The organism is Prauserella sediminis, from assembly GCF_014195435.1.
GTDB classification, from domain to species: domain Bacteria; phylum Actinomycetota; class Actinomycetes; order Mycobacteriales; family Pseudonocardiaceae; genus Prauserella; species Prauserella salsuginis.
In genome coordinates this window covers 1235877-1293547 of the sequence record NZ_JACIBS010000001.1, presented here as the reverse complement: position 1 = coordinate 1293547, position 57671 = coordinate 1235877, and the positions used below count along the sequence as shown (strand labels likewise).

The window sequence follows — 57671 nt, the reverse complement described above, 5'->3', positions numbered from 1 at the left end:
ACGGCTCCAGCAGGTGTCGTCGCTCGAGTGGATCCCCGCGTTCGGGGTGCACATCTCCTTCGGTATCGACGGCATCGCACTGCTGATGATCGCCGTGATCGCCCTGCTGGTGCCGGTCGTGATCGCGCTGCTGCGGTCGACCGACAAACTGCCGGAGGGCAAGGACGTCGGCGGACTGCTGTCGCTGATCCTGCTGCAGCAGGCGCTGACGATCGCCGTGTTCGCGGCGACGGACGTGTTCCTGTTCTACGTGCTGTTCGAGATCATGCTCATCCCGATGTACTTCCTCATCGGCGGCTACGGCGGGCCGAGGCGGCAGTACGCGGCGGTGAAGTTCTTCCTCTACTCCTTCCTCGGCGGACTGATCATGCTGGCGTCGGCGATCGGCGCCTACTCACTGGCCGCCGACGAACTCGGCGAGGGCACGTTCGACTGGGCCACGCTGGTGCAGGTCGTCAGCGAGGCGCCGCTCGAGACGCAGATCTGGCTGTTCCTCGGCTTCTTCCTGGCGTTCGCGATCAAGGCGCCGCTGGTGCCGTTCCACACCTGGCTGCCCGACGCGGCGAGCCAGGCACCGGTGGGCGTGACGGTGCTGCTCGTCGGCGTGCTCGACAAGGTCGGCACGTTCGGCTTCCTGCGCTACAGCCTGCCGATGACACCCGACGCGAGCGCCGAACTCGCCCCGGTCGTGCTCGTGCTCGCGGTCGTCGGCGTGATCTACGGTTCGATGCTCGCCGCGGGGCAGACCGACATGCGGCGCTTCGTGGCGTACGTGTCGATCGCCCACTTCGGATTCATCGCGCTCGGCATCTTCGCCTTCACCCAGCAGGCCGTGGCCGGGTCGGCGACGTACATGCTCAACCACAGTCTCGCCACGGGCATGCTGATTCTGGTGCTCGGCATCGTCGCGGGCCGCGGCGGCGACACCCGGATCGACGCCTACGGCGGGATGGCCAAGGTGACGCCGGTACTGGCGGCGATGCTGCTGATCGCGGGCCTTTCGGCGTTGTCGCTGCCCGGCACGAATTCGTTCATCAGCGAGTTCCTCGTGCTGCTGGGGGCGTTCGACACCCGGCCGGCGTACGCGGTCGTCGCCACGGTCGGCATGGTGCTGGCCGCGGCCTACGTGCTGTGGCTCTATCAGCGGATCATGACCGGCCCCGTGCGCGGCGACGCGATGCTCGCGGCAGCGCCCGGCCCCGGCACGGTGCAGGCCCCGGAGGCGGGCGCCCGCAAGACGATCCGCGACCTGGGCGGACGGGAGATCGCGGCGCTCGCGCCGCTCGTGGTGCTGATCATCGGGCTCGGCTTCTACCCGAAACCCGTGCTGGACACCGTCAACCCGTCGGTCGAACAGACCATCACCGCGGTGCAGGAAAGGTAACCGGCCATCGTGAATCCGTTTCTCGCGCAGCAACTGCAGCCCGTCGAAGCCCCGGGGATCGACTGGGGCGCGATCCTGCCCATGGTGATCGTGTTCGGCGCCGCGTGCGTCGGGGTGCTGATCGAGGCGTTCGTGCCGAAGCACCAGCGCTGGTCCGGACAGGTCGTGCTGACGCTCGGTTCGATCGCCGCGGCGGGGATCGCGCTCGGCGCGTACGTGAGCGCACGACCCGAGCACGGCGTGGTCACGATGGGGAGCACGCTGTCGATCGACACGCCCGCGCTGTTCCTGTGGGGCACGCTGCTCGCACTGAGTGTCGCGGCGGTGCTGATGATCGCCGACCGGTCGGTCGAGCCGGGCGGTTCGTTCGTCGCGCAGGCCGGCATCGCGCCCGGCACGGTGCAGGACCGCGCACAGGTGCAGTCCACCGGTATGCAGACCGAGGTGTTCCCGCTCGCGCTGTTCGCACTCGGCGGCATGATGGCGTTCACCGCGGCCAACGACCTGCTGACGATGTTCATCGCCCTCGAGGTGCTGAGCCTGCCGCTGTACCTGATGTGCGGGCTGGCCCGCAGGCGGCGGCTGCTGTCGCAGGAAGCGGCGGTCAAGTACTTCTTGCTCGGGGCGTTTGCCAGCGCCTTCTTCCTGTACGGCCTCGCGATGCTGTACGGCTACGCCGGCTCGGTGAAGCTCGCCGACATCGCCACCGCGTCCGCGGGCACCGACCGCTCGGACACGCTGCTGTTCGCCGGTCTCGGCCTGCTGATGGTCGGCCTGCTGTTCAAGGGCTCGGTCGGCCCGTTCCACACCTGGACGCCCGACGTCTACCAGGGCGCGCCGACGCCGGTGACGGGCTTCATGGCGGCGTGCACGAAGGTCGCCGCGTTCGGCGGGATCCTGCGGGTGCTGACCGTGGCGTTCGAGGCGACCAGCTGGGAGTGGCGTGGCGTGCTGTGGGCCGTCGCGATCATCTCGATGGCCATCGGTGCCGTGCTGGGCCTGACGCAGACCGATCTGAAGCGGATGATCGCCTACTCGTCGATCGCGCACGCCGGGTTCCTGCTCATCGGCACGATGGCGCTGACCGAGGAGGGCCTGTCCGGCACGCTGTTCTACCTGCTCGCCTACGGGTTCACCACGCTCGCCGCGTTCGGTGTGATCTCACTGGTGCGGGACTCCTCCGGCGAGGCGACGCACCTGTCGGCGTGGGCAGGCCTGGCGAAGCGGTCGCCACTGCTGGCAGGCGTGTTCACGTTCCTGCTGCTCGCGCTGGCCGGTATTCCGTTGACCAGCGGGTTCGTCGGCAAGTTCGTCGTGTTCTCGGCTGCGCTGTCCGACGGCATGGCCCCGCTGGTGGTGATCGCGCTCGTCTTCAGTGCCGTGGCGGCGTTCTTCTACCTTCGGGTCGTCGTGCTCATGTACTTCTCCGAGCCTGCGTCCGACGGGCCGACGGTCAGCGTGCCGGGTGCGTTCACCACGGCGTCGATCGCGCTGGGCGTGATCATCACGCTGCTGCTGGGCGTGCTGCCGACGTTCGCTCTGGACTGGGCGGGAGCAGGTGGTTTCGCGCTCGGCGGGTGACCGCGGCGCGCCGGTGATGCGGGCGGTGTCGACGGTCACGTCTGAGCAGGGCTGATGCGTGATCGCCCGGTGAGGACTTGCCAGTAGGCTGGGGCCGGTTTTGACCGGACGCCCGACCCGGCGCCCGGAGGAGAACCGGCCGTGGAACCCAGTGCCGAGAGGGCGGAGCGAGCAGTGTCAGTGCGTGACGGCGCCATCGAGGAACTGCGCGCCTCAGTCGGGCTGCAGATCGACGACGAAGCGCTGCTGACCGACCTCGCGGGCGGTCTGGGCGCGGTGGAGCAGCTGCTGCGGGAGGTCGTCCGCAGCGACGTCGCAGCGGTCAACGAGGCAGCCCGGCACCTGGTGGAAGCCGGGGGCAAACGTTTTCGTCCACTGTTCACGCTGCTGGCGGGACAGTTCGGCACGGCAGGTGAGGATGCGCGCGAGGGCGTGGTCACCGCCGCCGCGGCCGTCGAGCTCGTCCACCTGGCGACGCTGTACCACGACGACGTCATGGACGAGGCGACGATGCGCCGCGGTGCGGAGAGCGTCAACGCCCGCTGGGACAACACGGTCGCGATCCTCACCGGCGACTTCCTGTTCGCGCACGCCTCCCGGCTGGTCGCCGACCTGGGCACCGACGCGGCGCGCATCATCGCCGAGACGTTCGGCGAGCTGGTCACGGGCCAGATGCGCGAAACGGTCGGCCCCGGCGAGGGCGAGGACCCGATCGAGCACTACCTGACCGTGATCGGGCAGAAGACGGGGTCGCTGATCGCCACGTCGGGCCGGTTCGGCGGCATGCTGTCGGACGCGTCGGCGGAGCACATCGAGGCGCTGCGGCGGTTCGGCGACCTCATCGGCACGGCGTTCCAGATCTCGGACGACATCATCGACATCGACTCGCCGTCGGCCGAGTCGGGGAAGTCGCAGGGCACGGACCTGCGTGAAGGTGTGAAGACGCTGCCGATGCTCTACGAACTCGCCGAGGACCGGCCCGATCCGCGGCTCACGGAGCTGCTCAGCGGCCCGATCACCGACGACGCCGAGGTCGGCGAGGCGTTGACACTGTTGCGTTCATCGCGTGGCCTGGAACGCGCACGCACCACTCTTTCAGGCTACGCTCAGCGCGCGAGGACGGAGCTGGAGGCATTGCCGCCGACTCCGGCGCGGGATGCCTGCGAATCGGTCGCCGATTACCTCGTCGCACGCACCCACTGAGGGAGGACACCGCACCAATGTCCATTTTCGGGCAGGTCTGGGTGTTCAGCGCGATCGCTTTCGTGCTGGGCGCCTTCCTGGCCTGGGTTTTCCTGGTTCGGCCCGCGCGTAAGCAGATCAGGAGCCTCGAGGAGAGACTCGTGGCCCGCGAGGCCGACCTCCGCCGAATCTCCGAACCCGCGCTCGGCGCGGCCGGTACGGCGCAGACGCGGACGGAGCACAGTGATCCGTTCAGCGACGCCGACGAAGCCCTGGCCGGCACCGGTGGATACGGGGGCGGCCCGGATGTGGACGTGCCCGGTGAGCCGGAGCCCGAGACGTCGTGGCTCGAACGTGACAGCCTCGGCGGCGCCTACGCGGGCGGCGGTTATGCCGGTGGCGGTTACGGGGACCAGGCCGACGACTTCGACCTGGCCGACCGGCCGGACGACCTGGAGATCCCCGGTGATTCCGGCGACCGGCACGCCCACGACGCCGGATACTCCGACACGTACCGTGCCTTCGCCGGCGACGACCGGTACGACGATGCCGGGTACGACGACCGTGGCGGTTCGGGTGAGCCCGACGGCGCCGACGACGTGGACGCCGCCCTCCGTCGCGTCGCCGAGCGCGACACCCACGACGGTTACGGCCACGACGGTTACGGCTATGGCGGTTACGGCTATGACGGCGAGAACCGTGACGACGAGGACCGTGACGACGAGGGCCGGTTCGGCGAAGGGTACGACGACCGGACGCAGTACATGGCCGTCGACCGGGGTGCCGCCGATGACGCGCCGGTCTCGTCGGTCCTCGACCCGGACGAGATGCGCAGCGTCCCCGGCGACGCCGGTGCCGATGCGGCCGAGTCCGAGTCGACTGGGCTGATCGGCCCGGACGACCGGTCCGGCACGGGTGAGGCCGACGACGCGCGTGCGTCCGAGGCGAACGAGACGGGCCCCGCGACGGCCGACGACCCCGGGACGGGCCCGACCGGCACGTCCGCGGCGGCGGACCCCGCGCTGCACCTCGGCGCGCCGTTCCGGCCCGTCACATCGTTCGATGCGACCACCGAGCTTCCCGTCGGTGCTTTTCAGGACCGCGAACTCCAGGACAGTGGCCTCCAGGGCGGTGGCCTCCAGAGCGGTGGCGTCGACGACACCACGGGCGCCGGCCGGCAGGACCCGGGCGCGGGGGATCGGGACCGCGGTTCCGACGAGAGCGACTCCGGACCGGCGACGGGCCGGTCCGAACGGCCGGGAAGCCTGTTCGAACCGACCCCGGCCGGCGGCACCGGTGGCGCGGACGCCCCCGACGCCGGTGTCTCCGGAGCAACAGCCCCGGCTTCCGGCCACGTCGATGCCGATGACACGGCCGCGGCGGGCACTGTGGAGTCTGCGGCGGGCACTGCGGAGTCTGCGGCGGGCACTGCGGAGTCTGCGGCGGGCACTGTGGAGCCGGCGGCTGGAGTTGCGGAGCCGGCGGCAAGCACGGCGGACCCCGTGGCCGGAGCCGCGGAGTCGGTGGCTGGAGCCGCGGCGTCGAACGGGTCGGCGGCTGACCCCGAGGATCCGCCCGCGTACGCGTTCGGCGGACCGGGTGCGGGTCCCGACGAGGACCCGGCCGAGTCCACGAATGTGCTGCCGAAGCGCACGCCGCGGCAGCGACCGCCGGGCGGGTTCGACGCACCGAAGCCCATCCAGCCGTCGATGCGGGCGATCACCCGCAGGGAGCCGGACACGGGTGCGCAGCAGAGCGGTTCGCTGTTCGAACCGACCTCGCCGGGGGACTCGGCCTCGTCCGAGCCGGCAGCCGAACCCGCCACCGACGTGGCATCCCAGACCGGACAGGCACCGCCCGAATCGCAGCAGCTGACGAAGTTCGTCACGCCGAGCGGGCAGGTGCCCACCGGTGACGAGGCGGTGTCCGGGCAGCTCACCTCCGACGAGGCAGGCGCGCACGAGGCAGGCGCAGGCCAGGCCGGTGCGGTTCAGGGCTCCGTGTCCGCCGAGGGCGCGGACACGGGAGGAGCCGACGGAGCGGACGCCGAGGCGAGGCCGGGTCCGTTCGGCCCGGGCTCGGCGATGCCGTTGCCCGGCGGTGGCAGCCCGTCGCCGGAGTTCACGGTGAAGGCGAGCGTCACGGCGCTGCGGTATGTCACGGACGCCTCGCCGCAGTACCCGCGCATGGTCGCCGAGGTCTGGTTCCGCAGCCCCGCAGACGCCGAACGCGTCGGCTTCCGCCCGCTCACCTGACGACGGTCACGCGCGGGGCGAACGCAACCGCGAGGCGCCGGTCCACTGCCACGAGCCGTCGCCGGTTCCGCTGTGACCCGGAACCGGCGACGGCGTCGGCGCGGAAAGGCTCGAGCGTCTGCTGATCCAGGGCCAGGCGGAGCGGCTTTCGAAAGGGGGCTGCCGGACACGTTCCGGCGGCCCCCTTCGTCGTATCGGCCTCGTCGCGCGGGAGCATGCGTCCGCGCTGTTTCCGCCCGCGTGGCTATGGGTACGACAGGCTCGCGTGCCATCGAGGAGTACTTCGGCGAGGAGGTCGACAAACGGATCGACTATGCCCTGAGCCGCACCGCGGGTATCCGGAATGGTGGAGCCGAGCGCACTCCGATCCAGACGCCGTCCCCGTCCGCCGCCGCAGAAGCCGTGCGGAAGGCGCGCGCAGAGGCGGATCCGGAGACGGAACCGACGACCACGCCGAACCGCACCGAGAGACGGCCAGGCGCCGTGTGCACAGGTCGGACGTCCCGATCGTCAGGAGGAGACATGAGCACCAGCCCCGAGGACTCGCCCCCGCCGCAGCAGCAGGACCCGCCCGGCGGCAGCGGTGGGCTGGACCCGCAGCCGCGGGACGAGATGCGTGACTGGACCGGCCGTGGCCTGCTCACCGGGAAGGTCGCGCTGGTCACCGGCGGTGACTCCGGGATCGGCCGAGCCGTCTGCGCGGCCTTCGCCAAGGAGGGTGCCGACGTGGCGCTGGCGTACCTGTCCGAGGACGGCGATGCCGAACACACGGCGTCACTCGTGCGGGAGCAGGGGTGCCGTTGCCTGACGTTGCGCGGCGACCTCGGCGACGCTCACCACTGCGTGGACGTCGTCGAGCGCACTGTCGGCGAACTCGGCTGGCTCGACGTCGTGGTGAACAACGTGGCCACGCAGGAGCCCTTCGACCGGCCGGACGACATCGGCGACGAGCAGTGGTTGCGCACTTTCGAGGTGAACATCCACAGCTTCTTCCGGGTCACCAAGGCGGCGCTGCCGCACCTCGGCTCCGGGTCGGCGATCATCAACACGGGTTCGGTGAACGGCCTGCGCGGCAACAAGAAGCTCATCGACTACTCGGCCACCAAGGGGGCGGTGCAGTCGTTGACGTATTCGCTTGCCCAGTCCTTGATGGACCGCGGCATCCGGGTCAACTGCGTCGCACCGGGTCCGGTGTGGACACCCCTGATCCCGGCCACGATGCCGGAGGAGAAGGTGGAGAACTTCGGCGAGCAGGCGCCGATGGGACGGGCCGCGGACCCGGACGAGATCGCACCCTCGTACGTGTTCTTCGCCGCGAACCAGCTGTCGTCGTACTACACGGGCGAAGTGCTGGCCCCGGTCGGTGGCGAGACCATGCCCGGCTAGGACCGGGCCCCGCCGCCGGGGTTCGCTTCGGCCTCGGCGTTCGCCCGCTCCGAGCGCAGATCCGGCAGTTCGGGGGAGGCCGTGTCCAGCGGCACGGTTCCGGAGCGGACCAACCCGAGTTGCACACGAGGCCGGGTCGCGACCGTGTCCAGAGCCCAGTCGATGGCGACCCGCAGCCGATTGGTCGGCATGGCCGCCAGGTGATACCCGCGCGTGACCGTCTTGGCAGGCAGCCCGGAGAGCGGTATGTGCAACGGGTTCGCGGCGGCCTTGCCGGCACCGAGGTCCACGACGAAACCGAGGTCGCGGTGCCGGTAGGCGGCGAACGTTCCGTGTCCCAGCGAGGCGAGGACGTTGCGGGCGGCCAGCTTTCCCTGCCGGACGGCGTGCTGGGCGGTCATCGGGGTGAGTCGTTCCGGGTGGTGGGGATCGGTGACCGCGGCGGCGTCGCCGCACGCGAACACATGAGGGTAGGAGGGCACCGACAGGTGTTTGTCGACCACGAGCCTGCCCTGCTGGGTTTCCAGGCCGAGGGATTCCACGAGCGGATCGGGACGGACGCCGACGCACCAGACCAGCGACCGTGTGCGGACGAACTGATCGTTGCTGAGCGTGACGCCTTCCTCCGTGCTCTCGGTGATCGACGTTTCCGTCAGGATCTCGACTCCCCGATCCCGGAGGACATCGTCCGCCGTGCGTGACAGCCGCCGGTCGAGCTCGGGCAGTACGCGCGGCGCGAGGTCCAGTAGCTTCCAGCGCATCGGCTGATCGCGCAGTTCCGGGTGCCGCGCGGCCAACGTCTCGGTGAACGACGGGCCCTGCGCGGCGACCTCGGTTCCGGTGTAGCCGGCGCCGACCACGACGAAGGTGCAGCGAGCGTCGCGCTCCTGCGGGTCGTCGGTCATGGCCGCCAGTTCGATCTGCCGCGTCACGTGGTCTCGGAAGTACAGCGCCTCGGGGATGCCCCGGAAGCCGTGCCCGTGCTTGGCCACTCCCGGGATGGGCAGCAGCTTGTTGACACTGCCGGCGGCCAGCACCAGCCGGTCGAAGGACAACGAGTCCGCGTTGCCCTCGGGGTCGTCGTAGGACAGTTCCTGCCGATCCGGGTCGATCGTGGTGACGTTCCCGAGGACCAGTCGCACGTTCGGCAGCGTTCCCGGCAGCGAGATCGTGATCGAGCGCGGGTCGACGATCCCCGATCCCACCTCAGGCAGGAGCGGAACGTACAGGAAGTAGTCGGTGGGGTTGACGAGAACGATCTCGATCTCGTCGTGATCCACATTCTTCGTCAGGTGCTGCGCAGCGTGATAGCCCGCGAATCCGCCACCGACGATCACCACTCGGGTTCGTGCCATCGGCGCCCCTTCGACGAGTCAGTGTGCGGCCCGAGTCCTTCCCGGTCCGCCCTTCGGCGAAACCGGCTCTACGCGGGCGGCGTGCTCGACGACGGGACAGCCGAGGGCCCCGCCGGCCGGTATCGGCCGACGGGGCCCTCGCCCGTGTCCGTGACGCTATTCGACCGTCCAGGTGTCCTTGCCCGTGAGCAGGGCCTGCAGGTCGCCCGGCTTGGCTTCCTGCGCCTGCCGCACCTGGGCGCGGGCCTGGTCGTCGTAGGTCTCGCGGTCGACCTGGCGGAAAATGCCGGTCGGGATGTGGTTGAGGTGCTGGTCGCCGAGGCGGGACAGCGCGAACCCGTACGCCGTGTCGTCGATCGACGGGTCGTGCACGACGAGGTTGTCCTCACCGATGTCGGCGACCTTGCCGACGTCGAGGCCGCCGTACCCGGTGGTGGTGACGCCGAACTCGCCCTCGGGGCCGAACCGGATCGGCTCACCCGGGGTGAGCGGGATGAGTCGCTGTGCGGCCTCGCCGGGGTCCTTCAGCATGTCGAACGCGCCGTCGTTGAAGATCGGGCAGTTCTGGTAGATCTCCACGACCGCGCTGCCGCGGTGCTGCGCGGCGGCGGTGAGCACCTCGGTGAGGCCCTTCTTGTCCGAATCCATCGCGCGGCCCACGAACGTGGCCTCGGCACCCAGCGCGAGCGAGACGGGGTTGAACGGCGTGTCCACCGATCCCATCGGGGTCGACTTGGTGACCTTGCCCGGCTCGGAGGTCGGCGAGTACTGGCCCTTCGTCAGACCGTAGATCCGGTTGTTGAACAGCAGGATCTTCAGGTTGACGTTGCGGCGCAGTGCGTGGATGAGGTGGTTGCCGCCGATGGAGAGGGCGTCGCCGTCGCCGGTGACGACCCACACCGACAGGTCCGGCCGGGTCGTGGCCAGGCCGGTCGCGATCGACGGCGCGCGGCCATGGATCGAGTGCATGCCGTAGGTGTTCATGTAGTACGGGAACCGGCTCGAGCAGCCGATCCCGGAGATGAACACGATGTTCTCGCGCTTGAGGCCCAGCGTCGGCAGGAACGACTGGATGGTGTTGAGCACGATGTAGTCACCGCACCCCGGGCACCAGCGCACTTCCTGGTCGGACTTGTACTCCTTGGCCTTCTGCGGCTCGTCGGTCGTGGGGACCAGATCGAGTCCGCCCATGCTGGGCAGGCCCAGGTCGGTGGCGGTCATACTGCGGTGACCTCCCTGATGATGTCGGTGAAGACGCCTTCGAGTTCTTCGGCCTTGAAGGGCAGCCCGGCGACCTTGTTGTAGGACTGGATGTCGGTCAGGTATTTGGCGCGCAGCAGCATCGACAGCTGGCCGAGGTTCATCTCGGGTACGACCACGTGGTCGTACGAGGCGAGCACCTCGCCGAGGTTGGCCGGCAGCGGGTTGAGGTGGCGCAGGTGGGCCTGGGCGATCGGCATGCCCTTGGCCCGTACCCGCCGCGCCGCGGCGCCGATCGGCCCGTAGGTCGAACCCCAGCCGAGCACCAGCACGCGCGCGTTGCCGTTGGGATCGTCGACCTCGAGGTCGGGCACCTCGATGCCGTCGACCTTCGCCTGGCGCAGCCGCACCATCTTGTCGTGGTTGTCGGGGTCGTAGGAGATGTTGCCCTTACCCTCGGCCTTCTCCAGACCGCCGATGCGGTGCTGCAGCCCCGCCGTGCCGGGCAGCGCCCACTCGCGGGCCAGGGTCTCCGGGTCGCGCTGGTACGGCCAGTGTTCGCCGGAACCGTCGGGCGCGTTGGGCTCGGACGCGAACGTCACCGACAGGTCGGGCAGCGTCGACACGTCCGGGATCAGCCACGGCTCGGAGCCGTTGGCGATCGCGCCGTCGGAGAGCAGCAGCACCGGCGTGCGGTAGGTCAGCGCGATGCGGGTCGCTTCGAGGGCGATGTCGAAGCAGTCGGCAGGGGTGGCCGGGGCGATGATCGGCACCGGGCACTCACCGTTGCGGCCGAAGTAGGCCTGCAGCAGGTCGGCCTGTTCGGTCTTGGTCGGCAGTCCGGTCGACGGGCCGCCGCGCTGCACGTCGATGACCACCAGCGGCAGCTCGGTCATCACGCCGAGCCCGATCGTCTCGGCCTTCAGCGCGATCCCGGGACCGGACGTCGAGGTGACGCCTAGCGCTCCGCCGTAGGCGGCGCCGAGGGCTGCTCCGATGCCGGCGATCTCGTCCTCGGCCTGGAACGTGGTGATGCCGAAGTTCTTGTGCTTGGACAGCTCGTGCAGCACGTCGGAGGCCGGCGTGATCGGGTACGTGCCCAACAGCACTGGCAGCTGGGACTGCTGCCCGGCCGCGACGATGCCGTAGGCCAGCGCCGTGTTGCCCGTGATCTGCCGGTAGGTGCCCTGCGGCAGCTTGGCGGGGGCGATCTCGAACGTCGTGCCGAACGCCTCGGTGGTCTCGCCGTAGTACCAGCCTGCGCGGAAGGCGAGCACGTTGGCCTCGGCGACCTCGGGCTTCTTGGCGAACTTCTCGCGGAGGAACGCCTCGGTGCCTTCGGTCGGCCGGTGGTACATCCACGACAGCAACCCGAGGGCGAACATGTTCTTGCAGCGCTCGGCGTCCTTCTTGCCGAGTCCGGTGTCGGCCAGCGCACCCTGGGTGAGGGTCGACATGGCGACCTCGTGCACCTCGAACGCCGACAGCGAGTCGTCCTCGAGCGGGTTCGACTCGTAGTCGACCTTGGCCAGGTTGCGCTTGCCGAACTCGTCGGTGTTGACGATGACGGTGCCGCCCTTGGGCACGTCGCCGATGTTGGCCTTGAGGGCCGCCGGGTTCATCGCCACGAGCACGTCGGGGCGGTCGCCGGGGGTGAGGATGTCGTAGTCGGCGAAGTGCACCTGGAAGCTCGAGACGCCGGGGATGGTGCCCTGGGGTGCGCGGATCTCCGCGGGGAAGTTCGGCAGCGTCGCGAGGTCGTTGCCGAACGCGGCGGCTTCCGACGTGAACCGGTCGCCGGTCAGCTGCATGCCGTCGCCGGAGTCGCCGGCGAACCGGATCACGACACGCTCGAGCCGGTTGACCTCTGTCGGTCGGGACGCCGAAAGCGCCTCGGTGCCGGCTGTTGCGCTGCCGTTCGCACTCGTGCTCATGGGCCAGGAAATCCCTCTCTGACGACTGGCGCGCCCAGCGCGCAATACTTCGAGATTACTTGTTGTTTTCAGGGCGAGCGGACGGGTGTGATTTGCCTTACCTATGGTGCACGAGTGATGACCCCCGGATTCCACGACCTGAGACGGGTGCCCGTGCGCGAAGCGCATGTTTCAGGGTAATCATTCGCCTGGATTTGGGGAACGCTCCAGCAATGTCGACAAGACGACGGTCGACACGGTGCGGTCGATGATCTCCAGGCCGCGGAGGCGCTCGAGTGCCGATTCGAGGTGGTGGATATCGGACGCGCGCAGGTGCACGATCGCGTCGGCAGCACCCGACACAGTGTAGGCGGCCACCACTTCGGGCAGCGGCTCCAGGTGGGAGCGGATGCGTCCGGGGGAGACGTTGCCGTGGCAGTGCACCTCGACGAACGCCTCCGTCCCCCAGCCGAGCGCCTCGGGGTCGACCACCGCCGTGAAGCCCCGCAGCACGCCGTCGTCGAGCAGCCGGTCGACACGCCGTTTCACGGCGGGCGCCGACAGTCCGACCTCCTTGCCGATCTCGGCGTAGCTCGACCGCGCATTGGCGACGAGGCGAGAAACGATCCGCTGGTCCAACGTGTTCATGCGCAATGATTAGCACACTGATGCGCAATCTTCGTCGATTGTTTGCGTGACCAGGCGGTTCTACATTCGAAGTATGACAGGCGATCACGCGCTGCCCGTACGTGTCCCGACACCCCGCCACTACCTGATGTGCCCGCCGCGGCACTTCGCCGTCGAGTACTCGATCAACCCGTGGATGGACCCCGACCAGCCCGTCGACGCCGAGTTGGCCATGCGGCAGTGGACGACGCTGCGCGACACCTACCGCGAACTGGGCCACACGGTCGACGAGGTGCCGCCGCAGCCCGGTCTGCCGGACATGGTGTTCGCCGCCAACTCGGGAACGGTCGTCGACGGCCGCGTACTCGGATCGCGGTTCCGCGCACCGGAGCGTGCCGCCGAGGCCGAACACTTCCGGCGCTGGTTCGTCGAGAACGGGTTCCGTGACGTCACGATGCCGCGGCAGATCAACGAGGCCGAGGGTGACTTCGTCTGGACCGGCCGGGTGCTGCTCGCCGGCACCGGCTTCCGCACCGACCCCGGCGCTCATGCCGAGGCGCAGGAGGCGCTCGGGGTGCCGGCCGTGTCGCTGCAGCTGGTCGACGAGCGCTACTACCACCTCGACACGGCGCTGTTCGTACTGTCCGGAGACACCGCCGGTGCGGGCCCTGTGGACGCCGGTGCCGGTGGCGGTGCCGGTGCGGAGGTCGACGCCGGTGTTGCAGCCTCGGGGGCCCGTGTTGCGGATTCCGGGGCGCGTGTTGCGGCTCCAGGGGGCCGCGTTGCAGGTTCCGGGGCAGGAGGCGGTGCCGGCGTCGGTTCCCGGGCGCAGATCGCGTACTACCCGGAGGCGTTCTCGGCGGGTTCACGGCGCGTGCTGCGGCGGCTGTTCCCGGACGCGGTCATCGCCACGAAGGCCGACGCGGAGTGCTTCGGGCTCAACGGAATCTCCGACGGCCGCCACGTCGTCCTTCCGATCGAGGCGACCGGCCTTGCCGAACGGCTCACGGCGCGGGGCTACGAGGTGCGGTTCGTCGACATCTCGGAGCTGCGCAAGGCCGGCGGCGGTCCGAAGTGCTGCACCCTGGAGATCCGCAAGTAACGCGCGTGTTCTGCGCCCGCCCGTCGCCTGGCCCCCAACGCCGCGCTGACGTGCGACTGCCTAGGCGCGCGTGTTCTGCACCCGGCCACGCGTGTTCTGCACTCGGGCACGCGTGTTCTGCAGGGCGTCGCCCGTCGCCTGACCACCGCTCCCGCCGCCGTGCTGACGCGCGACCGCCTAGACACGCGTGTTCTGCGTCCGGGTGACCGCGAAGGTCTCGCTCGGCGCCCGCGTCGACCCAGACGCGGGTGGCGTCGCTCGTGACGAGGTAGCCCGAGCAGGGGTTGTCGACCGTCGCGTACGGCGTGGCCGACCCCCAGCCCCGTGAGCAGCAGTTGATCACTCGGCATTCGCGCAGCCAAGGGTCGTCGTCGACGGCGGTTCAAGACGTTGTCGGGGTGGTCGGGTGGCCGTCACCCGGGCACTGGCGCTACCCGGCGTGTGAGGTGTCGATGACGCAGAAGCGGTTGCCCTCGGTGTCGGCGAGCACCACGAAGTCCGGGTCGGCAGGGTAGAGGTCCCAGTCGACCCGCGAGGCGCCCAGCGACACCAGCCGTTCGACCTCGGCCGCCTGCTCGTCGGCGTCGGCGGCGTAGAGGTCGAGGTGCACGCGTGGGTGCAGTTGGACCGGCGAATCGCTCGAGTCCAGGGCGATGCCGGGGCCGTGGCCGTCCTGCGGAGTGAGCACCACGAAGTCGTCGTTGACCACGCCGTCGCTCGATGCGTAGCCGAGCGCGGCGCTCCAGAATGCGGCGGCTCTGCGGACGTCGGAGGCTCCCATGACGACCGTCCCGATGTGCAGCACGCGTAGCACGCTCCACCACGCCCCGGAATCCGCAACACGGTCCCCGGAATGTGCAAAACAGTCCCTCGAGAGCGCAACACGCGTGCACGAGTGCAGGACACGCGCGCCCGAGTGCAGGACACGCAGGGCTGAGTGCAGGACACGCGCGCCCGAGTGCAGGACACGCAGGGCTGAGTGCAGGACACGCGTCAGGTGCGGGCCTTCCATCGGGCCAGCAGGCCGCGGCGGGGCGCGAGCACCAGCGCGAGCACGAACAGTGCCCCGCTGGTGAGGCCGATCGTGCCGGGGATCGACGTGTCCAGCGACACCGCGACGCCGTGGCCTGCCACCGACGCGATCCATCCGCATCCCGCGGCCACGACGAGCATCGACCCGAGCCGCGCCGTCAGCAGCCGCGCCGTCGAGGCGGGCACCACGAAGAACGTGATCACCAGGATCGCGCCGACACTGTCGAACGCCACGACGGCCAGCCCGGCGACGGCGACGAGCAGCACCTGGCCGGTCAGCCGGCCGCGCAACCCTGCCAGCTCGGCGAACGCCGGGTCGAACGACGCGGCCTGCAGCGGCCGCCACAACGCCACGACGAGCGCCACCACGGCGACCGTGGCGATGCCGGTGATCACCAGCGACCGCGGCACGTCGGCACCGAACAGGGAGATCGTGCGCAGCGGTGCGAACGTCAGGTCGCCGTAGATCGCCGAGTCCAGGTCGATGTGCGCTCCCGAGGCGAACCGGCTGATGCCGAGGATGCCCAGCGAGAACAGTGCGGGAAACACCAGCGCAAGCGCGGCGTCCGACTCGACGACGCCGCTGCGCCGCAGCCAGTCCGAGCCGAGTACGCACAGCACGCCGAACGCCGTCGCGCCGACGACCGTCCACAGTGAGGCGCGTTCGCCGGTGAGCAGGAAGATCAACACGATGCCGGGCAGCACGGCGTGACTGACCGCGTCGGGCAGCAGCGCTTGGCCGCGCAGCACGAGGAATCCGCCGAGCACCGCGCACGACGTCGACAGCAGCCCGGCGATCACGATGATCATCACGTCATCGGGCGACACGGCAACGCTCCTCCCTCAACCTGCCCGCGCGGGCGCGAGCGATGACGCCGCGCCGCGGCGCCAGCACGACCGACAGCACCGCGAGGGCCGTCGCGAGCAGCACGATCACCGGCCCGGCCGGCAGTTCGGCACGCCCCGAGACGAGTCCGCCGACCGCGCCGCACACCGCCCCGACGACGGCGGACAGCGGCAGGAGGACCGCCAGCCGGGTGGTCAGCTGCCGTGCGGTGACGACGGGTGCGACCAGCAGCGCGACCATCAGGATCGCCCCCACGGTGCGCACGCCGAGCACCACGGCGAGAGCCAGCAGTCCCGTGCTCGCCGCGTCGACGACCCACGTGCGCACGCCCGCCACGGCCGTGAACCCGGGATCGAACGTCGCCGACCGCAGCAGCCGGAATCCCAACAGCACCACCGCGACAGCGACGCCGGCGCCCGCGAGCGCCACCACGATGTCGCGTTCGACCATGCCGGCGGTCTGGCCGAGCAGGTACTCGTCCAGGCCGGACTGCTGTGCGTTGCCGCTGTCGGAGATGCCGGTGAGCAGCACGATGCCGAGCGTCAGCGACACCGACAGGACGACACCGATGGCGGCGTCCGACCGCAGCCGCCCCGCGCGTTCCAGGGCGATCATGGCGAACGCCGCGAGGGTCGCCGAGATCGCCGCGCCCAGGAGCAGCAGCTCCGGCACCTTGGCCCCCGTGAGCAGGAACGCCACCGCGACGCCCGCCAGGGTTCCGTGGCTCATCGCGTCGCCGAACATGCTCCGCTGCCGGAGCACGGCCAGCGGCCCGAGGAGCCCCGCGACGAACCCGACCACGGCCGTGCCGACGACCACCACGGCGTCCGGGTAGGACAACGGCAGCGACTCCAGCAGTCCGCCGAGCGGCCCGGCCTGCAGCGAGCCGGTCACGGTCCCGCTCATCGGGCCGCCAACGGCGCCATGCCGTAGGCAGTTTCGAGGTGTTCGGGGGTGAGCACGTCGGCGGGCGCTCCGGCCGCGACGACGGTGCCCGCCATGAGCACCGCGTGGTCGAAGCTGTCCAGCACCTCGCGCAGGTCGTGGTGCACCGCGATGACCGACACACCCTCACGGCACAGCCTCGTGAGGATCTCCAGCAGCGCCTTCTCGGTGCGCGCGTCGACGGCCGTGAACGGCTCGTCGAGCACGATGAGGTCCGCACGCTGGGCGAGTGCGCGCGCGAGGAAAACCCGCTGCCGCTGCCCACCGGAAAGTTCGTCGATCGGCCGGTCCGCCAGGTCCGCGACCCCGACCTGCGCCATCGCACCCGCCACGCAGTCGTCGTCCGCGGGAGTCAGCCTGCGCAGCCAACCCCGGTGCGGGTAGCGGCCCATCTCGACGACCTGCACGGCAGTGATGGGGAAGTCCTTCGCGACGGCATCGGACTGCGGCACATAGGCCACGCGCTTTCGGACGCGGCGCAACGGCTGTCCCAGCCAGCGCACGGTCCCACGCACCGACGGCACGAGCCCGAGCGCCGCCTTGACCATCGTCGACTTGCCCGCCCCGTTCGGCCCTACGACGGCACTGAGCACGCCGGCGGGAATCTCGACGTCGACGCCGGTCAGCACGGGTCGCCCGCCGTAGGAGGCGCTCATGCCCTGGAGTCGGAGTGCCGGTTCGGTCATGCGTCCGCCTCCCGTGCGAAGAAGTACGTCGTCGGTGCCACCTGCCGCCTCCGCGGGAGGAAGTGCGTCGTCGGTGTCGTTTGCCGCCTCCGCGGGAGCAAGTACGTCGTCGGTCATTTCAGTCCCTCCGCGAGGGTCGCCGCGTTGGCACGCAGCATGCCGAGGTAGCTGCCGTCGGGGCCGGTGGAGTCGGAGTACAGCTCACCGCCGACACGCACGTCGCCGCCGCGGTGCCGGGCGGCCGCGATCATCGAGTCGACGGTCTGCCGCGACACGCTCGTCTCGAGGAACACGGCGGGCAGGTTCTCGTCGGCGAGCAGTTCGGCCACGCGCGCGACGTCGGCGGTCGTCGCCTCCTGCTGAGTGGAGATGCCCTGGATGGCGACGACGTCCATGCCGAACGCGTCACCGAAGTAGCGGAACGCATCGTGCGAGGTGACGAGCGTGCGGCGGTCGGCGGGGATGCGGTCGATCGTGCGCTGGACCGCGTCGGCCGCGGCGCGGATCTCGTCGTTGTAGGCCGCGCCGCGGCGGCGGTAGTCGGCGGCGTGATCGGGGTCGAGTTCGGCGAGACGTTCGGCCACGGCGTCGACGACGTGCGTCCACAGCGCGGGGTCGTGCCAGATGTGCGGGTCGTGTTCCTCCTCGGGCGCCGCATCCGCGGGTGGGCTCAACAACTCGTCGGCCGGCACCGCCTCGCCCGCCAGCAGCACCGGCTTCGTGCGGCCGACCTCGTCGAGGGTCTGCTGCAGGGAGCCCTCCAGGTAGAGCCCGACGGCGATCACCGCGTCGGCACGGCGCATCTCGCGCAGGTCCCCGGCCTTGGCTTGGTACAGATGCGGGTCGACGCCGGGGCCCATCAACCGCACGGTCTCGACGTCCTCGCCGCCGATGTGCCGCACCGTGTCGTCGAGGAACGTCGTGGTGGTGACGAGGCGGAGCGGGTCGTCACCACCGACCGGCCCGACGGCGCCGACCGGCTGGAGGGCGTAGCCGACGGCGCCGGAGATCGCCAGGACGAACACCACACCGAGGGTCACGAGCGTGCGCCGGTCGCGCTTGCGGGCGCGACTGCGCCGCTGTGCCCGCCGGTGGCGTTCGTCGGCGGTTGCAGTGGCGATATGCCCGTCACCAGTGTCGTCCATGCTCCACCCTCGAATTTCGGTGCGCCGAACTCTACTGTACGACAAGGCGAACACAGCTGTCGGTGTGGCGTGATACACGGCTCGTTATCTCGTCCGAAGTAGACTCACACCGCGCTGACGTGGAACTTCGCCGGGCCTTCGGACGTTGAACCGTACGCCGGCCACATGTGGTGGCGGCATTCGCGGGGATGGTTCCCGCTCGCGGACCGGGAGGAGGGTGAGCCGGTGCACAGGCACCACAACGGCCTCAAGACGGCACTGCTGCTGGGGTTGATGAGCGCGCTGATCATCGGCATCAGCGGCCTGTTCGGCAGGGGTGCGCTCATCATCGGACTGCTGCTCGCGCTGGCGATGAACGGCTACGCCTACTTCAACTCCGACAAGCTCGCGCTGAAGGCCATGCGCGCGCAGCCGGTGTCACAGGCGCAGCAGCCCGCGATGTACCGCATCGTGCGTGAACTGGCGACGTCCGCGCGCCAGCCGATGCCGCGGCTGTACGTGAGCCCGACCCGCGCGCCCAACGCGTTCGCCACCGGGCGCAATCCCCGCAACGCCGCTGTGTGCTGCACCACGGGCATCCTGGAGATCCTCGACGAACGCGAGCTGCGCGCCGTGCTGGGCCACGAGCTCGCCCACGTCTACAACCGCGACATCCTCATCTCGTCGGTCGCCGGCGCGCTGGCCAGTGTGGTGAGCTTCCTGGCGAACATGGCGATGTTCGCCGGCATGTTCGGCGGCAACCGCGAGGGCGGCAACCCGATCGGCATGCTGCTGTTGGCGCTGCTCGGGCCGGTGGCCGCGGGGATCATCAAGATGAGCGTGAGCCGTTCGCGCGAGTACCAGGCGGACACCTCGGGTGCCGAGTTGACGGGTGATCCGCTGGCGCTGGCGTCGGCGTTGCGGAAGCTCGAGCGGGGGACAAGCGCCGCCCCGTTGGCGCCGGAGCCGAAGCTCGTGTCGCAGTCGCACCTGATGATCGCGAACCCGTTCCGCCCCGGTGAGCGCATGTCGCGGCTGTTCTCCAGTCACCCGCCCATCGAGGACCGCATCCGCCGTCTCGAGGACCTGGCCCGCCGACAGCTCTGACCCCGCCCCCGCGTGTTGCGCTTTCCGGGGCGCGTGTTCTGCATCCGGGACGCCGTGTCCTGCGTTCGGCACCGCGTGTTCCGCGCTCGGGCATGATGTGCTGCCCGTCGGCGTGGGCGCAACACGACCCCGGAGACGCGGTCACGCAGTAACGCGGCCATGAGGGGCGGTCGGGCGGGCGCAACACGGTCCCCGGACGCGCAACACGGCCCCTGGAAGGTCAGCCGGTGGCGCCCGCGGCCTTCGCGATGTCCATGACGTAGTCGCCGTAGCCGCTCTTGGCGAGTTTCGCGCCGAGCTGGTGGCATTCGTCGGCGTCGATGTAGCCCATCCGCAGCGCGACCTCTTCGAGACAGGCGATGCGCACGCCGGTGCGGTGTTCCAGCACCTGCACGAACTGGCCCGCTTCGAGCAGCGAGTCGTGCGTGCCGGTGTCCAGCCACGCGAACCCGCGGGAGAACTCGACCAGCCGCGCGCGGCCCTGGCGCAGGTACGTCAGGTTGACGTCGGTGATCTCCAGTTCGCCGCGCGCCGACGGTTTCAGCCCGCGCGCGATGTCGACCACCTGGTTGTCGTAGAGGTACAGCCCCGTGATCGCCTTGTTGGACCGCGGCACCGCCGGCTTCTCCTCGATGGACAGCAGCGTGCCGTCCGGTGCGATCTCGCCGACGCCGTAGCGCTGCGGGTCCTTCACCGGGTAGCCGAACAGCACGCAGCCGTCGAGCCCCGTGGCCTCGGCCTGCAGCGTCCGCGAGAAGCCCTGGCCGTAGAAGATGTTGTCGCCGAGGATCAGTGCCACGTCGTCGTCGGCGATGAAGTCGGCGCCGATGACGAAGGCTTCGGCGAGGCCGTTCGGTGCGGCCTGCTCGGCGTAGGAGAGTTCGATGCCGAACTGGCTGCCGTCGCCGAGGAGACGCTGGAAGTTCGGCAGGTCCGAGGGCGTCGAGATGATCAGGATCTCGCGGATGCCGGCGAGCATCAGCACGGAGATCGGGTAGTAGATCATCGGCTTGTCGTAGACGGGCAGCAGCTGCTTCGACACGGCCTGTGTGATCGGGTGCAGCCGCGTTCCGCTGCCACCCGCCAGCACGATGCCCTTCATCGCCCGCCCTTCATGCCGTATCCGCCGAGAGGCTCAGCCTTCCGGGGGATCAGGGTACCGGCTAGCGGGACGGTCCGGTGCCGAAGAAGACCCGACAGCCGTCGTCGGCGCGGTCCGCGGTGGCCTGCAGCACGGCGTCCCCGCCGTCGACCGGCAGCAGGGACGGGCTGTAGTTCGGGCACGGGTCGTCCACCGGGTCGGCGACCTCGACCGGTGCGGGCACCTCGTACCACTCACCGGAGCCGGGGTCGTCGTTGGCGAGGATCGTCTTGCCGTTGCCAGCGTTGGGGGTGCCGTCGGCGTCGGCGTAGATCTGGCCGATGAGCAGGACCCGCGTGCCGTTCGGGCCGCCGGGGAAAAGCGAGATCGTCGGCGAGTGCCGGAAGTGGCGGCCCTCCGGGGTGGCGACCTGCGTGCCCGGGTCGGTCGGAAGACCGAAGTCCTCGCCGTCCTCGGAGATCTTGAAGTACGGATCGCAGAACCGCTCGCCGAAGTTGCAGATCTCGTAGCTGAAGTAGTGCCGCCCGTCGGGGAGTGCGCGCACGATCGGCATGCCGGGACGCACCTCCCACGGCGAGATCGTCAGCGTGCGGGTCGGCCTGCTCCAGTCGACGAGGTCGTCGGTGGAGCGGCGGGTGAGGAACTGGTCGAACTCGCGCTCGCCGCGTTCGTCGGCGTAGTGCATCTGCAGCGTGCCGGAGTCGTCCACGTCGAATTCCGGCTCCCACACGCCGGGCGGGCCGTAGGACGTCACCGGTTCGCCCGCGAAGTCCCACGAGCGTCCGGTGTCGGTGCTCGCCCAGATTCGGATGCCGATCCTGCGGGTGTCGCGCGGGGCCTTCTGCCGGTAGCTGGCCGCCCACAGCAGCGTGCCCTTCGGATACCGGCCGATGGTTCGCGGCAGTTCGTACAGCGTGCCGCAGCACATGCCGCTGCCGTAGCGGCCCTCGGGGTCACGGACCTCGCCGACCTGGCGGAAGTTGCGGCCCTCGTCGGTGCTCTCGTAGACCGGCGCGTAGTAGCCGGCCTCGTCGCTGCTGGTGACCGTGGCGAGGATGCGGCCGTTGTGATCGGCGTGGCCGTGCTGGGTGCGGATGAGCCGCGGGTAGGAGCCGTAGCCGTCGTGCAGCAACTGCCGGTCGGCGCCCTGTGCCACCGCGGGTGTCAGCGTCAGGCACAGCAGCGCGGCCGCGGCGACGGCGAATGCGCGGTGCAGGTGCGAGCGGATCCGCGCAGCGCGGCGCCAGGCGCGCGGACCGCCGGCCGATGTCGTGCCGCCGGGCCCGCCGGACGGAGTGCCCGACTCGGTGCTCGACGGACCGTCCGGTCCGGTGGTCGGGCTACTGGCAGGACGGTTGGTCGGCGGATGGATGTGCACGAAAAACCCCCGGTCTCCGACAGCGACCGGGGGATTCAAACACGATCAGGTGAAGAATGGTCAATGGTTCACGATCTTTTCACCGGGGCGGCAGAGCGATGTCCTTCGTCAGGGGTCCCGCATCGGGGTGGCTCTGCCGTGCCCGGCGGCTGGGCACGGTACGGCGGCGGGTTGTCCGCGGACGGCCGGCGACGTCGCGATCGCCGACCCAGGGCACCGCTCGTGCCCTGCCCGGCCTCACCGGTAGTTCATGAACTGCAGCGCGATGCCGAAGTCCTTCTCCTTCAACAGCGCGATCACGTCCTGCAGGTGGTCCTTCTTCTTGCCCGACACGCGCAGCTGATCCCCCTGGATCTGTGCCTGGACACCCTTCGGGCCCTCGTCCCGGATGTACTTGGAGATCTGCTTCGCCTTGTCCTGGTCGATGCCCTCGACGATCGAACCGGACACCTTGTACGTCTTGCCCGACACCGCAGGTTCACCCGCGTCGAACGCCTTCATCGACACGCCACGCTTGACCAGCTTCTCCTTGAAGACCTCGACCGCGGCCTTCACCCGCTCCTCGGTCTCGGCCTCCACCACGACGGCGTTGTCACCCGACCACGCCACCGACGCGCCGGTGCCCCGGAAGTCGAACCGCGTCGACAGCTCCTTGGCCGCCTGGTTTACCGCGTTGTCCACCTCCTGCCGGTCGACCTTGCTCACCACGTCGAACGATGGATCCGCCACGACTGAAGCACCTCGCTGTCTGGTTCCGGGGGTATTCGGGATGTGACCGCCGACGCAGTCACATCGGGTAAGCGTAGTTGTGCGGTCCGGGGATGTTGGTGACGCGGTCGGGGTGTGGGGCCGGTGGGCGTTGCATCGGCCGGATCGGTCGGTGAGGTGTGCTCGGCGTTCGGTTTCGGAGTGTTCGGGCTGATGGTGGACCCTTTCGTCCGGCAACGCCGTCGTCGGCGGGAAGAGGCGCGTCCTCCGAGACGGCCCCGGGAGCCGAGGGCCGGATGTGACGTCCCAGCAAGCTCTGCGGCATGGCGACAGTGAGGCATGGTGACGGCGAAGGGCCTTCGGCCGCGCCCGCGCGACCGAAGGCCCGACACCAGATACTTCACGCCGCACTTGGGCGAGCAGCGGATGCTTCGGCCTCGGTGCGCGGCCGGTCATCTCGCACCCGCAGCATGACCGCTGCGCCGATGAGCGGCCCGACAGCCAGCGTGACGAACGCGGCGTAGAACGAATCCGTGAGTTGGAAGATGGGACCGACCACGGCAGGAACAGCGACACTGCCCAGCTGCCAGAAGGCGTTGACCGCGCCGGCCGCCGAGCCGGTGAGATGTTGTCCCACCAGAGTCGGTGTCATGGCGGCGGTCAGCGGACTGTATGCGTACGCCGTGAGTCCGAGTACGGGCGCCACCCAGAGGAACGCGGTGTAGCTGTCCAACGTGCCGAACACCAGGAGCGTGACTCCGAACGCGGCCAGGATGATCGCGATCGGGATCCGCCTGCCGGATCCGAGTCGGTCCGTGACGACCCCGACCAACGGCTTCGCCGCGATCGCCACGCCGGCGAAGATCACCACCACCACTCCCGCGTCCACGGGGTCGATGCCGTTGCCCCTCACCATCAGGGTGTTGGACCACGTGATGAAACCGTAGGTGCCCCACAGGCCGCCGAACCCGGCGAGCCCGAGAAACAACAGGTCGCGGTTACGCCGCAGCGGACGTACGTCGGGTACCGCCCGCCGTGCCGGGGCGTCGCTCGTGCCGTCGTACTGTCCATTGCGGATGAATGCGAGGCAGAGGATCGCGATGACGATCGTCACCGCTCCGAACAGGTGGTACGAGGTCTCCCAGCCCGAGTTCACGATGAGACCGGGAACCACGGCGTTGGCGACGACCGTGCCGAGCGACGTCGCCGTCATGAACACGCCCGCAGCGAAACCCCGCGCTTCAGGCCGGAACCAGGCGGCGACGAGCTTGAGTCCGGCGGAGAAGTCGGCTCCCGCGAACAGGCCGAGTGCAGCCTGGATCGCCAGTCCCACGCCGATCGAGGTCGTCGAACCGAACAACATCATCAGTCCACCGGCGACCAGCGACGTCACTCCCAGTGTCAGTCGACCGCCGAGCCAGTCACTGCAGAACCCACCGGCGGCGTTGGCCACGACGTAGCCGATGTAGTAACACGTCGCGAAGATGCCCAATGCGGCGAGCGGGACGTTCAGCGAGTCGCTCACCGCGGCCGAAGCGGGACCCCACGTCGACCGGTCCACAGAGGTCATGGTGAATGCCGCCCAGCACAGCAGCAGAACGACCCAGCGGTACGGGGAGTCGTGATTCGAGCGCATCATCGATTCTCCAGACTTCCTTGTCATGGGATGGAAACCAGCTCAGTGCGAACGCCTTAGGACTCCGCGCGGAGATTGATCAGACGAGCGCGTCCTGACGACGCAGCTCGGCGCGAATCCGGGCAATGTCGTGCCGTTCCCCTTGGCTGTACTGTGCGGCGGCGACGCCGGCGGCATGTCCCGTCGCGAACGCTGTACCCATCACCCGAACCGAAGCGTATGCCTCGTCGTCGGAACTGGTCAGCCTGCCGACCGCCCACAGGTTGTCGGTTCCTCGCGCTCGGATCGCTCCGTAGGGAATGTCGTACCAACCGCGACCGTCGATCGGCCGGTAGTTCGTGACGCCCGGCCCCGAGTGATCCTCGATCGGCCAGCCACAACGACCGATCGAATCCTGCGGGCGCTTGACCGCCTGCAGCACGTCGGCCTCGCTCAGCTGGCAGTGTCCGTCCAGCCGCCGGCTCTCGCGAATGCCCAGTTGTGGCCCGGTCTCCACGAGATACGCCTGCGCCCACCCGGACAGGTGCTTGCGCAACGCGTCCAGATACAACCATGCCTGTCGCCGTGCGCTGGCCTCGTCCCTGCTGATCGCCGCTGCATCAAGCGCGTCGACCTGCTCGTCGACGAGCAGTGCGATGACGTCCTTGCTGACCGGCAGGTGTACGGCGATGCCGTAGTCACGCGCCAATGACACCCCGGTCTCGTGGCTATAGGCCGCGACCGCGGAACGCAGGCCTTCCCTGGACAGGTCGGCATCCTGGGCCACTCCACCGAAGCGGCACACCAGAGTGCTCGTCTGCCTGTCTTCGACAGGGACGACGCGGGTCGGGACGCCCGCGCACGACAGCAGCGCACCGTCTCCACTGGCGTCCACGAAAGCTGCCGCGGTGATGCGTTCGCGGCCACCGCGATGATGGACCTCGACCTCGGCGATGCCGTCCTCGTGACGGGTCGCGTCGATCAGCCGGCTGTGCAGCCGAACATCCACGCCTTCGTCCGCGAGCAACTCGTCGCAGACGATCTTCGTGGACTCGAGATCGAGCAGCACGATGCGGTTGCCCGTCCACCCCATCGTCTTCTCCTCGTAGACGCCCCGCGCGCGGAGGCGTTCGAGCACGTCCTGGCCGATGCCGGCAACGACCTGCGTGCCGCGTTGATCGTAGAAGCCACAGAACGTGAGCACCGAGCTGATCGTCGCCGCACCGCCCAGGTAGGGATACTGCTCGACCAGCCGCACGCGCGCCCCTGCCCGCGCCGCACCGGCGGCCGCAGCGACGCCACCCGCACCACCGCCGATAACAACGACGTCAAAATGCTCGACCTCTGCCACTGTGCTCCTCCCGTCCGCTGGGGCCGCCGGTAGCCTCCGACCTGCTGTCTCGACACATTTGACGCCGTGCCGGCGGTGATATCCAATACCGCTTGAACAGGGCGGGCATAACCAGAAGTTATAGATGGTCAGAAGTCATTGGCTTCGCCTCAGCGGCACTCCGGCACTGGGAAGCACGGGCACTGGGAAGCACGGGCACTGGGAGGCACGGTGGAACTCAGGCAACTGCGTTACTTCACGGCGGTGTTCACCGAACGCTCGCTCTCCCGGGCAGCAGAGCGGCTGCTCATCTCGCAGCCCGCACTGACGAGGCAACTGCGGCAGCTCGAGCAGGAACTCGGCGCCACGTTGTTCGAACGCATCCACACCGGGGTGCGCCCTACCGCGGCCGGCAGTGCACTCCACGAACACGCGCTGCAGATCCTGAGCATGGCAGATGCCTGCCGCCGGGTCGCACAATCCGCGGGCCCCGCACGGGAAATGGTTCGTGTCGGTCTGCCGCCGGGGCTCCCGCCCGGCTGGGTGCAGCGAGTGCTGGCCGAAACCCGGCGCCGCGTGCCGATGGCGGAACTCGCGTTCACCGACGCCAGTAGTACCGCTCAGCTCCGCATGGTCCGCGAAGGGCACCTGGACGTCGGATTGGTCCACCAGACCCCACCGTCGAGTCTGCAGCACAGGGAACTCTTCGCGGATCCGTTCGGGCTGGCCATCCGGCCAGGCCACGCGCTGCGCGGGCGGACCGGCTGCCGCCTCGCAGATCTCGACGGGATGCGCGTACTCGCGCATGCCCGTGATCAGGTACCTACCGAACACGACCGGCTGGTCGCCGCCGCCCACGACCTCGGCATCGCTCCGGAGTGGCACTTCGCCCATTTCAGCGAGAACGCGTTGGCCTGCGCGCTGGCCGCCGACGCCCACGCAGTACTGCTCACCGAGGCGAGCGCCGCCCGATTGCTCCCTGATTGGTCATGGCTTCAGCTGACAGACCCACCCTTCTTGATGCGCACCTGGCTCGTGCGTCATCAGACGACCAGGTCGATCGTGATGGACATCAGCGAAGTCATGATCGACACCGAGCGTTATGGGCCGGACGTCGCCTGACCCGTCATGCGGGACTCGACGGACCTGTGCGCTGGTCGCCGACCCAACTCCGGCAGCTCCCAGCGAAGCCGACGATGCGTGAGTGGGGGATCGGACGCGGCCGTGAACGTGGCCGCATCGGGTAGGTGCAGCCATCGGGTACCCGGGTGCGGACGCGCCCGGCGCAGGCGGTACGCTGTCATCTTGCCGGACACGGAGCCGGCACCCGGCGGGTTGCCCGAGCGGCCAAAGGGAGCTGACTGTAAATCAGCCGGCACTGCCTTCGGGGGTTCGAATCCCTCACCCGCCACACATCGGGAAACGCCCCGGTGACCTGGAAAGACAGGTCGCCAGGGCGTTTTTCGTGTGTGCGGTGGTGTGCAGTCCGGTGCGGCCTGTGCCGGGTGTCCACGGCAAATACGTGTCAAAGGCTTCAGCCGCCCCTGAGCTGCCGTTCCACGCGCTCGCGGTCGGCTTGCTCGCCGCGTCGATGCACTTGGCGTAGACGCGCTGGACACCGGCGGTCGAACCTTGTCCCGCCTGAGGTGTTGGCAGTGCCTTCGAATGACACCAGCGCTGACTGGGCTCAGTGCCGGATAATGATCCGCTGCGTATGGAAACCATAGGTCGAGTGCCTGCCCGCCGTTCGTGATCCTCACTCGAGGGTCGGTTGCGCAGCAGGCCGGTTTCCTGCAGCGCGATGATCAGGTGGCACGGGTGCCGTCGGGGCCGCGTGCCGCCGACGGACCGGAACCGCGATCGCGCCGAGCGTGCTGTTCCGCCTCGTAAGCGCGTCAGCCCCGATCTCTTGGTCGATCCGCGCTCAACTCTGCTGCGAACGTTTGAGTTCCTGTTCAAAGTCGAGGATCTCCTCGGCGAAATCGAGCGGGTTGTCCTCGGGGGAGAAGTGCCCGGATTCAGGAATGAACCTGAGCTCGGCTTGCGGCAGCGCGGCGGCGAGCTCGCGGGCTTTCTCCGGCGGGAACCAGGCGTCGTTGTCGCCCCAAAGTAGCCGTGCTGGCACGGTGAGTCGGTCGAGCCGGGGCACCAGTGGGGCTGCCATGTCCTCGTCGTAGCGGGCGATCGCGCGCCAGTACGCGGCCACTCCGTCGTCTCCGCACCAGGGCGACATGTACGCCTGGAACGCGTCCGGTTCCATCGGCCGATGTGTCGTTTGCGCGAGGTGCGCGGCGATCATCCCCTCGGCGATGTGCGTGGGCAATTGGCGCATCGTGCCCATGTTCTCCCTTGCGAGACGGGAGAAGTCCGTGACGAAGGGCGGGATGATCGCTGCATCGGCAAAGATGAACGCCCCAACGTCGAGGCCCTCGAAGAAGTGCGCACGTAGGGCGAAGATCGGTGCGAAATCGAAGGCCACGACGGTGGGTGCGACCAGGCCCCAGTGCGCGAAGAGTTCGGGTAGCCGGCGGGCTTGCTCGTCCCACGAGATGTTCTGGCCCGCGAAGCGGTCTGACCGGCCGAAACCGGGCCAATCGAATACGTACACGCTGTGCTGCGGGGACAGGTGCTCGACCACGTTCCGCCAGATGAACGACCAGTTCGGCGTCCCGTGCAGAAGAACGATCGGCGGGCCAGCGCCGAAGGAATCCCAGCGAATCGCGCCCTGCGGCGAGTCGAACGTGCGGGACAGGTGCCAGTCAGCCATGAGTCGCCTCCACATGATCGGCGGGAGTGGGCACTAACAAGACTGCCGTCCCGGCCGCGCTCTCACGACTGACGCTAACGACATGTTTCGCTAAGATACCGCCACATGGGTCCGACTGTGTCCGTGCTCGCCTACGAAGGCATGTCCGCGTTCGAGACCGGCATCGTCACCGAGGTGTTCGGTTTGCGATGGCCGGAACTGGACGTGGACTGGTACGAGCTGACCATCTGCGCCGAACGTTCCGGTTCCGTGGGTGTCGTCGGCGGCGCAACGCTGTCCACACGACACGGTCTGGACGCGCTGGCGCGAGCCCAGACGGTGATCATCCCGAGCGTGTCCGACGTGACCGTCGACCCGACACCCGAACTCGTCGCTGCTTTGCGCCGGGCGCACCGGCGAGGTTCGCGCATCGTGTCGATCTGTTCCGGAGCTTTCGCTCTGGCCGCCGCGGGCTTGCTCGAGGGCCGCAGGGCCACGACTCACTGGCGCTATGCCGAACTGTTGCGATGCCGATACCCCCGAGTGGAGGTCGACCCGAACCCGCTCTACATCGACGACCACGACATCCTCACCAGTGCTGGATGCGCCGCCGGTCTCGACCTATGCCTTCACATCGTCCGTCAGGACTTCGGGGCGGCCATCGCCAATGCGATCGCACGGAGACTGGTCATCCCGCCGCACCGCGACGGCGGGCAGGCGCAGTACATCGAGGCGCCGGTAACGCCGACCCCTGAGGACAACCGGATTGCCGACAGTATGACGTGGGCGATGGAACACCTCTCCGAGCCGATCACAGTGCAGACCCTGGCACGTCAAGCCGCCATGTCATCCCGGACGTACCTCCGCCGGTTCCCCCGATACGCGGGCGTGAGCCCGATCCGGTGGCTGATTAGCCAGCGCGTTCGAGCCAGCCTCAGCTTGCTGGAAACGACTGGTGCCTCGATCGACGAGATCGCTAGGGCTGTGGGGTTCGACACGGCGGTCACCTATCGCCACCACTTCACCCAAGCCATGCGGACTTCGCCGTCGTCCTACCGTCGAACCTTCCGCACCAGCGCGGCTGGGACGCTTTCGGAGTCGCGAAGGTGAGCTGCGTCGCCAGCAGGTGCAGCGGCCCGACCGTGGCGATGAGGATTGGCCGTGATCAGTGCTGACCACGGCCTTGGTGCTTTGAGCCTGCGTGAGGGTGTTCTGTCGGGCCGCGCCCCACTGAGGTCTCACCGAACACCTCACCGTGCCCGGCGATCGCAAGGTGCTGACGCGCCGGTGGGAGTCTGTAGGCATGGAACTGAACGGCGTCCCCGCAACGATTGAGCAGGTCAAAGCCCTCGCGCTCACCAACTACGGACACTTCACGTCGATGCTCGTCGACGACGGCAGCGTGCGCGGACTCTCGCTGCACCTGCAACGGTTGACGCGGGACTGCCGGACGCTCTTCGGCGCCGAACTCGACACCGAGCGGGTGCGCGAGTACGTCCGGTACGCGCTGCAGGGCCTCGACCAGCCGGTGACCGTTCGCGTCACGATCTACGACCCCGAGATGGGCCTGGGAACGATCGGCGAGGAAGCGCAGCCGCAGGTGCTCGTGACCACGCGTGAGGCGTCGTTGGCCGAGCCGGCGCCGTGGCGCCTGCGAGCAGCGTCCTACCGGCGCGAGTTGCCCGCGGTGAAGCACGTCGGCCTGTTCGGCGCGATGCACCAGCGGCGCCAAGCGCAGCGCGAAGGATACGACGACGTTCTGTTCCTGAACCCGGACGGCAGTATCTCGGAGATGGCGACCTCGAACGTCGGGTTCATCCGTGACGGCCGGGTCATCTGGCCGCGATCCGAGTGGTTGCCCGGTACGACGATGGCGCTGATCAACCAGGTACTCGATGAGCCCATCTCGACCGAGCCGCTGACGCTCGCCGACCTGCCGTCGATGGACGCGGCCTTCGCGACCAACGCCGCGACCGGCATCCGGCCCGTGGCCGCCATCGACGCGACGGAGTGGCCGACCGAGCACAAGATGCTGCAGCAGCTCCGGGACGTCTACCTGGAGATTCCCGCCGAAACCGTGTGATCGACCGGTTACGGAGCGATAGGGTCCTCCCCGGTTTCGGACCTCTCCCGGTGGCCACCTCGGCCCCCGGGCCACCGGGTGCCACGGCCGACGTCACTCGCAGCGGGCCAGAACTCCTCGGATCGCTTCGGCTTCGGCCCTGTCGACCGTGAGTTCGTAGCGCTGCTTGATCTGCACCCATTTGGTCACATAGCCGCAGCGGTCCTCGTCCGGCAACCACGTCGCCGGGTCCTGGTCGCCCTTCGACCGGTTCGACGAGGCGGTCACGGGCACCAGGACGTCGGGGTCGTTCGCGTACTCCTCACGTTGCTGCTCGGACCAGTCACGGGCACCGGAACGGGCCACCTCGGCGAGCGGCACCCAGTGGTCGATGTCCAGTTCGGACGGATCGGTGACGGTTTCGCCGTCGTAGATACTGGTCCATTCCCCGGAAATGTCGCAGTCGTCGCCGACGTCGATGCTGCGGCCCTGGTTGCGCAGGGCGGCGTCTCGAGCGTCACAACCGTCGCCGACCGAGCTCCAATGAGGCCAGTCGTCGCGGTCGTAGTGGGCACCCGTGTCTTCCGGCGTGACCGTCAGTTCGGACAGGTCCGCCGTCCCCGTCGCGGCGGCGTCGCCAACGTCGTCGCCGTTGAGGTCGAGGTCGCCGGACAGGTAGTAGCCGCCCGCGGCCAACACCGCGACGACGGCGGTCACGAGGGCTTTGGTGCGGGTGCGCGTGCTCATCGGAACCTTTCGGCGGGACGTGGAACGTTCGGAGAAACCCGGCGATGATCATCCGGCATGCGTGCCCCCTCGCGGCACAGGGGGAGCGAGCAAGGTCAGCATGGTCACGATGTCGGGCCCGGCGCGCCCGCTCGAAGCTGTCGTCGGCTGCTCCGGAGCGCGCGGTGTCGACGAGTGACGGGTTCACCCCGCGGTGCGTGACGACGGGCGGGACAGCGCCGCACCGCAACAGCGACGGCGCCGCCGCCGTCTTCTCAGTCGTGTGCGGCGGAGATGACGTCGTCCAGGAGTTCGCGAGAGGCCATGAGGGTCTCGATCTGACGGTCGATGCGAGCGCGTTCGCCTCTGAGGTCCTCGGCCATCTCGGTGCACAGCACGAGGCGTTCGCCTTCGTCGCGCACACACGGCAGGAGCCAGGCGATCGTGTGCGTCGGCAGCCCGGCGGCCAGCAGCGTGCGTATCTGGCGCACCGCACCGACGTCGCTGTCGCGGAAGTTCCGGTAGCCGTTCGCCCCTCGCTCGGGTGAGAGCAGTCCCTGCTCCTCGTAGTAGCGCAGCAGCCGGATGCTGACGCCGGTCCGCCGGGAGAGTTCACCGATCCGCATCGTCACTGCCTTCGTCGCTGCTTTCGTCACTTGACCCTCACACTGATGTGAGACTTTAGCGTGATGCCCGCCCAACAGAGCAAGACGGAGTGGAGGCAGGCATGAACGACACCCGGGTGGCCATCGTGACCGGCGCGGCCGGAGGCATTGGACGAGCCGTCGCGCGGCGGCTGGCCGACGACGGCTTCCGCGTCGCGGTCAGCGACCTCGCGTCGACGCAACCGCAACTCGACGAACTTGCCGGTGAACTCGCCGCCCGCGGTGTGCTCTCGCATGCGCTCGCTGCGGATGTGACCGACGAGGCCGACATGGCACGTCTGGTGGAGACGACCGTCGACGCTCTCGGCGACCTGGACGTGATGGTGGCCAACGCCGGAATCGTCAGCGCGGTGCCGCTGCTGGAGCTGTCGACGGCGGAATGGGACCGCGTGATGTCGGTCAACGCGCGCGGCGCGCTCGTGTCCTACCAGGCAGCGGCCCGCCAGCTGATCCGGCAGGGACACGGCGGCAAGATCATCGGAGCGGCCTCGGTGGCCGCGCACCAGAGCTCGGCGCTGGTCGGCCACTACTCGGCATCCAAGTTCGCCGTACGCGCGCTGACGCAGGCCGCCGCGCTCGAATGGGCCGAGCACGGAATCGTCGTCAACGCCTACTCGCCCGGCCTGGTGCACACGAGCATGTGGGACGACCTCGACCGCGAGATGGTCGCGTTGCAGGGCGGCGAGCCGGGCGACGTCATCGCCGGCGCAGTCCCCGAGATCCCGCTCGGACGCGTTCAACGCCCGGAGGACGTGGCCGGTGTCGTGTCCTACCTCGCTTCCGCCGACGCGGACTACATGACCGGGCAGTCGGTCGTCGTCGACGGCGGGATGCTTCTCGGCTGACACCACCGACCGGGTCGAGGCGGGGCGTTTCGGAGCGGAACGGTCGATGCCGCATGACCCTGAATGCCGCTGTCACGGGGCGATCCACATCACGACCCTCCGCGACGCGGGCCTTGTCGTGGACCCGCGTTGTTACCGTGCCTCATGACCAGCGCATCTCCTGCCGGCCGCCGGGAACAGCTCCGCGACTTCCTCCGTACCTGCCGGGCACGGCTCACGCCCGATGACGTCGGCATCGCGACGGCGGGCAGGCGCCGGACACCCGGGTTGCGGCGCGAGGAGGTCGCTTCGCTCGCCGGAGTCGGGGTGTCCTGGTACACGTGGCTCGAACAGGGCCGTGACATCAACGTCTCTGCCGAGGTGCTCGACGCGGTCAGCCGGGCGCTGCGCCTGACCGAACCCGAACGCGCACACCTCTACCTGCTGGCCGGGCTCAACCCACCTGCCGACACCGCCAGGGCGCGCGATTCCGGGGTCACCACGGAACTGCGGAACCTGCTCGACACGTGGTCGCCGCGGCCGGCCATCCTGCGGGACCGCGCCTGGAACCTGCTCGCCATCAACGATGCGACGCGGACCGTGTTCGGCTACGACGACACCGACCACAACTGCCTCGTCTCGTTCTTCAGCAACGCGCGGTACCGCAGCATGCACGCGCACTGGGAATCCGTGGCTCCGGCGGTGGTCGCCGCCTTCCGCGCCGACGCCGCGCATTTCCCCGACGACCCGGACTTCGGACGGGTGGTCGACGAACTCGGCGCCACCAGCCCAGAATTCGCCGAGTTGTGGGCCCGGCACGAAGTGGGTGCGCCGGTGCAGGCGGTGAAGGCGGTGCACCACCCCGAGGTCGGTGACCTGATCTTCGACACGACGACGCTCGTGGTCGCCGACCAGCCGGCGTGGTACCTGGAGTTGTACAACCCGCGGCCCGGCAGCGGAACCGACGAGCCGCTGGCGCGGCTGACGCGATCACCCGCGCCGGCCTGATCCGCCGAGGGTGGTGTTGCCGGTCCCACGTTGAATGCGCACTGGTTGCCCCGTTTCCCTGCGCGAAAACTCGAAGCCATGACACACAGCACCGCGACACACAGCACCCCGGCACACCACAGCACCGCGACACACAGCACCGAACGATTCGACGGCACGGTCGCACTCGTCACCGGCGGCACGAGCGGCATGGGCCTCGCCACGGCGCGGCAACTACTCGGGGAGGGGGCCCGGGTGATCATCACCGGACGAGACCGGACCCGGTTGGACGCCGCGGTCGCCGAGCTCGGCGGAGGCGACCGCGTGCTCGGCGTGCGCGGTGACGTGTCCGACCTCGCCGACCTCGACGAGCTGATCGCCGAGATCCGGAACCGGTACGGCCGACTGGACGTGCTCTTCGCCAACGCAGGCGTGGCCTCGTTCCAGCCGAATCAGGACATCACCGAGGCCGACTTCGACCGCACGGTGGACATCAACTTCAAAGGCATGTTCTTCACCATCCAGAAGGCACTGCCACTGCTGTCCGAACATGCCTCGGTCGTGATCAACGCGTCCTGGACGCTGCACCGCGGTATGGCCGGTGGGTCGCTCTACGCGGCCACCAAGGCAGCCGTGCACAACCTGGCGCACACGCTCGCGGCCGAACTGGGTCCGAAGGGCATCCGGGTCAACTCGGTGAGCCCCGGCTACATCGAAACGCCGATGTTCCACGAGAACGTCGACGTCGACGCGCACGCGGCCGTGGTCGGTTCGATCGCCGCCGGTCGCCTCGGCACCGCCGACGACGTCGCCGCCGCGGTCACCTTCCTCGCCTCCCCGGCGGCGTCCTACATCAACGGGCAGGACCTGGTCATCGACGGCGGCCTGGTCGCCGCCGCTGCCGGCGGCTGAACGGGCGCTCCGGCGACGTCGCCACGAGCGGCGCGGGCCGTGACCACCCGCGGCCCGCGACTCCGGGGCCGTGCCCGGCGTTCGGCTGTAGCCCCCGTAACGGCTGATGGGGGCTACAGTCGGTCCATGGCACGCGCGCAGAGCGTCGACGAGTACCTCGACAGGTTCGACCCGGTGGTGCGGCAACGCCTCGAGACGGTGCGGGAGCTTGCTCGGGAGGCGGCCCCCGGCACGACCGAAGCCGTCAAGTGGGGCGAACCCGCGTGGATTCACGCCTCCGGCACGATCCTGTTCATGCTCGGCGGCTACGCCAAGCACATCAGCGTCGTCTTCACCCCCAGCACGCGCGAGGCGTTCGACGCCGAACTCGGCGACTTCAACCCCGGCAAGGGTTCCGTCAAGATCGGCCACACGCAGGACATCCCCGAGGACCTGCTGCGCCGCATGATCGTCCACCGCATCAGCGAATACGAACGCGACGGCGTCAACTGGATGTGACGGCCCCCGTTCCGGTCGAACCTGCGACCGGAACGGGGGCACGGACCTTGCGGACAACCCCGCGCAGGTCAGCTCACGGGCGCCTGCCAGACCCCGACGATCGCGTCGACGAGCCCCGTTGCGGCGTCGGACCAGGTATCGCGCGGTGTCGGTGTTCCCTTCGCCAGGGCGCGTTCCCGGTCGGCGACCATGTGCATCATCAGGTGCTTCGTGATGTCGGAACGCTCGGCACATACCTCCGGAGGCAGGTGCGCCACGCACCGGTGCAGCTCCTGCACCGCCGTCGCCATGGCCGGATCCGCACGGAACCGCCGGTCCAGGATCGGATGCAGCATCGGATCGGTCACCAGCTGGGCGTTGAACCGCGCGAACCACGTCGGCCTGCCCAGCTCCGCGAGGTGGTCGGTCACCGGCAGTACGACGCACGCCACCCAGTCCCGCAGCTTCGGGTCGTCGCCGACCTGCGCGACGTGGTAAGCGCGGCGGCGGGCGAGCGCATCCTGGTGCCGTTCGACCAGCGCAGTGATCAGGTCGTGCTTCGTGCCGAAGTGGTAGTGGACGGCCGCGTTGTTTCCCTGGCCCGCGGCTTCACTGATCTGCCGGTTCGACACGTTGTAGACGCCCTGCTCGGCGAACAGCCGCTCCGCCGTGGCGAGAATGATCTCGCGAGTCGATCCCGTGGCGGGCGGCTGCACCGTTTTCCCGGCGGCGTTGTCCGACGTCGTCACCCGTGACCCCCTCACCGAGGTTCCCGCGTTTCTCCCTTTCGGGCGCGCACCGCGCCGACGTCCGTGCCCGGCACGAACGCCATCTCCGACACGTTACGCCAGGTCAGCGGGGTTCGTTACGAATCGTGACGTGACTGCCGTAGACGTGCCCCCTGTGGGTGAGTATCCGGTGTCCGAATTCCGCCGGTCGACTGTGTGTAGCGCGACGTGCTCGCGTGTCACGCGCCCGTGTCGGATCGGTGTCGGTTCGGTGAGAATTCGCCGTCGGCCCAGGTGGCGGCGGGATCAGCAGAGGAAAGCTCACATCGCCACCCCGGTGTGCGCCGCCTCCGGAGCGTGCGCGTCCCGTGTCAAACAGTTGCTTTAGCTGTCGCAAGGGTGGTAAATACCGGTACTCGCGTCACTCATCCGGTGGAATCGCTGCATGTTGCAAACCCGGGTACGGGTGTCCGGGCCCGTCACCGCCCGGCGTCACCGTGTGTCCGGGTCGGTGTGCGGCCGGAAGTCGGGACGACCTGTGGAGGAACGTGTGAGGTTGTGGAAGCGGCGCTCCGCCGCGGCCGAGTCACGGCAGGCGGACACTCCGCCGGATGCGACGCCCGCCGAAGCGAGCCGCGATGTCCCCACGGCCTTCCGGCCCGCCACGGCTCCCGACCTCCACGCCGCCGGCGAGCCCGCCCCCGTCCCTCAATCGCAGGCGGGCCCCGCGCCTGGCCACGCACAGCCGCCGGCCCGCACGGTTCGCGGCCGCGTACTCCACGCCGAGGCCGCCGCACCCCACGCCGGGCAGCCGCCCCACGGTGGACAGACACTGCCCGCCGTCACCACCGTCACCGCGTACCGCCGCGACGGCGCCGTGACGGGCAGCACCGTGAGTGAGGACGGCTCATACGTACTCGACGGCCTGCCCGCCGAACCGCTCACTCTCGTCGCCGTGGAGCATCCCGCGGTGCACGAGGAGGTCGTCGTCCGTGCGGGCGATCAGCGGCACGACATCGCGTTGCCCGCGTTCCCGAGGAGGGCTCCCCGGTGAGCGCGCGAGGCGAATACCCGCAGTGGCCGCAGGAGGAACCGCCATCGAACGGGTTCGGTGCGGGCACCGTCGGCATTAACGGGAGCGGCATCAACGGATCGGGTGGCTACGGGGCCGGCAACAACGGGGCGAGCGTGAACGGCACCGGTGTGCACGACGAGTCGAGCACCCGTGGCGGCGAATCCGACGACCACGCCGTGGAGTCCGGCACTCTCGCCGACCTCGGACTCTTCGACGAGCGTGGTGACGCCGGTGAACGCGAAGACCTCGGCGGCAGCGGCCTCTCCGGCGAGTCCGAGCCCGCGGCCGGTGCCGACGGCATGGTCCGAGACTTCGGCAGCATCAGCGGGCTCCGCGGCATGCGCGCGAGAGCATTGGGCGGACAGCAGCCGACGACGGTGCTGTCCGGCGTCGTGCAGGGCGGGCAGCGTCCGCTGCCCGAGGTCACGGTGACCGTCACCGACCGCACCGGCTCGCAGTGCGCGCGGGCCACCACGGACGCGAGCGGCGTGTTCCACGTGTCCGGGCTCGAACCCGGCAGTTACGTACTGGTGTTCGCGCGTGCCGGTTACCGTCCACAGGCGACGGTCGTGCCGCCGGGGCCGATGCCGTCGCGTCTCGACATCACGCTCGAACCGACGTCCGGTATCGGCGGCACGGTGCGGGAACGTATCGCCGGCAGGCCGATTCCCGGCGCCACCGTCACCGCCATCGGTGCGGCGGGCGAGGTCATCGCCAGCACCGTGTCCGGAGAGGACGGTGGCTACTACCTCGCGGGCGTCGACGCCCCGCAGATCACGCTGGTCGCCGCGGCGCCCCTGGCCGATCCCGTCGCGACGGTCGTGGCGCTCAACGAAGGCCCGGTCACCGACGCGGACCTGGAACTGGAGCTGCGCGGAGCCCTCACCGGGGTCGTCACGTCCGGTGGCTGGCCGTTGTCCGGCGTACGGCTGCTGTTGCGCGGTGCCGACGGCGCCGTCGTCAGCTCGACCGTGACCGACGACGGCGGCCGCTACCGGTTCGGCGCCGTCGCTCCCGGCAGCTACACGGTGACGACCGCGCCCGCGGCGCCGTGCGTGCAGACGATCGGGCCGAGCGCGACGCTCGCCGACCTGAGGCTGCGTGCGGCGTCGGCCGAAGGGGCCGGCGGTGATCCCGACCCCGGCCCGGCCACCGAGGTGTTCGCCGCCGTGCCGCCGCAGTCGCCCCGCGGAGGCTGAAGGCCCGCTTGAGGACACGCGCGGCGGTCCTCGCCGGGAGAACCGCCGGGAGAACCGCAGGTGAGCCGCCGGGTATCCGCGCCGCTTGTGGCCCCACGCGAATCGCGTGTTTCCCCTCGTCGTCGCGGCGCTCCTAGCGTCGGTGACGTCACAACGGCGAAACCGATACGAGGGAGTCACACCATGGCCGAAACGGACCTGCGCGACAAGGTCGTCGTACTCGGAGGCGGCGCGAAGAACCTGGGAGGGCTGCTCGCCAGGCGGCTCGGGCAGCTGGGCGCGAAGGTGGTCGTCCACTACCACAGCGACGCGTCCGCATCCGACGCCGAGAAGACCGTCGACGAGGTCACGGCGGCGGGCGGCGAAGCCGTGACCGCGCAGGGCGACCTCACGCGCGTCGCCGACGTGCGCGCCGTGTTCGACGCCGCGGTCGACCGCTTCGGGCGGGTCGACGTGGCCGTCAACACCACGGGCATGGTCCTGCGCAAGCCGATCCTGGAGACCACCGAGGAGGAGTACGACCGCATGTTCGCCGTCAACTCCAAGGCGGCGTACTTCTTCATCCAGGAGGCGGGCCGCAGGCTCAGCGACAACGGCAAGATCATCAGCCTCGGGACGTCGCTGCTCGCCGCGTTCACCGACGGCTACTCCACCTATGCGGGCGGCAAGGCGCCGCTGGAACACTTCACCCGCGCCGCTGCCAAGGAGTTCGCCGACCGCGGCATCTCGGTCAACGTCGTAGCGCCCGGTCCGATGGACACGCCGTTCTTCTACCCGCAGGAGACGCCCGAGCGGGTCGAGTTCCACAAGTCGCAGGCGATGGGCAACCAGCTCACCCAGATCGAGGACATCGTGCCGATCATCCTGTTCCTGGCCACCGACGGCTGGTGGTTCACTGGTCAGACGATGTTCCCGAACGGTGGCTACACCACCCGCTGATCGCTGCGAAAGGCTGACGCGTGGGTCTGGACCTGTACAAGCTCGACCACCTCGTCGCCGTGGCCGAGGAGGGCAGCTTCACGCGAGCGGCCGCACGGCTGCACATGTCGCAGCAGGCACTGTCCACTTCGGTCCGTGCGCTGGAGCGCCAAGTGGGCGTCGACCTGTTGGCACGCGGTTCCGCCGGCGTGACGCTGTTGCCCGCGGGGGAAGCGCTGCTGGCCGACGCGCGCGTGCTGCACGGCGTCGCGCGGTCGGCCGTGCAGCGGGCACGCCGCATCGGCCGCGGCGAGCGCGAGACGCTGCGCATCGGGCACACGCCCGCCGTCACCGGTGACGAGGTGACCGCGCTGTTGCCGGCCGCGGGCAGCGACACGCGCGTCAACCAGCGGTACCCGGACGAGCTGACCCGCGAGTTGCTCTCCGGGGAGCTGGACCTCGGGTTGTGCCGCGCGATGCCACCCGCGCGCGGCCTGGCCCGCACGCTCGTGGTGCGGCAGCGGCTCCACGTTGCCGTGGCCGAAGGGCACCCGCTGGCCTGCCGCACCCAGGTTCAGCTCTCCGAGCTCGCCGACCAGGAGATCATCGTCTGGGGCGAACCGGGACGTTCCGGATACACGGACCTGCTCATCGGCCTGTGCCGTGGCGCGGGATTCGAGCCGCACACGCGCCGGAACCCGGTGCAGGGCACACCGCCCGTCACCGCCGTGACCGGTACCGACGGTGTCGCGTTCGTCACCGCGGCACCGGGACCCGCCGCGGGCGGTGGCGTGCGGGTGCTGGAACTGGCGCCCCCTGCCCACGTCCCGCTGCACGCGCTGTGGCCGCAGCACACGGCCTCCGACGCGAGGGACGCGTTCCTCGAATCGGTCAGCTGACCCGTCGGCGGCGCCCTCCCCACCGCAGCCGGGGAGGGCGCCGCCGCATACTGAGGCCGCCAGGGGTCGACACGATCATGAGCAGGGGGCCTCGATGACACGGGGAATCGATCGGGCCGGTGACGCCGAGCGGGTGGCCGACGCAGGCCAGGCAGGCACCGACCGGACGGCGGCGTCCAGGACGGTCCCGTCGCACCGCGGCGAGCCCGGGGCCGTGGTGTGCCGGGTGGCGGTGTCCGTGTCAGCGGTGTCCCGCGCGGCGGCGTCCCGGGGTGCGGCGTCCCGGGGTGCGGCGTCCCGAGGTGCGGTGTCCCGGGGTGTGACGTCCAGGGCGACGGCCTCCCGGCGTGCGACGTCAGGGAACGCGGTGCCCGAGACGGCAGCGTGACCGCCGCGGTGCCGGGGGAGTCGGGTCGCACCGCGCGCTGGTATCCGCACCTGTGGGCGGGCACGCTGCTGACGCAGGCCGCCTACAACGCCGCGCGCATGCTGGTGTCCTACCGCGTGCTCGAGCTCGGCGGCGACGGCACGGCGCTCGGGGTGATCACGGCCCTGTTCGCGCTGCTGCCGCTCGTCGTCGCGGTGCCGGTCGGCAGGGCGGTCGACAACGGCCATCCCGCCGGCGTGCTGCGGGCCGGGGTGGCCGCGACCGTCGCGGCGTTGCTCGTGCTGGCCCTCAGCACCGACCTCGTCGTGCTCGCGGCCGGCAACATCCTCCTCGGGTTCGCACAGATCCTCGTCACGGTCGCGGGGCAGGGATTCATCCCGCTGCTGTCGGACGCCCGCGACATCGACCGCCGCTTCGCGGGCTGGGCGCTCGCCACGTCGATCGGCCAGACGGCCGGACTGCCCGTCGCGGGCCTCGTGACCTCGGCGAGCAGCGACTCCGGCGGAGTGTCGACCACGGCGGGGCTGCTGGCCCTCGCGGTGCTGGCCGCGCTCGCGGTGCCGTCGGCGCTGCTGATGCCCGTCGTGGGAGCACAGCGGGCACGCGCCGAACAGCACGGCGCCGCCCAGTCGGTGCCCTCCATGCTCGCCACACCGGGTATGCGCCCCGCGATGTTCAGCAGCCTCGTCGTACTGACGTCGATGGACGTGCTCGCCGCGTTCCTGCCCGTGCTCGGCCACCAGTACGGCTTCGGTGTGCTGACCGTGACCGTGCTGCTGATGCTGCGTACCGGCTCCGCGATCGTCGCGCGCACCTTCCTGCCCGCACTGCTGCGCGTGGTGCCGCGGCGGTGGATGCTGTTGGCCGCGACGCTGTGTTCGGCCGCTCCTATGGCGCTGATCCCGGTGATCCCGAACCCGGTCGTGATCGGTGTGTTCCTGGTGGTCGTCGGGTTCCTCTGGGGCGTGGGGCAGCCACTCACGATGAGCTGGGTGGTGAGCCTGGTGACCGAGCGCAGCCGCGCCTCGGCGCTGTCGCTGCGGCTCACCGGGAACCGCCTCGGGCAGGTGCTCGTGCCGCTCGGCGCGGGTGGCATCGCAGGAGTGGCGGGCGCCGGGTCGGTGTTCCTCGTGACCGCGGCGCTGCTCGGCCTCTCGGGAGGATTCACCTGGCGCGCGGTGCGCGGCACGAACCTGTGACCTCGTGGCCCGCGGGTCCTCCAGTCGTGCGCGCGTCTCCTGCGCCCGCCCGTCGCCCGGCCGCCCCTCACTGAAGCGCTGGCGCGCGACTGTGCCCTCGCGCGTGTTCTGCGTTCGGACCCGCGTGTCCTGCGTTCGTGCAGGCCGGTCGCGCCCGTGCGGCGGCGTGGCCGGCGTGGCGATCGCCGAGTGGTCGTTCGCCGAATGGTGTTCACCGTGCCGCGCTACTACGTTGACGTATGCGTGGATACGCATCCAACCGGCCAGCAGACAAAGGGGTTCGCAAATGCCGGACAATCGCGTTGTCGTTTACAAGTCGCCCGGTGAAGTCGCGGTGGAATCGATCGATTACCCGAAACTGGAATTGCCCGGCGACGTTGTCGAAGGGCTCGGAATCAAGAAGAAAGCGCCGCACGCGGCTATTCTGAAGATCGTCACGACGAACATCTGTGGCAGCGATCAGCACATGGTGCGAGGGCGCACGACCGCGCCCGTCGGCCAGAGTCTCGGCCACGAAATCACCGGCGAGGTCGTGGAAGCCGGCGAGGACGTCCTGTTCGTCAACCAGGGTGACATCTGCTCGGTGCCGTTCAACATCGCGTGCGGCCGGTGCCGGATGTGCAACGAGGGAAAGACCGGGATCTGCCTCAACGTCAATCCCGCACGCCCCGGCGCGGCCTACGGATACGTCGACATGGGCGGCTGGATCGGCGGTCAGGCCGAATATGTCATGGTGCCGTTCGCCGATTTCAACCTGCTCAAATTCCCGGATCGGGACCAGGCGTTGGAGAAAATCCGCGACCTGACGATGCTGTCCGACATTTTCCCCACCGGATACCACGGTGCGTACACTGCCGGGGTCAGCACCGGCTCGACCGTCTACGTGGCTGGTGCGGGACCCGTCGGACTGGCGGCCGCACACGCCGCACAACTGCTCGGGGCGTCGGCGGTGATCGTCGGCGACATGATCCCGGAGCGGCTCGGACAGGCGCGGAGTTTCGGATGTGAAACGGTCGACCTGCGCAACGACGCGCCGTTGGCGGACATGATCGAGCAGATCGTCGGTGAACCCGAGGTGGACGCGGCCGTCGACGCCGTCGGCTTCGAAGCGCGCGGACACGGCAAGGACGCCGGTGAACAGCCCGCGACCGTGCTCAACGACGTGATGGGTATCGCGAGGGCGGGCGCATCGCTCGGTATCCCCGGCCTGTACGTCACCGGCGACCCCGGCGCTCCCGACGAGAACGCCAAGGTCGGCCAGCTCGGCGTGCGGATCGGGCTGGGATGGGCCAAGTCCCACTCGATGACCACCGGCCAGTGCCCGGTCAAGCAGTACAACCGGAAGCTGATGAACATGATCCTCAGCGGCAAGGCCGACATCGCCAAGGCCGTCAACGCCACCACGATCTCGCTCGACGAGGCGCCGCAGGGGTACCAGGAGTTCGACAGCGGCGTGGCCCGCAAGTTCGTCATCGACCCGCACGGGATGGCCCCGGCGGCCTGACACCCCGCGAACCGTGGCGGCCGGTCAGGCCGCGGCGGCTGGGCAGATTGGGAGGCTCGGCAGGCTGGGGTGCGGATGCGACCGCCGCGACCGCACCCCAGCCGTGAGTGTGAAGCCGTGTTGCGCCCTCCGGGGGCCGTGTTGCGGGTTCGGGGGCCGCGTTGCGTCGCCTGTCGCCCGCTCGGCGCTCCGGTGAGCTTGGCGCGTGGTTCGCGTACTGGGCACTCCCGCCGCGCAACGAGGGCCGGACGCGACGCGTCCACTCCGCATGGAACGACATGTGGGATGGGAAGGCAGTTACAACGCACGTGACCTCGGCGGCCTGCCGACGGCTGACGGCGGCATGATCACGTGGGGTGCGGTCGTCCGGTCGGAGGAACCGCGGCTGTTGACCGAGGCCGGGTGGCAGGCGGTGCGGGAACACGGGGTGCGGACCGTCGTCGACCTGCGCAACGACGACGAACGCGCCGACGTCGTCGTGCCGAGCGGGATCGATGTGGTGCACGCACCGCTCGACCCGGTCGGCGACGACTTCTGGGCCTACTACGCCGAAACCGGGCTGCACGCCACGCCCCTGTGCTACCGCGAGCTGGTCGACAGGCGTCCGGACCTCGTCGTCACCGCGGTGCGCGCCGTGGCGGCCGCCCGGCCGGGCGGCGTCCTGGTGCATTGCGCGAGCGGACGCGATCGCACCGGCCTGCTGGTACTGATCCTGCTCAGCCTCGTCGGCGTGCCCGGTGCCGCGATCGCCGACGACTACGAACTCAGCCGCGAACGGCTCCGTCCGCTGTGGGCGCAGCTCGGCAGACCGGGCGACGAGCCGAAGATCCTCGACCTGCTCGCCCGTCACGGCACCACGCCGCGGGAGGCGTTCCTCGACGTGCATGCCGGCCTCGATGTCGAGGGTGTGCTGCATGCCGGCGGTGCCGACGACGCCGACCTCATGGCCCTGCGCCGCCGCCTATTGGCGTGACGCGGCGCAACACGGCCCCCGGGATCTGCAAACACGGGCCCCGGAATCTGCAACACGGGCCCTGGGATCTGCAACACGGGCCCCGGAATCCGCAACACGCGGCCCGAGGGGCGCAACGGTCACGGGCGCAGGCGCGGGGCGATCGTCGACGCGTCGGGCGGTTCGGTGCGAGCCGGCATGCCGGAGGCGAGGGTCGTCGCCCACTCGCACAGTCCTGCGATGTCGATGCCGTGCGGCGCCTCGCTCGTGAACGGTTCGATCGACTCGGCGCCGCGCGTGAGCAGCGAGGCCGCGCCGGTGAAGTTGCCACGCGCCGCGTGCGTCAGTCCGACCGCCAGCTGCGCCAGTCCGCGCCACAATCCGCGTTCGGCATCCGGCCCCGACTTCCAGGCGTCTTCGAACACCTCGTGCGCGTGGAACGGTTTGCCGTCGTCGAGCAGCTCCTGTGCTTCGGTGACCGTCGCCTCCGGGGTGCGTTCCACACCCTCCGGCGCTCGCTCGACACCCGCCGCTCCGTACGGCAACGGCCTGCCGAGGCCGTCGCGCGGGCGCGCGTTCCGCGCCCTGCCTTCCTCGTCCCTGTCACGCTGCAGCCGTCCACTCACGCCCCGAGTCTGACACGCCCGTTCGCGCGCGATCGTGGGCGAGTTCGCCCCGGCCACTTCCCGCGACCACAGCTCGCGACCACGGCCCGCGACCACAGCTCGCGACCACAGCCCGCGACCACAGCCCGCGACCACAGCTCGCGACCACGGCCCGCGGCTATGCCACAGCCCGCGACGTCGGCAGCCGGCTCGGTCAGGGCCGCTCGGTGTCCGGTCCTGCTGAGTCCGGATCCGCGGACCCAGCCGCGTCCGTGGTCTGCTTCGACGCCGGTTTCGGCGTGGAGTCGTGGGGTTTGACCTTGCCGGTGAACGTGATGTGGCCCTCGCCGTGGATGCGTTCCAGCATGTGCGGGTAGTGCAGCTCGAACGCCGGCCGTTCGGAGCGGATGCGCGGCAGCTCGTGGAAGTTGTGCCGCGGCGGCGGACACGTGGTCGCCCATTCGAGGGAGTTGCCGTGGCCCCACGGGTCGTCGGCTTCGACGGGGTCGCCGAACCGCCAGCTCCGCATCAGATTCCACACGAACGGCAGCATCGACGCGCCGAGGATGAACGCGCCGATGGTCGACACGGTGTTGAGCGCGGTGAAGCCGTCGCTGGGCAGGTAGTCGACGTAGCGGCGCGGCATGCCCTCCGACCCGAGCCAGTGCTGCACGAGGAACGTCGTGTGGAAGCCGACGAACGTCAGCCAGAAATGCAGCTTGGCCAGCGGTTCGTTCATCATCTTGCCGGTGAACTTCGGGAACCAGAAGTAGATGCCGGCGAACGTCGCGAACACGATCGTGCCGAACAGGACGTAGTGGAAGTGGGCGACGACGAAGTAGCTGTCGTGCACGTGGAAGTCGATCGGCGGCGCGGCGAGCAGCACCCCGGTCAGCCCGCCGAGCAGGAACGTCACCATGAAGCCCAGCGACCACAGCATCGGCGACTCGAACGTGATGCGGCCCTTCCACAGAGTGCCGATCCAGTTGAAGAACTTCACTCCCGTCGGCACCGCGATCGCGAACGTGAGCAGCGAGAAGAACGGCAGCAGCACCGCGCCGGTGGCGAACATGTGGTGTGCCCACACGGCGAACGACAGCGCCGTGATGCCGATCGTCGCCAGCACCATCAGCCGGTAGCCGAACAGGGGCTTCCTGCTGAACACCGGGATGATCTCGGTGACGATGCCGAAGAACGGCAGCGCCACGATGTACACCTCGGGATGGCCGAAGAACCAGAACAGGTGCTGGTACAGGATCGCGCCACCGTTGGCGGGGTCGAACACGTGCGCGCCGAGCATGCGGTCGGCGTACAGGCCGAGCAGCGCCGCGGTCAGGATCGGGAACGCCGCGAGCACCAGGACGCTGGTGAACAGGATGTTCCAGGTGAAGATCGGCATCCGCCACATCGTCATGCCCGGTCCGCGCAGGCAGACGATCGTCGTGATCATGTTGACCGCGCCGAGGATCGTGCCGAGGCCGGACACGACCAGTCCCATGATCCACAGATCGCCGCCGACGCCGACGGAGAACTGGGCGCGCGACAACGGCGCGTAGGCCGTCCAGCCGAAGTCGGCGGACCCCGCGGGCGTGATGAGCGAACTCAGCACGATCAGCCCGCCGAACAGGAACAGCCAGTACGAGAACGCGTTCAGCCGCGGGAACGCCACGTCGGGCGAACCGATCTGCAGCGGCAGCACCAGGTTCGCGAACGCGAACACCACCGGCGTCGCGTAGAGCAGCAGCATGACCGTGCCGTGCATCGTGAACAGCTGGTTGTACTGCTCCGGCGACAGGAACTGCTGTCCGGGCCGCGCCAGCTCGCCGCGCATGAGCAGGGCCATCAACCCGCCGGCCATGAAGAAGGCCAGCGACGTGGCCATGTACATCATGCCGATGACCTTGTGGTCCGTCGTGCGCGCGAGGCTGAGCATGCGCAGCCCGCCCTTGCGCGGTGGCGGCTCGTCGCGGGAGATCCGCGTCGGGGTCACCTCGGTCGGGGGCGTTACCGAGTGCGTGGTCACGGTGGCACCTCCACCAGTACCTTCACCTGCGGCGGGGGGACGGTCCCTTTTCGACGGTAGGTTCGCGCGGCCGTGATCGCAGCGCTTCGTCGTCGCGCGGGCGTCCCGGCGGGACCGGTGGCGACGACGGCGCACCCGTGAGGGGCGGTGGTCAGCAGACTACGGCTCCCGGAACCCGCAACACGTCGACGCGAACGCAGGACACGCGCGTCTGAACGCAGGACACGCGGGTCTGAACGCAGGACACGCGGGTCTGAATGCAGAACACGCGGGTCTGGGTGCAGGACACGCGGGTCTGGGTGCAGGACACGCGGGTCGGGGTGTCAGCCGACGGCGGGTCTCCGGTACCAGGACGTCCACAGCGGGCGGTAGCCGTGGGCGTACCAGAACGGCGTCGAACGCGGGCTCTCCAGCGCGTGGTGCAGTAACGCCGCCTCGATGTCCTCGGAGTCGAACAGCTGGTGGGCGTGCGCGACCAGGGCAGAGCCGACGCCGCTGCTGCGCGCTTCCTCCGCGACGTGCAGTGAAGCCAGGTAGGCCACGCGGTCGGCGTGCACGTAGCCGGCGATCCAGTTCGCCTCGGGAGGCAGTTCGATCTCGAGGAACCCGAGCGGCCTGCCGTACAGCTCGGCGATCCACAGCTGCGGCACCGGCCTGTCGGCCGCGAGCTGGGCGCGCGCGTCCTCGGTGAGCTGTTCGAGCGCGTCCGAGCGCGCGGTGACGACGCCGAACTGCGCGTCGTAGGCGTGCAGTTCGGCGCGCATTCGCGTCAGGGCGGGCAGATCCTTCTCCTCGGCCGCGCGGATGCGCACTCCCGGTACGGCGGGCGGGCCGGCCCCCAACCGGTTGGCGGGCCGCACCGCGAGCACGCGGGTGGCGGCGAATCCGCGGCGTAACAACGCCGTAGTGCCCGTGGTGTCCCTGCTCGGCCGCGTGACGACGGCGGCGCTGTCCCAGCCGTACCCCTCGTCGTAGGACACGGCCTCCGCGAGCTGGTCCTCCCACCGGCAAAGCAGCCCGTCGACGGCGGCGCCCGGGTCGCTGCCGGCCACCCGCAGGTCCAGCCGGTACTCGACCAACGGCCGCCACAGCGACCCCATCGACCGCGGGGGAACCGCCGACCGGGTGGCGAACGCCATGCCGTCGCGGGTCCGCAGTACGGCCGACGCCGATGCGGCGGGATTCGTGAACGTGGGCAGCAGCGGGTCCGTGGCCGCCATGCGCTCGGCGTAGCCGTCGAGGACGGCCGTGTCGCGATCGGCGCCGCCGCGGGCTCCGTTCCTGCCGTGCTGGGCGTTCCTGTCGCGCTCGGCCTCGTGGTCGGATCCGGTGTCGTGGGCCGGCTGTGCCTGCATGTCCCACCTCCCTGTAGGCATCGTGGCTCGACCGCCTTCTATGGCGTATCTCACCGAGTGCACATCATGACATCCAATGGGTGATCAGCAGCTGCTACTGGCCGCGATCGACGCCGATGGGGTATCACTCGCATGCGGTTAACGAAGCCTTACGTTCATGTCGGGCTCACGCCGAGTTGACCTGACGGTGGTCAAATCAGATGCTTTGTCCGTCGTGCGGGGTACGGTTTATGCCTCGTTCGCGGACAGTTGTCGTCCGCATCGGGACATCCAGCCGACGAGTGAAACGCGGATGGTCAAGGAAGGGGAAGGTGGCATGGGCCAGGCACGCCGCGCGCCCGCGGGCACGAGCGCGCAGGCAGGCGAGCCCGCCGGATCCGCCGCAGGTGGACCCGGCCGCGCGGACCGATCCGGTTCCGACGACCCGGCCCGTTCCGACGACCCGTCCCGATCCGCGGAGCGGTCCGGTCCCGAATCCCCGGGGTCGTCGACCACCCCTGCGACGCGTGGCGACGAGTTCCGGTTCCGTCTCTACACCGCGTTCGTTCTGGCCGTCGGCATCCTCGGCGCCATCTCCGTCGCCGAGTTGCAGCCGTTCGAGGGCTCGGCGCACCTGTGGTGGATCGGCCCGCTGCTGGCGGTGTCGTTCCTGGCCGCCGAACAGCTCGGCGTCAACGTCGACGTGCGCAGCGGCATCTCGTGGACGATCTCCTTCACCGAGATACCGCTGGTCATCGGCTTCTTCGTCGCGCCGTTCGAAGTGGTGCTGGCCGCTCACGTCGTCGCCGGCGTCACGACCCTGCTCGCGCGCCGCGTCACCGGACGGGTGCTGTACAACGCCGGTGCGTTCCTCATCGAGGTCACCAGCGCGTTCGCCATCGCCCACGTCGTGGCCTCCGCGCTAGGCCAGCCCGGAGGCATGCCGTGGCCCGCTGCGCTCGCGGGCACCCTCGCGGCACCGCTGGCGAGCACGATCCTCGCGATGGCCGCGGTGCGTGTGCTGCGGCGGCGCATGCAGATCGGCACCGTCGTCCGCCTCGCCGCGCGGATCCTCGTCGTCGGCTTCGTCAATGCTTCCGCGGGGCTGACCGGCTACCTCGTCATCGAAGGCACTCCCGGCGCCTGGCCGATCGTCGTCGCCGTGAGCATCGGCCTCGTCGCGCTGTACTGGGCCTACTCCGACCTGCTGCGGGAACAGCGCGACATGGAGGCGCTGTTCGACGTCAGCCTCATGGTGGCCCGCTCCGACCACCAGGTCGCCGCTCAGCCCGCGGGCAAACCGGGCGAACTCGAAACGGGTCTCGATCTCGACGAGTGGCACAGCATCGCCGAGCGCATCAAGGACCAGCTGGCCGCCGGCCGCGTCGTGCTGCGCCTGCGACTCGAACCGGACGAGCCCATGCACGTCCTCGTCGTCGGCGGTGACCTGCCGGACGAACAGCTCCGGCCCGACGATCCGCTGCTGCGGCTGCCCGGCGCCAACGTGCGGCACTTCCGGCTCACCGACGGCAACGTCGCCGTCAGGGCCGCGCTCGGCGCCCGCGGCGCCCAGGAGGCCCTCGTCGTGCCGCTGCGCAGCGGTAACCAGCTCCTCGGCCTGGTCGAAGCGCACGACCGACTGTCCCGTTGGCGTGGCTTCGGCAAGTACGACGTGCAGCTCCTCGGCACCATGGCCAGCCACCTCGCCACCGCGCTCGACAACCGGAGGCTGCTCGCCACGCTGCGTCACGACGCGTATCACGATCCGCTCACCGGGCTGCTCAACCGGCCCGGCTTCCGCCAGATCGCCGCCGAACCGCTCGCCGAGCGCGTCGCCGAGCCGGCTGCTCCCGCGCAGGCCAACGCGCAGGCGCAGGCCATCGTGCTGCGCCTCGACCTCGACGTCTATTCCACCGTCAGCGACGCCCTCGGCTACGCCTGGGCTGATCGTATGGTCGTCGCCGCGGGCCGTCGTATCCGCGACGTGCTCGGCCCCGAGGTGCCGCTGGCCCGGCTCGAAGGCGCGTCGTTCGCCGCACTGCTGCTCGACCGGACCGCCGACGAGGCTCACGCCGTCGCCGAACGCCTGCGCGCCGAGGCGTCCGATCCGTATCCCGTCGAGAAACTCAGCGTCGAAGCCAACGCCATGGTGGGCTATGCCTGCAGCAACGTGGCGGGCGACGACGGCGACAACCCCGACGTCGACGCACTCCTGCAGCGCGCCGACGTCGCCGTGCGCGCGACCCGCGGCGGTGAGGAGGTCCGCGGCTACGTGCCGAGCATGGGCCAGATCTTCCTCCGTCGCTTCCAGCTGGTCACCCAGTTCCGGCAGGCGCTCGAGGACGGCCAGGTCAGCGTCCACTACCAGCCCAAGGTGTCGCTGCCGGACAAGAACGTCGTCGGCGTCGAAGCCCTCGTGCGGTGGGTGCACCCCGAGTTCGGCCGGGTCAACCCCGACGAGTTCGTGCCCGCCGTCGAAGCCACCGGACTCGTCGGCGCGCTCACCTCGTTCGTGCTCGACCAGGCGCTCGACCGGGTGCGGCGGTGGCTCGACGAGGGCATCGAGATCTCCGTCGCCGTCAACCTGTCCGTGCGCAGCCTCGCCGACGAGGGTTTCGCCGACGAGGTCGCCGACGCCCTCACCCGGCACGGTGTCCCCGCGCGGCTGTTGACCTTCGAGATCACCGAGTCCGCCGTTATGGCCGACCCGCAGCGGGCGCTGCCGATCCTGGGTGAACTGCACGACCTGGGCATCGAACTCGCCGTCGACGACTTCGGCACCGGCTACTCGTCGCTGGCCTACCTGCGCAGGCTCCCCGTCGACCAGGTGAAGATCGACAAGAGCTTCGTGTTCGGCATGAGCAGCGACCTCGGTGACCTCGCCGTCGTCCGCTCCATCGTCGAGCTCGGCCACTCGCTCGGACTGTCCGTCGTCGCCGAGGGCGTCGAGGACGACTCGTCCCGCGACCAGCTCGAAGCCATGGGCTGCGACGTCGCGCAGGGGTATCTGATCTCGCGGCCGCTGGCCGAGGACCGCCTTGAGGCGTGGCTGGTGGCCCGCACGGCGCGCTCGTCGGGCCATCGCGACGAAACGGTGCTGACCCTGCTGACGTGACGGATGCTGCCGCGCTGGTGCCGCCAGTGCCGCTGTGACGGTGCCGCTGTGACGGTGCTGCCGGAGGGGTGCGCCGACGGGATGACGTCGCCGCAGCGCGGACGCCGGTCCCGCGACTGTGGCCGTGGTCATCGCCGCGGCTGTGGCCGTGGGAGACGTCGCTGCGACGGCAGGGCCGACGGTGGGTGTCACGGTCCGAGACGCCACCGTGGAGGGGCTCCGCCGATGCGGATGCCGACGAGGGCTCCGCCGGAGGCCGGGCGGCTGACCTGAGGTTTCACCGGCGACGGTAGGAAACGCCACCCCCGTGTTCGAGCGACCTCGGTCCTCGGGTACTCTATTCGAGGCTCGTTGAGCACGCCCCTTTAGCTCAGTGGCAGAGCGTCTCCATGGTAAGGAGAAGGTCAACGGTTCGAACCCGTTAAGGGGCTCGCGATTGGGAGTGGTCTGCCGACGGACTGAGTCGGCCTGGATCGTTCGCTGATCATTGTGGGGGCGTAGCCCCCACACCCCACCCGGGGGCTTCGCCCCCGGACCCCCGGACCTGAAGTCGGCGGACGGGTTTGCGGTGCGGTTCTTGTGCGGGGCGCGCCACAGGAACGTCCGTTTCGGCTGGGTTTGGGCTAGGTTGGGGTAGGCAGGGCGGGGTAGCTCAGGTGGTTAGAGCACACGGCTCATAATCGTGGTGTCGCGGGTTCGAGTCCCGCTCCCGCTACTCGGACTATACGGCCACGGCGGTGGCCCACTCATCGTTGAAAGAGGAAAAACCGTGGCTTCTTCCACCGACGTTCGCCCGAAGATCACCCTCGCGTGCGAGGAGTGCAAGGACCGCAACTACATCACCAAGAAGAACCGGCGTAACAACCCGGACCGTCTTGAGATGAAGAAGTTCTGCCCCAAGTGCGGCACGCACCGTGCCCACAAGGAGACCCGCTGACTCCAGCGGCCTCCCGGCCGACAGCCTTCGAACCGCCCTCGCCACACCGGCGAGGGCGGTTCTTTGTGTCCAGGGCCCCACCGGCTGGTTGTCACGACCACACACATCCCGCGGGACGACTTGTCAGTTTCTGAGCAATCGCAACCCCAGTGAGAAAGATCCCCTCGAAAGGACCTACCCGGCGATTGATCGCCAACTCACACTCCTCGGTGACACATCCCAACCCTGCGGGAAAGTGAGTTGTCGGTCATGAACACGTCGCGCAAGAGCGCCATCACCGCCGCCGCGGGTGCGCTGGCCCTGGGGTTGTTCGCCCCGGCCGCATCCGCATCCGTCCCGGGTATCGAGGGCTACTCGGACGTCGTCGCCGATGAAGCGATCACCACACTGACGAGTGAACGTGGCATCAGCGAGACAGCCGCCGCGAACCTGCTCCAGACCCAGCAGGAGAGCGTCGAAACGCTCGACGAGGTCAGGTCCGCCATCGCAGGCGACCTCGTCGGCGAACACCTCGACGCGACAGGCAAGCCGGTCGTCACCGTCGCCACGCAGGCGGCCGCAGTCACGGCCGAGGCCGCAGGCGTCACCGCCGAGGTCGCCGAACACACCACCGAGCAGCTGGATGCCGCGCGGGCGAAACTCGAATCACTGCCCACCGTGGCGCACACCTCGCTCGGTCTCGACCCGGCCGCGAACCAGCTCGTGCTGACCATCGGCGAGAAGGCCGCCGACGACGGCGCGCGCAAGCTCACCGCCGCCGCGGCGAAACTGGGTGACACCGTGCGCGTGGAACACGTCGCAGGCGGCATGCAGCAGAGCATCTACAACGGCGAAGCCATCACCGGCGGCGGCAGTCGCTGCTCTGCGGGCTTCAACGTCAACGACGGCTCCCAGAACTACATCCTCGACGCCGGCCACTGCACCGGCGCCGTCTCGCAGTGGAACGTCGGCCCGTCGGTCGACGCCAGCTTCCCCGGCAACGACTACGGCCTGATCCGCAACGACACCGGCAGCGCACCCGGCGCCGTCACGCTGTGGAACGGCAGCACGCAGGACATCAGGTCGGCCGGCAACGCCACGGTCGGCCAGGACATCTGCAAGAGCGGCTCGACGACGCAGCTGACGTGCGGCACCGTCCAGGCTCTCGACGTCACGGTCAACTACGCCGAGGGTGCCGTCGACGGACTGATCCAGACCTCCGCAGCGGTCGATTCCGGCGACTCGGGCGGCTGCCTGTTCTCCGGCAGCACCGGCGTGGGCATCACCTCCGGCATGGGCGGCGGCAGCTCCTACTTCCAGCCCGTCACCGAGGCTCTGTCCGCCTACGGCATGTCCCTGAACTGACCGATACTTCGCCAACTCCTCACGCCCCCAAGGGCACCTGTGGCTCCCGCCCGCCGGCCCGGCTCCTCAAGGGCACGCTTGCGCGTGGCTGTGTTCGAGGCCGAAGGTGTCCTTGGGGGCGATTCTGTGCGCAGGACCGGCCGGCCGATTCGGTCCAGTGGGTGAAGGATTCACCGGCCGGTAGAGTCTGCGCCGTGCCTTTGGAACCGTCATTCATCGGGCGCACGTACCCGCCCGAAACGACCTACGAGGTCGGCCGCGCCAAGATCGCCGAGTTCGCGCGCGCCATCGGCGACGACAACCCGCTCTACCGCGACGTCGAGGCCGCCAAGGGTGCCGGGTACGCCGATGTGATCGCGCCGCCCACGTTCCTGACGATCATCAACATCCGTGCCATCAACGCGGTCGTCGAGGACCCTGAACTCGGGCTGGACTACGACCGCATGGTCCACGGCGATCAGCGGTTCGTGCACCACCGGCCGGCGCGGGCGGGCGATCGGCTGCAGGTCACGGTGCACATCGACGACATCTTCGTGCGTGCGGGCAACGACTTCCTCAGCGTCCACGCCGACGTCGCCACCGACGAGGGAGAACCCGTCTGCACCACCTACGCCCAGCTCGTCGTCAGGGGGGAGCAGTCGTGAACGTCGGAGACGAACTGCCCGGGCTGACGGTGCAGGTCACCCGCGACCAGCTGGTGCGCTACGCCGGTGCGTCGCTGGACTTCAACCCGATCCACTGGAACGAACGGTTCGCCACCGAGGTCGGGCTGCCGAACGTCATCGCCCACGGCATGCTCACCATGGCGCTCGGCGGGCGCGTTGTCACCGACTGGCTCGGCGACCCCGGACGGGTCGTCGAATACGGTGTGCGCTTCACCCGGCCGGTCGTCGTGCCGGACGACGACGAGGGCGCCGAGGTCGAGTTCACGGCCAAGGTGGCCGAGGTCCGCGACGACGGCACCGCCCGCGTCGACATCACGGCCAAGTTCGACGGGAAGACAGTGCTCGGCAAGGCTCAGGCGATCGTGCGCGCGTAGCCGTGTCAGGGGCGTTCGGCGGCGACCAGGTCGTTGACGAGGCCCGCCGCCCGCTCGGCGTCGTCGACGGTGGCCTTGACGACGTGGCCCGACGTCAGCGTGACGGCCAGGGCCTCTCCCGCGCGCACCTTGAACGCCGTGTAACCGAATCCCCTGCGGAGTCCGTATCCGCCGGCGCTCCACACGGACATCTGCTCCACGTGGGCCGATGCGATCTCGTCGAACGTCAGCGTGCGGTGAGGGAACCTGAACAGTCCGAGCGTCAGCGTCACGCCGGTCGCGTCGACGCGCGCCCGCACGCGGCAGGTCGCAGCGAGTGCGAGGACGGCGACGATCAGAATCAGGGCGTACGGCATGACGTCGAGGTCGTCCAGGCTCAGCTGCAACACCAGGAACAGTCCGATGACCCCGATGCCCGCGAACGCCATCGGGTAGTTCGTTCCCGCGCCGATCCACACGGCGCGCTCGCCCGGCGCGAGGCCGGCCGAGGGGAGGTCGCGCGGCTCCGGGATGGCTGCTCGCGGAGTCGGCCCCGTCAGCAGCGTCGCGAGTGCACCCGCCGCCACGCTCAGCCCGATCGCCAGCGTGACCGCGCCCCACGCACTGCGGGCCTGCTGCCAGGACGCGACGTCGAGCGTCGCCCACATGGACGCGATCAACACCCCGGCGGGCAGCGTCGCGAGCCAGGCGGCGAACCCGATGGCGGTGCGCGGGACGAAGGCTCCGCGGTGCCGCATCACCAGCGCGGTCACCGTCGCGACGACCGCCGCTGCGGCGCCCAGTCCGAGCGTCCAGGCGGTCATCGACGTCAGCGCTGTCCCGCGGTCGGGGCCGCCGGTGCCCCAGTGCGACACGATCGTGTCGGGGAGGCGGCCGGCCCACGCCGTCCGCAACACGTAGGCGACCGCCAGGACGACGAATGGGATACCGGCGGTGGCCAGCGTGAGCCGGGCTGTCCTCATGCGAACTTCTCCTTCACGATCTCGGTGAGCTCGTCGAGGTCGACGCCCACGCGACGTGCCTCGTCGGCCAGCTCTCCGGCCAGGATGTTGAGTCGCGCGCGGGTGTCGGCTGCGCCGGTGACGACCGCTCCGCGTCGGCGTCGCAGTTCGATCAGCCCTTCGTCCCGCAGAACGCCGTAGGCGCGCAGCACGGTGTGCACGTTGATGTCCAGCGACGTCGCCACTTCCCGGGCGGGTGGCAGCTGCTGACCCGGTGCGAGATCGCCCGCCGCCAGCGCGCGCCGGACCGACGCGGCGACCTGCTCGAACAGGGCGGCCGTCGACGCGGGGTCGATGCGGATCAACATAGTTCTAACTGTACTAGAACAAACGCAGACTTGGGATAGCGTCTCCGGGGTGACCGTCCCCAGGCGTTCACGGGGGCACCTGGGAGGTCGTGGTCTGGCATCGGGTCGTGTTCGACGCAGCGGCCGTGGAAGTTCGCCCGCGCAGTTCGTTCACAGGCAGCGCGTGAGGATCAACGGCAGGTGTCGTACTCCGCGCGCAGCTGGCGCTGGAGCTCGATCGCCTCGGCCGTGTAATGGTCTCGGGGATTCTCCTCGCCGGCGGAGTTCGGATAGTTGCAGGCGGCCACGTGTACCGCGCCGGAGAACTCACGCGGCGCGTCTTCGGGCTCCGGTGCGTGCCAGTCGAGCATCAACGGGCGTTCGGGCGTGGGTTGCGTGGCATCGATGATCGCGTCGAGTTCCTCGCGCGCGGATCTCGGGCTGCGCACTTCCACGGTCAGTGCGGTCAGCGCGCCGTCCTCGACGGTCACGGAGCTCACCTCGGAGTGGAAGCCGGAGAGCCGGTCTCGAATGCGTTTCTCGTCGGGTAGGCGGAAGGGGAACGCGACGGTCCACACCGGGCTGTCGTCGCGGGCGATGACGGTCGCTTGGATCCGTTCGTCGGCGAACTCGCTGCGTACGGCAGCCAACGACGTGGTGGCGGTGGGAGAATCCCTCAGCGCGAGCTCGGTACGGGACCAGTTGATTTCCGTGCCGGGAACCGCCGCGCGGACGTTCCGGAGCTGTTGCGCGCGTTCGGCTACCTGCGCGGGTTCGGGGGTGGCGCCGAAGCTCGCGGTGGTCCTCGGCGCCACGAGAAACTCCGTGGTCTGGGTGTAGCCCTCGAAGTGGTCCTGTTTGAGATCGTTGATGCGTCGTGCAAGATTCGCCAGCTCGTCCTCGGATGCCGTCTCCACCGTCAGTTCGAGGGTGAGCCGTGCGCCTGCGGTGAAGTCGTTGGAGTAGATCGTCGAGACGTCGTCGACGCCGGACATCGAATCGAGCTCGGTCTCCAGGCGTTCCACTTCCTGGTCGCGGTCGGGTAGGCCGGTGCAGCCGGTCAGTGCGGCGCAGATCGCGAGCACGGACACCAGCCGTGCGCAGTGGGGCCGGGCCACTTCAATCCCCTGTTGTCAGATGTCGAACGGGATCAGTATGGCTCACGGAGGTCGCCCGGTGCCTGTGTACGGCGGCCCCGGACAGCAACCCGGCCCCGGAGACGGTGGCTCCGGGGCCGGGTTTCGACTTCGCGCTGCTCTGTTCCTACTTCGCCTCGGCGAGGAGGTTCGCCACCCGGTTCACGCCCTCGACCAGTTCGGTCTCGGCGAGCGCGTACGAGAAGCGGAAGTAGCCGGGCGTGCCGAACGCCTCGCCGGGCACGACCGCGACCTCGGCCTCGCGCAGGATCAGATCGGCCAGGGCGACCGTGTCCTCGGGCCGCTCACCGCGGATCTCCTTGCCGAGAACCGCCTTCACCGACGGGTAGGCGTAGAAGGCGCCCTCCGGCGTCGGGCACTCGACACCGGGGATGTCCGACAGCAGCGACACGATCTTCTTGCGCCGCGCGTCGAACGCCTCGCGCATCGAGTGCACCGCGTCCAGCGACCCGGCGACCGCGGCCTCGGCCGCGCGCTGGGCGACGTTGGAGACGTTGCCGCACAGGTGCGACTGGAAGCTCGAGGCGGCCTTGATGACGTCCGCGGGTCCGACGATCCAGCCGACGCGCCAGCCGGTCATCGAGTACGTCTTGGCGACGCCGTTGAGGATCAGGGTCTGGTCGGCGAGCTCCGGCACGACCGCCGGCATCGACGCGGCCGTCACGCCGTCGTAGACGAGGTGTTCGTAGATCTCGTCGGTGACGACCCA

At 69.6% G+C, this 57671-nt stretch carries 50 protein-coding genes, 3 tRNA genes and 1 pseudogene (2 of these 54 cut by a window edge); 29 read left to right on the top strand and 25 right to left on the bottom strand.

Annotated features, from left to right (window positions below):
• The 5 genes and pseudogenes from FB384_RS05750 to FB384_RS05730 form a co-directional block, all read left to right on the top strand.
• Positions 1 to 1384, top strand: partial view of an NADH-quinone oxidoreductase subunit M gene (locus FB384_RS05750; RefSeq protein WP_183779843.1) — the 3' portion only. Its footprint begins 164 nt before the window's first position; 1384 of the gene's 1548 nt are visible here — the last part of the coding sequence; its start codon lies beyond the left edge, outside the window; it ends in the stop codon at positions 1382 to 1384.
• 6 nt (positions 1385 to 1390) lie between these two features.
• Entirely contained in the window at positions 1391 to 2965 is a 1575-nt protein-coding gene (gene nuoN, locus FB384_RS05745) for an NADH-quinone oxidoreductase subunit NuoN (protein WP_183785031.1), read from the top strand.
• Between the two features lie 174 nt (positions 2966 to 3139).
• Entirely contained in the window at positions 3140 to 4168 is a 1029-nt protein-coding gene (locus FB384_RS05740) for a polyprenyl synthetase family protein (protein WP_183779840.1), read from the top strand.
• 2033 nt (positions 4169 to 6201) lie between these two features.
• Positions 6202 to 6402: pseudogene (locus FB384_RS27445) on the top strand (sunset domain-containing protein); the annotation flags it as partial.
• Positions 6403 to 6924: 522 nt separating this feature from the next.
• Positions 6925 to 7788: an SDR family oxidoreductase gene (locus FB384_RS05730; RefSeq protein ID WP_183779837.1), complete on the top strand. Its 864-nt coding sequence runs from the start codon at positions 6925 to 6927 to the stop codon at positions 7786 to 7788.
• Here the strand turns inward: FB384_RS05730 and FB384_RS05725 are convergent.
• From FB384_RS05725 to FB384_RS05710, 4 genes are all read right to left on the bottom strand, one after another.
• Positions 7785 to 9143 carry an NAD(P)/FAD-dependent oxidoreductase gene (locus FB384_RS05725; protein WP_183779835.1) on the bottom strand — a complete coding sequence of 453 codons (1359 nt, stop codon included), beginning with the start codon at positions 9141 to 9143 and terminating at the stop codon, positions 7785 to 7787. The genes FB384_RS05730 and FB384_RS05725 overlap by 4 nt on opposite strands.
• A gap of 156 nt (positions 9144 to 9299) precedes the next feature.
• Entirely contained in the window at positions 9300 to 10364 is a 1065-nt protein-coding gene (locus FB384_RS05720) for a 2-oxoacid:ferredoxin oxidoreductase subunit beta (RefSeq protein ID WP_183779832.1), read from the bottom strand.
• Positions 10361 to 12277, bottom strand: a complete 1917-nt coding sequence (locus FB384_RS05715; RefSeq protein ID WP_183779830.1) for a 2-oxoacid:acceptor oxidoreductase subunit alpha — start codon at positions 12275 to 12277, stop codon at positions 10361 to 10363. Before FB384_RS05715 ends, FB384_RS05720 begins: the two co-directional genes overlap by 4 nt.
• A gap of 180 nt (positions 12278 to 12457) precedes the next feature.
• A complete protein-coding gene (locus FB384_RS05710; protein WP_183646356.1) occupies positions 12458 to 12904 on the bottom strand; it encodes an Lrp/AsnC family transcriptional regulator in 447 nt (148 codons plus the stop codon).
• A 127-nt stretch (positions 12905 to 13031) separates the two neighbouring features.
• Between FB384_RS05710 and FB384_RS26730 the strand changes: the two genes are divergently transcribed.
• Entirely contained in the window at positions 13032 to 13985 is a 954-nt protein-coding gene (locus FB384_RS26730) for a dimethylarginine dimethylaminohydrolase family protein (RefSeq protein WP_407676089.1), read from the top strand.
• 430 nt (positions 13986 to 14415) lie between these two features.
• On the opposite strand, the gene FB384_RS05695 is transcribed toward FB384_RS26730, so the two are convergent.
• The 5 genes from FB384_RS05695 to FB384_RS05675 form a co-directional block, all read right to left on the bottom strand.
• The gene (locus FB384_RS05695; protein WP_183779827.1) at positions 14416 to 14790 is read right to left on the bottom strand and encodes a VOC family protein; all 375 of its coding nucleotides are present in this window, start codon (positions 14788 to 14790) and stop codon (positions 14416 to 14418) included.
• 188 nt (positions 14791 to 14978) lie between these two features.
• Positions 14979 to 15845, bottom strand: coding sequence for a metal ABC transporter permease (locus FB384_RS05690; RefSeq protein WP_183779824.1), 867 nt, complete (start codon positions 15843 to 15845; stop codon positions 14979 to 14981).
• Positions 15832 to 16758: a metal ABC transporter permease gene (locus tag FB384_RS05685; protein ID WP_323985130.1), complete on the bottom strand. Its 927-nt coding sequence runs from the start codon at positions 16756 to 16758 to the stop codon at positions 15832 to 15834. The genes FB384_RS05690 and FB384_RS05685 overlap by 14 nt, the downstream gene beginning before the upstream one ends.
• Positions 16759 to 16766: 8 nt before the next feature.
• Entirely contained in the window at positions 16767 to 17495 is a 729-nt protein-coding gene (locus FB384_RS05680) for a metal ABC transporter ATP-binding protein (protein WP_183785029.1), read from the bottom strand.
• Positions 17496 to 17608: 113 nt separating this feature from the next.
• A complete protein-coding gene (locus FB384_RS05675; protein WP_183779818.1) occupies positions 17609 to 18640 on the bottom strand; it encodes a metal ABC transporter solute-binding protein, Zn/Mn family in 1032 nt (343 codons plus the stop codon).
• A 225-nt stretch (positions 18641 to 18865) separates the two neighbouring features.
• Here FB384_RS05675 and htpX point away from each other — a divergent pair, with 225 nt between their 5' ends.
• Positions 18866 to 19726, top strand: coding sequence for a zinc metalloprotease HtpX (gene htpX, locus FB384_RS05670; RefSeq protein WP_183779814.1), 861 nt, complete (start codon positions 18866 to 18868; stop codon positions 19724 to 19726).
• A gap of 220 nt (positions 19727 to 19946) precedes the next feature.
• On the opposite strand, the gene rfbA is transcribed toward htpX, so the two are convergent.
• From rfbA to FB384_RS05645, 5 genes are all read right to left on the bottom strand, one after another.
• Positions 19947 to 20828 carry a glucose-1-phosphate thymidylyltransferase RfbA gene (rfbA, locus tag FB384_RS05665; RefSeq protein ID WP_183779811.1) on the bottom strand — a complete coding sequence of 294 codons (882 nt, stop codon included), beginning with the start codon at positions 20826 to 20828 and terminating at the stop codon, positions 19947 to 19949.
• A gap of 61 nt (positions 20829 to 20889) precedes the next feature.
• Positions 20890 to 22044, bottom strand: a complete 1155-nt coding sequence (locus tag FB384_RS05660) for a sialidase family protein (RefSeq protein WP_183785027.1) — start codon at positions 22042 to 22044, stop codon at positions 20890 to 20892.
• A gap of 399 nt (positions 22045 to 22443) precedes the next feature.
• On the bottom strand, positions 22444 to 22935 hold the full coding sequence (locus FB384_RS05655; protein WP_183779809.1) for a YajQ family cyclic di-GMP-binding protein: 492 nt from the start codon (positions 22933 to 22935) through the stop codon (positions 22444 to 22446).
• 379 nt (positions 22936 to 23314) lie between these two features.
• Positions 23315 to 24553 carry an MFS transporter gene (locus FB384_RS05650; protein WP_228725966.1) on the bottom strand — a complete coding sequence of 413 codons (1239 nt, stop codon included), beginning with the start codon at positions 24551 to 24553 and terminating at the stop codon, positions 23315 to 23317.
• Between the two features lie 76 nt (positions 24554 to 24629).
• On the bottom strand, positions 24630 to 25880 hold the full coding sequence (locus FB384_RS05645) for an FAD-dependent oxidoreductase (protein WP_183779807.1): 1251 nt from the start codon (positions 25878 to 25880) through the stop codon (positions 24630 to 24632).
• Between the two features lie 210 nt (positions 25881 to 26090).
• On the opposite strand from FB384_RS05645, the gene FB384_RS05640 reads away from it, so the two are divergent.
• Together FB384_RS05640 and FB384_RS05635 are read left to right on the top strand one after the other, a co-directional pair.
• On the top strand, positions 26091 to 26981 hold the full coding sequence (locus FB384_RS05640; RefSeq protein WP_183779804.1) for a LysR family transcriptional regulator: 891 nt from the start codon (positions 26091 to 26093) through the stop codon (positions 26979 to 26981).
• A 207-nt stretch (positions 26982 to 27188) separates the two neighbouring features.
• Positions 27189 to 27270: transfer RNA gene (locus tag FB384_RS05635), tRNA-Tyr, on the top strand.
• A 513-nt stretch (positions 27271 to 27783) separates the two neighbouring features.
• Here FB384_RS05635 and FB384_RS05630 read toward each other — a convergent pair.
• On the bottom strand, positions 27784 to 28626 hold the full coding sequence (locus FB384_RS05630; RefSeq protein ID WP_183779801.1) for an alpha/beta fold hydrolase: 843 nt from the start codon (positions 28624 to 28626) through the stop codon (positions 27784 to 27786).
• 105 nt (positions 28627 to 28731) lie between these two features.
• On the opposite strand from FB384_RS05630, the gene FB384_RS05625 reads away from it, so the two are divergent.
• Both FB384_RS05625 and FB384_RS05620 read left to right on the top strand, forming a co-directional pair.
• Positions 28732 to 29715, top strand: coding sequence for a helix-turn-helix domain-containing protein (locus tag FB384_RS05625; protein ID WP_183779798.1), 984 nt, complete (start codon positions 28732 to 28734; stop codon positions 29713 to 29715).
• 193 nt (positions 29716 to 29908) lie between these two features.
• Positions 29909 to 30688, top strand: a complete 780-nt coding sequence (locus tag FB384_RS05620; RefSeq protein WP_183779795.1) for an aminotransferase class IV family protein — start codon at positions 29909 to 29911, stop codon at positions 30686 to 30688.
• 93 nt (positions 30689 to 30781) lie between these two features.
• Here FB384_RS05620 and FB384_RS05615 read toward each other — a convergent pair whose 3' ends face one another.
• Together FB384_RS05615 and FB384_RS05610 are read right to left on the bottom strand one after the other, a co-directional pair.
• Complete coding sequence (locus FB384_RS05615; protein WP_183779792.1) at positions 30782 to 31414, bottom strand: HNH endonuclease family protein; 633 nt, start codon at positions 31412 to 31414, stop codon at positions 30782 to 30784.
• Positions 31415 to 31668: 254 nt separating this feature from the next.
• Positions 31669 to 32019, bottom strand: a complete 351-nt coding sequence (locus FB384_RS05610; RefSeq protein ID WP_183785024.1) for a MerR family transcriptional regulator — start codon at positions 32017 to 32019, stop codon at positions 31669 to 31671.
• Positions 32020 to 32120: 101 nt separating this feature from the next.
• Here FB384_RS05610 and FB384_RS05605 point away from each other — a divergent pair, with 101 nt between their 5' ends.
• The 4 genes from FB384_RS05605 to FB384_RS05590 all read left to right on the top strand — a co-directional run bounded on the left by FB384_RS05605 (position 32121) and on the right by FB384_RS05590 (position 35279).
• Positions 32121 to 32903, top strand: coding sequence for an SDR family oxidoreductase (locus FB384_RS05605; RefSeq protein WP_183779789.1), 783 nt, complete (start codon positions 32121 to 32123; stop codon positions 32901 to 32903).
• 144 nt (positions 32904 to 33047) lie between these two features.
• Positions 33048 to 33890, top strand: coding sequence for a helix-turn-helix transcriptional regulator (locus FB384_RS05600; protein ID WP_183779787.1), 843 nt, complete (start codon positions 33048 to 33050; stop codon positions 33888 to 33890).
• 78 nt (positions 33891 to 33968) lie between these two features.
• Entirely contained in the window at positions 33969 to 34781 is an 813-nt protein-coding gene (locus FB384_RS05595) for a glucose 1-dehydrogenase (protein ID WP_183779784.1), read from the top strand.
• A gap of 126 nt (positions 34782 to 34907) precedes the next feature.
• A complete protein-coding gene (locus FB384_RS05590; RefSeq protein ID WP_183779781.1) occupies positions 34908 to 35279 on the top strand; it encodes an iron chaperone in 372 nt (123 codons plus the stop codon).
• Between the two features lie 68 nt (positions 35280 to 35347).
• Here FB384_RS05590 and FB384_RS05585 read toward each other — a convergent pair whose 3' ends face one another.
• Complete coding sequence (locus FB384_RS05585; protein ID WP_323985127.1) at positions 35348 to 36007, bottom strand: TetR/AcrR family transcriptional regulator; 660 nt, start codon at positions 36005 to 36007, stop codon at positions 35348 to 35350.
• Positions 36008 to 36536: 529 nt separating this feature from the next.
• Between FB384_RS05585 and FB384_RS05580 the strand changes: the two genes are divergently transcribed.
• The 7 genes from FB384_RS05580 to FB384_RS05550 all read left to right on the top strand — a co-directional run bounded on the left by FB384_RS05580 (position 36537) and on the right by FB384_RS05550 (position 44141).
• Complete coding sequence (locus tag FB384_RS05580) at positions 36537 to 37040, top strand: carboxypeptidase-like regulatory domain-containing protein (protein ID WP_183779778.1); 504 nt, start codon at positions 36537 to 36539, stop codon at positions 37038 to 37040.
• A complete protein-coding gene (locus FB384_RS05575) occupies positions 37037 to 38260 on the top strand; it encodes an MSCRAMM family protein (RefSeq protein WP_183779774.1) in 1224 nt (407 codons plus the stop codon). The genes FB384_RS05580 and FB384_RS05575 overlap by 4 nt, the downstream gene beginning before the upstream one ends.
• A gap of 183 nt (positions 38261 to 38443) precedes the next feature.
• The gene (locus tag FB384_RS05570; protein WP_183779771.1) at positions 38444 to 39199 is read left to right on the top strand and encodes an SDR family oxidoreductase; all 756 of its coding nucleotides are present in this window, start codon (positions 38444 to 38446) and stop codon (positions 39197 to 39199) included.
• 20 nt (positions 39200 to 39219) lie between these two features.
• Positions 39220 to 40077, top strand: a complete 858-nt coding sequence (locus FB384_RS05565; protein ID WP_183779768.1) for a LysR family transcriptional regulator — start codon at positions 39220 to 39222, stop codon at positions 40075 to 40077.
• A gap of 384 nt (positions 40078 to 40461) precedes the next feature.
• Positions 40462 to 41664: an MFS transporter gene (locus FB384_RS05560; RefSeq protein ID WP_221212650.1), complete on the top strand. Its 1203-nt coding sequence runs from the start codon at positions 40462 to 40464 to the stop codon at positions 41662 to 41664.
• 286 nt (positions 41665 to 41950) lie between these two features.
• The gene (fdhA, locus tag FB384_RS05555) at positions 41951 to 43168 is read left to right on the top strand and encodes a formaldehyde dehydrogenase, glutathione-independent (RefSeq protein WP_183779763.1); all 1218 of its coding nucleotides are present in this window, start codon (positions 41951 to 41953) and stop codon (positions 43166 to 43168) included.
• Between the two features lie 268 nt (positions 43169 to 43436).
• Positions 43437 to 44141 (top strand): tyrosine-protein phosphatase, encoded by a 705-nt coding sequence (locus tag FB384_RS05550; RefSeq protein ID WP_183779760.1) that lies wholly within the window; start codon positions 43437 to 43439, stop codon positions 44139 to 44141.
• A gap of 119 nt (positions 44142 to 44260) precedes the next feature.
• On the opposite strand, the gene FB384_RS05545 is transcribed toward FB384_RS05550, so the two are convergent.
• The 3 genes from FB384_RS05545 to FB384_RS05535 form a co-directional block, all read right to left on the bottom strand.
• Complete coding sequence (locus tag FB384_RS05545; protein ID WP_258937971.1) at positions 44261 to 44746, bottom strand: DUF309 domain-containing protein; 486 nt, start codon at positions 44744 to 44746, stop codon at positions 44261 to 44263.
• A gap of 193 nt (positions 44747 to 44939) precedes the next feature.
• Positions 44940 to 46700 carry an aa3-type cytochrome oxidase subunit I gene (gene ctaD, locus FB384_RS05540; protein WP_443687892.1) on the bottom strand — a complete coding sequence of 587 codons (1761 nt, stop codon included), beginning with the start codon at positions 46698 to 46700 and terminating at the stop codon, positions 44940 to 44942.
• A 371-nt stretch (positions 46701 to 47071) separates the two neighbouring features.
• Positions 47072 to 48103, bottom strand: a complete 1032-nt coding sequence (locus tag FB384_RS05535; protein ID WP_228725965.1) for a GNAT family N-acetyltransferase — start codon at positions 48101 to 48103, stop codon at positions 47072 to 47074.
• A 292-nt stretch (positions 48104 to 48395) separates the two neighbouring features.
• On the opposite strand from FB384_RS05535, the gene FB384_RS05530 reads away from it, so the two are divergent.
• From FB384_RS05530 to FB384_RS05500, 7 genes are all read left to right on the top strand, one after another.
• Entirely contained in the window at positions 48396 to 51197 is a 2802-nt protein-coding gene (locus tag FB384_RS05530) for a putative bifunctional diguanylate cyclase/phosphodiesterase (RefSeq protein ID WP_228725964.1), read from the top strand.
• 359 nt (positions 51198 to 51556) lie between these two features.
• Positions 51557 to 51628: transfer RNA gene (locus FB384_RS05525), tRNA-Thr, on the top strand.
• Positions 51629 to 51838: 210 nt separating this feature from the next.
• Positions 51839 to 51912 (top strand) — tRNA-Met (locus tag FB384_RS05520).
• A gap of 54 nt (positions 51913 to 51966) precedes the next feature.
• Entirely contained in the window at positions 51967 to 52134 is a 168-nt protein-coding gene (rpmG, locus tag FB384_RS05515) for a 50S ribosomal protein L33 (protein WP_075848953.1), read from the top strand.
• Positions 52135 to 52383: 249 nt separating this feature from the next.
• Complete coding sequence (locus FB384_RS05510; RefSeq protein ID WP_183779759.1) at positions 52384 to 53478, top strand: S1 family peptidase; 1095 nt, start codon at positions 52384 to 52386, stop codon at positions 53476 to 53478.
• A 194-nt stretch (positions 53479 to 53672) separates the two neighbouring features.
• Entirely contained in the window at positions 53673 to 54122 is a 450-nt protein-coding gene (locus FB384_RS05505; RefSeq protein WP_183779757.1) for an FAS1-like dehydratase domain-containing protein, read from the top strand.
• Positions 54119 to 54517, top strand: coding sequence for a MaoC family dehydratase (locus tag FB384_RS05500; RefSeq protein ID WP_183779754.1), 399 nt, complete (start codon positions 54119 to 54121; stop codon positions 54515 to 54517). Before FB384_RS05505 ends, FB384_RS05500 begins: the two co-directional genes overlap by 4 nt.
• Positions 54518 to 54522: 5 nt before the next feature.
• Here FB384_RS05500 and FB384_RS05495 read toward each other — a convergent pair whose 3' ends face one another.
• From FB384_RS05495 to FB384_RS05480, 4 genes are all read right to left on the bottom strand, one after another.
• Positions 54523 to 55479: a DUF1648 domain-containing protein gene (locus tag FB384_RS05495; protein WP_183779751.1), complete on the bottom strand. Its 957-nt coding sequence runs from the start codon at positions 55477 to 55479 to the stop codon at positions 54523 to 54525.
• Complete coding sequence (locus FB384_RS05490; RefSeq protein WP_183779748.1) at positions 55476 to 55826, bottom strand: GntR family transcriptional regulator; 351 nt, start codon at positions 55824 to 55826, stop codon at positions 55476 to 55478. The genes FB384_RS05495 and FB384_RS05490 overlap by 4 nt, the downstream gene beginning before the upstream one ends.
• Positions 55827 to 55996: 170 nt before the next feature.
• Positions 55997 to 56896, bottom strand: a complete 900-nt coding sequence (locus tag FB384_RS05485; protein WP_183779745.1) for a hypothetical protein — start codon at positions 56894 to 56896, stop codon at positions 55997 to 55999.
• A gap of 172 nt (positions 56897 to 57068) precedes the next feature.
• Positions 57069 to 57671 carry the 3' portion of a pyridoxal phosphate-dependent aminotransferase gene (locus tag FB384_RS05480; RefSeq protein WP_183779742.1) on the bottom strand. It continues 630 nt past the right edge of the window, so 603 of the gene's 1233 nt are visible here — the last part of the coding sequence; its start codon lies off the right edge, out of view — the gene reads right to left on this strand; its stop codon occupies positions 57069 to 57071.

Excerpts from the sequence above, each read along its gene's own strand:
- FB384_RS05595 (WP_183779784.1), top strand. The coding sequence starts at position 33,969 with ATGACACACAGCACCGCGACACACAGCACCCCGGCACACCACAGCACC.
- FB384_RS05625 (WP_183779798.1), top strand. The coding sequence starts at position 28,732 with ATGGGTCCGACTGTGTCCGTGCTCGCCTACGAAGGCATGTCCGCGTTC.
- FB384_RS05630 (WP_183779801.1), bottom strand. The coding sequence starts at position 28,626 with ATGGCTGACTGGCACCTGTCCCGCACGTTCGACTCGCCGCAGGGCGCG.
- FB384_RS05530 (WP_228725964.1), top strand. The coding sequence starts at position 48,396 with ATGGTCAAGGAAGGGGAAGGTGGCATGGGCCAGGCACGCCGCGCGCCC.
- FB384_RS05490 (WP_183779748.1), bottom strand. The coding sequence starts at position 55,826 with ATGTTGATCCGCATCGACCCCGCGTCGACGGCCGCCCTGTTCGAGCAG.
- FB384_RS26730 (WP_407676089.1), top strand. The coding sequence starts at position 13,032 with ATGTGCCCGCCGCGGCACTTCGCCGTCGAGTACTCGATCAACCCGTGG.
- FB384_RS05675 (WP_183779818.1), bottom strand. The coding sequence starts at position 18,640 with ATGGACGACACTGGTGACGGGCATATCGCCACTGCAACCGCCGACGAA.
- FB384_RS05590 (WP_183779781.1), top strand. The coding sequence starts at position 34,908 with ATGGCACGCGCGCAGAGCGTCGACGAGTACCTCGACAGGTTCGACCCG.
- FB384_RS05535 (WP_228725965.1), bottom strand. The coding sequence starts at position 48,103 with ATGCAGGCACAGCCGGCCCACGACACCGGATCCGACCACGAGGCCGAG.
- FB384_RS05720 (WP_183779832.1), bottom strand. The coding sequence starts at position 10,364 with ATGACCGCCACCGACCTGGGCCTGCCCAGCATGGGCGGACTCGATCTG.
- FB384_RS05650 (WP_228725966.1), bottom strand. The coding sequence starts at position 24,553 with ATGATGCGCTCGAATCACGACTCCCCGTACCGCTGGGTCGTTCTGCTG.
- FB384_RS05710 (WP_183646356.1), bottom strand. The coding sequence starts at position 12,904 with ATGAACACGTTGGACCAGCGGATCGTTTCTCGCCTCGTCGCCAATGCG.
- FB384_RS05610 (WP_183785024.1), bottom strand. The coding sequence starts at position 32,019 with ATGCGGATCGGTGAACTCTCCCGGCGGACCGGCGTCAGCATCCGGCTG.
- FB384_RS05620 (WP_183779795.1), top strand. The coding sequence starts at position 29,909 with ATGGAACTGAACGGCGTCCCCGCAACGATTGAGCAGGTCAAAGCCCTC.
- FB384_RS05730 (WP_183779837.1), top strand. The coding sequence starts at position 6,925 with ATGAGCACCAGCCCCGAGGACTCGCCCCCGCCGCAGCAGCAGGACCCG.
- fdhA (WP_183779763.1), top strand. The coding sequence starts at position 41,951 with ATGCCGGACAATCGCGTTGTCGTTTACAAGTCGCCCGGTGAAGTCGCG.
- rfbA (WP_183779811.1), bottom strand. The coding sequence starts at position 20,828 with ATGAAGGGCATCGTGCTGGCGGGTGGCAGCGGAACGCGGCTGCACCCG.
- FB384_RS05600 (WP_183779787.1), top strand. The coding sequence starts at position 33,048 with ATGACCAGCGCATCTCCTGCCGGCCGCCGGGAACAGCTCCGCGACTTC.
- FB384_RS05725 (WP_183779835.1), bottom strand. The coding sequence starts at position 9,143 with ATGGCACGAACCCGAGTGGTGATCGTCGGTGGCGGATTCGCGGGCTAT.
- FB384_RS05605 (WP_183779789.1), top strand. The coding sequence starts at position 32,121 with ATGAACGACACCCGGGTGGCCATCGTGACCGGCGCGGCCGGAGGCATT.
- FB384_RS05495 (WP_183779751.1), bottom strand. The coding sequence starts at position 55,479 with ATGAGGACAGCCCGGCTCACGCTGGCCACCGCCGGTATCCCATTCGTC.
- FB384_RS05570 (WP_183779771.1), top strand. The coding sequence starts at position 38,444 with ATGGCCGAAACGGACCTGCGCGACAAGGTCGTCGTACTCGGAGGCGGC.
- FB384_RS05615 (WP_183779792.1), bottom strand. The coding sequence starts at position 31,414 with ATGAGCACGCGCACCCGCACCAAAGCCCTCGTGACCGCCGTCGTCGCG.
- FB384_RS05510 (WP_183779759.1), top strand. The coding sequence starts at position 52,384 with ATGAACACGTCGCGCAAGAGCGCCATCACCGCCGCCGCGGGTGCGCTG.
- FB384_RS05680 (WP_183785029.1), bottom strand. The coding sequence starts at position 17,495 with ATGACCGAACCGGCACTCCGACTCCAGGGCATGAGCGCCTCCTACGGC.
- FB384_RS05550 (WP_183779760.1), top strand. The coding sequence starts at position 43,437 with ATGGAACGACATGTGGGATGGGAAGGCAGTTACAACGCACGTGACCTC.
- FB384_RS05715 (WP_183779830.1), bottom strand. The coding sequence starts at position 12,277 with ATGAGCACGAGTGCGAACGGCAGCGCAACAGCCGGCACCGAGGCGCTT.